Genomic DNA, 56,602 nt, shown 5'->3' on the forward strand with positions numbered 1-56,602 from the left:
TTTAAACGGTCTGGTAGCAATAGCGGAGAGGACACACCTGTTCCCATGCCGAACACAGCAGTTAAGCTCTCCAGCGCCGATGGTAGTTGGGGTTTAACCCCTGCGAGAGTAGGACGCCGCCAGGCAACATGAAAGAGGCTGATTCTTAAGAGGATCAGCCTCTTTATTTCGTTTATGTTCTTATAATTTGACTCCGTAATTTTTGTTCGGGGTTTAGCGAATATTTTTCCATAACACACATGTAACACCATATTATCCTTTATATTTGAGTCAAGGGGAAGGTTGTGAATATCTTTCGGTAGGCGTATACGCGGTTAAGAATGCTTTAGTATTCAACGGCTGCTGGTTATGCTGAGGGCGAGAAGTTATTCATACTGGTAAATAAGTGTGTGTTTTGTCCAACACAAATGACCGGAAAGTTTCTGTTTATTTCATGTCATCCGCATGATAATTATCGGATATAAATAGGAGTGAAGGGAGTGTTAAGGTATGTTGCCATATTTGGATGAACTTGTCGGAGATAATTTTACAATTATGATGGTCCGTATTTTAATAGCTTTAATCCTATCCGGGTTAATCGGATTCGAGCGGGAATTAAAAAATCATTCTGCAGGCTTCCGGACTCATATATTGGTCGGTGTCGGCGCTTGTCTTATGATGCTCTTATCTTTATATGGGTTTGAAATATTTATTGGAGCATATGATAACATCCGATTCGACCCGGCACGCATTCCTTCATACGTTATAAGTGGTATCGGTTTTCTCGGTGCGGGGACTATTATCGTGAATGGAATGACCATTAGGGGGCTGACGACGGCTGCTTCCATTTGGACAGTTGCCGGGCTTGGCCTTGTTGTCGGTGCTGGGATGTATGGTGCGGCCGTATTCACAACACTCATCATTTTATTGAGTCTCGTTTTTTTAAATAACTTTGAAAAGCTATTCCGGAAAGGCCGTCTTCATTTAATTGAGATTACGGCGCTGCCGGGACTGCAAATTAACCAGGTCATTTCGATTCTGGAATCGCATTCCATAGCGATTAGACAGGTGGAAATTGAGCGGATTGATGTTGGTGTGCGAAAAATCATCGTCAAAATTGAGCCGGATAAATATTTGGATCAGCTGGCTTTGTTTGAGGATATATCAAAGATAGAGAACGTTAAGACTATAACAGAACAGGAGTAACAATCCGACGTTTTCGTCCGGTCACAGAGAGTGAAAGGCCTTTCACCACATTTAACGGGCGGCAGGAGCCTCCGATTGACTGATGTTTGACTTTATGAACTACGTGGGAAAACTGCCGCTTCAGTCGACAAGTACACGTTCCTGATTTTCCCGCGTATGTGATCTAATCGTCAGGACGCGGGAGTCCTTTTCCTTTTCAAAATCTGCTGTTCCCGAGGCGTTTCGATTTATCCGAATTTGTCTAAAATAAGAATAGGATACCTCTTGCATCTCTATGTACATATCGTATAATAGAAGTAACGTCAAAGTTAGTCAAAGTCAAAATAATACCAATCCATAACTTATCAAAACGATAAATCACAGGTCATAGGATGGGAGGAGGAGGGTATATGCGTAACATTTCGGATATTATTGAACAGCACTTGAAGCAGATTTTGGAAACTGCCGGCAAAAATGCGATTGATATTAAACGGAGTGAACTTGCTGAAGAATTCCAATGCGTACCATCACAAATTAATTACGTGATTAAAACACGCTTTACTGTGGAAAAAGGATATATAGTTGAAAGTAAACGGGGCGGTGGTGGCTATATTCGGATCAAGCGGGTTAAGCACCAGGATAAAGCTGACTTAATCGATGATATTATTCAAATGATTAACCCGACTGTTTCCCAGCAGGCAGCGGTGGATGTGCTCGAGCGTCTGTTGGAGGAAGGATTGATTACCGAACGCGAAGCCAAAATCATGTTAAGTGCCGTCAGCCGGGATACGCTTGCCTTTCAGCTGCCTGTTCGTGATGAGGTGCGTGCACGGATACTGACATCAATGCTGACAACACTTAAATATTTAAATCGATAACTAAGGGGGGAACCATATGGAATGCCAGGAATGCCACAAACGTCCGGCTACACTTCACTTTACCCAGGTCATAAATGGCGATAAAACGGAAGTATATGTGTGTGAGGCCTGTGCAAAAGAAAAGGGCTATATGAGCTACCCGGAAGAGGGCTATTCCTTACACCACTTATTGTCCGGGTTATTCAACTCAACGTTTGAAAATGCCAAAGCCGCACAAGGCCAACAGACGACAGAATTGCAATGCCCGCAGTGTGCGATGACCCTATCGGAATTTAAACGCATCGGGAAATTTGGCTGTCCAACGTGTTATGAGACGTTTTCGGATCATTTGGACCCCGTTTTCCGTCGCGTTCACAGTGGTAATACGACACATCACGGAAAAATTCCGGCACGCATTGGTGGGAATATGCGGATTAAAAAAGAAGTTGATGCCTACAGAGAGGAATTACAGCGATTAATCAAACGTGAAGCATTTGAAGAAGCAGCCAGGGTCCGTGATAAAATTAAGGAATTGGAAGATCAGACACGGGGTGATGATTCATGACACTACAGCACTTTATGAACGAGGCCATAAGCCCATGGATGCGGGAGGACGGCCCGGACAGTGATATTGTCTTAAGCACCAGGATACGGCTGGCCCGGAACTTTGCCCAGTATTCCTATCCGATTATGGCTGATGAAGCGGATTTGAACCATATCAGTGATTTTATTCAGCAGGCGTATGAGCACCAGTCATTTCAGGATTACCATGATTTTGCCTTTATTCCCATTCGGGATCTGACACCGATTGAAAGACGTGTTTTGGTGGAGAAGCATTTGATCAGTCCGCATTTGGCTGAACGAAATCAGACATCCGCAGTACTCATTTCCAAAAATGAACAGGTGTCCATTATGGTCAATGAAGAAGATCATCTGCGTATCCAGCTTTACTCCCCCGGGTTTCAATTGACCCACGTTCTTAAGAAAGTGTTTGAGCTTGATGACTGGCTGGAAGAAAAAATTGATTATGCATTTGATGAAAAACGGGGTTATTTAACCGGGTGTCCGACGAATGTCGGAACCGGGATGCGCGCATCGGTCATGATGCACCTGCCTGCCCTTTCTTGGACCCAACAGATCAACCGCATGATACCGGCCATCAACCAGCTTGGTCTGGTTGTCCGTGGTATCTACGGGGAAGGCAGTGAAGCAACAGGCAACATCTTCCAAATATCCAACCAAATAACACTCGGGAAGTCCGAGGAAGATATTGTGGAAGATTTGGAAAGTGTTGTTCGCGAACTTATCGAACATGAACGAAAAGCACGAAATCATATCATGGAAAAGTCAGCAACGCGACTGGAGGACCGGGTGTACCGTTCATACGGTGTATTGGCGTACGGCCGGATCATTGAGTCAAATGAGGCAGCCAAATGTCTGTCAGATGTCCGGCTTGGCATCGACTTGGACATTATCGAAAATGTATCACGCCATATACTGAACGAATTAATGGTATTAACACAACCGGGTTTTTTGCAGCAATATGCCAGGAAAAATTTAAGACCGGATGAACGGGATGTGTTAAGAGCGTCACTCATTCGTGAACGGATGCAATTAGAGACTTAGCTAGGAGGAAAAAGATATGATGTTTGGACGTTTTACAGAACGAGCGCAAAAAGTTTTGGCCTTATCTCAGGAAGAAGCTGTACGACTCGGACATAATAACATTGGAACGGAACATATCCTGCTGGGACTAGTCCGTGAAGGTAACGGCATCGCCGCTAAAGCATTGGAATCACTGGGGTTGGAAGTAGCCAAAATTCAAGAAGAAGTTGAAAAGCTGATCGGTACGGGCAAAGAGCCAATGCAGACCATTCACTACACACCACGTGCCAAAAAGGTCGTGGAGTTATCGCAGGATGAGGCACGTAAGCTTGGTCATTCGTATGTCGGCACAGAACATATCCTGCTCGGTTTAATCCGTGAAGGCGAGGGTGTGGCAGCACGGGTATTGAACAATCTGGGCGTCAGTCTTAACAAAGCCCGCCAGCAAGTGCTGCAACTTTTGGGGAGTAATGAGTCACAGGCAGGACGCCAGGGCCGGGGTGCGCAGTCATCGAATGCCAACACACCGACTCTCGACTCACTGGCACGGGATTTAACTGTCAGTGCGAAGGATGGCAATGTGGATCCGGTTATCGGCCGCAGTGGGGAAATTGAACGGGTGATCCAAGTGTTGAGCCGCCGAACGAAAAACAACCCGGTACTGATTGGTGAGCCCGGCGTTGGTAAAACAGCTGTGGCAGAAGGTCTTGCCCAGCAAATTATTAATAATGAGGTCCCTGAGATATTGCGCGATAAACGGGTCATGACACTTGATATGGGTACAGTTGTAGCCGGAACTAAATATCGTGGTGAATTTGAAGACCGGCTTAAAAAAGTGATGGAGGAAATACGCCAAGCAACGAATATTATTCTGTTTATTGATGAACTTCATACATTAATCGGAGCCGGTGGTGCGGAAGGGGCTATTGATGCGTCCAATATTTTAAAACCCGCTCTGTCCCGTGGTGAACTGCAATGCATCGGTGCAACGACACTGGATGAGTACCGCAAGTATATAGAGAAAGACGCAGCGCTTGAACGCCGTTTCCAGCCGATCCAAGTCGATGAGCCGACATTGGATGAAAGTGTCCAGATTTTAAAGGGGCTGCGCGACCGATATGAAGCGCATCACCGTGTAACGATTACCGATGATGCGATCGAAGCGGCTACCCAGTTAGCCAACAGGTACATCACCGATCGTTTCCTGCCTGACAAAGCTATTGACTTGATTGATGAGGCCGGATCAAAAGTCCGTCTTCGTTCGTATACAGTGCCGCCAAATTTAAAAGAATTGGAACAAAAGCTTGAGGACGTGCGGAAAGAAAAAGATTCTGCCGTGCAGGGACAGGAGTTTGAAAAAGCGGCCTCATTGCGTGACTCTGAGCAGCGTCTGCGTGAGGAAGTGGAAGAGACAAAAAATGAATGGAAAGAGAAACAGGGGCAGGAAGACTCCGAGGTAACGGTTGAAGATATTGCCAAAGTTGTTTCCGTATGGACGGGTGTGCCGGTAGCTAGGATGACCAAAGACGAAAGTGAGCGGCTATTGAACCTGGAAGATACACTGCATAACCGCGTCATCGGCCAGGAAGAATCCGTCAATGCTGTGTCTAAGGCCATTCGCCGGGCTCGTGCCGGATTGAAAGATCCGAAACGTCCAATCGGTTCGTTTATCTTCCTGGGCCCTACCGGTGTCGGTAAAACCGAACTTGCTAGAGCATTAGCTGAGGCGATGTTTGCCGACGAAGAAGCGATGATTCGGATCGATATGTCCGAGTACATGGAAAAACACGCCACGTCCCGTCTAGTCGGTTCACCTCCCGGATATGTCGGTTATGATGAAGGCGGACAGCTTACCGAAAAAGTGCGGACAAAGCCATATTCAGTCGTATTACTGGACGAAGTGGAAAAGGCACATCCCGAAGTATTCAATATTTTGCTGCAAGTGCTTGAAGACGGGCGGCTGACGGACGCTAAAGGCCGTGTGGTCGATTTCCGGAATACGGTGCTGATCATGACCTCAAACGTCGGGGCAGATGAGCTGAAACGGAATAAATATGTCGGCTTTACACTGGATGATGAAGAGCAGGATTATCAGAACATGAAAACAAAAGTGACCGACGAATTGAAGAAAGCATTCCGTCCCGAATTTTTGAATCGGGTTGACGAAACGATCGTGTTCCATTCCCTGGAAAAGAAACATATGAAATATATTGTCAACCTGATGATCAAGCAGTTGCAGGATAGGCTGATAGAACAGGAAATTGAATTCACCCTAACGGATAAAGCGGTCGAGAAGATTGCCAATGAAGGGTTTGATCCGGAGTACGGAGCGCGTCCATTGCGCCGGTCTATCCAGAAAAATATTGAGGATCTTCTTTCCGAAGAATTGCTGAAAGAAAGTATCACAAAAGGAGAAAAGGTTAAAATCGGTTTAAACAATAAAGGCGAATTTATCATTTTGCCGTAGAAAATCGCATTTTAGTTATCTGAGCGGGTAGAAAAGCTGAAAGAGTCCATCCTTTCAGCTTTTCTAATCGCATATTGACATTGGGCAGATAGCATAATGGGATTTATGGAAAAATTATGGAGCGGCTTTTATAATAATGATAGAAACCTGTAACTTTCATGTGACGTCAATCGTATATAATAGAGACTATAGTGAAGGGGAAGGATTGTATTGGCTAAACGCAAAACGAAGTACGTTTGTCAGGAATGCGGTTATGAATCCGCGCGATGGATGGGAAAATGCCCCGGCTGTAACAGTTGGAATACGCTTGTAGAAGAGATTGATGCATCGTCGGCAGGCAGCAGGCATGCAATGGGCAGGGATACCAAAACCGCTCATCGTCCGGAAAGCATTACAACGGTGGAAATGCAAAAAGAACCCCGTATCACCACAATCATGAAGGAATTTAACCGGGTGCTCGGGGGAGGGATAGTCCCCGGATCACTTGCCTTGATTGGAGGGGACCCGGGAATTGGCAAGTCAACGCTGCTGCTGCAAATATCCGCGCAATTGGCTGATAAGCAACTGCCTGTTTTGTACATTTCCGGCGAAGAATCCATCCGACAAACCAAATTGCGAGCGGACCGGCTTGGCATCAATACGGAATTATTGTATGTGTTGGCCGAAACGAACCTGATGGACATTATCAATCAGATAGAACAAACAAAGCCTGCCTTTGTCGTCATTGACTCGATTCAGACGATTTACCGTGAGGAAGTAACCAGTGCACCGGGAAGTGTTTCCCAGGTGCGTGAAAGTACAAGTGAATTGATGCGCGTGGCTAAATCAAATGGTATCCCTATCTTTATTGTGGGACATGTGACCAAAGAAGGTGCTATCGCCGGGCCGCGAATGCTGGAACACATGGTGGATGCCGTCCTTTATTTTGAGGGGGAGCAGCATCACACATACCGTATTTTACGTGGCGTCAAGAATCGCTTCGGGAGTACACATGAAATGGGTATTTTTGAAATGAAGGAAGAAGGTTTGCGGGAAGTTATGAACCCTTCGGAAATTTTTCTGGAGGAACGATCACAGGGAGCGGCCGGCTCAACAGTTGTGGCGTCGATGGAAGGGACACGGCCTGTGCTTGTTGAAATACAGGCATTGATTTCGCCGACCAGTTTTGGGAATCCGCGGCGGATGGCAACCGGAATTGACACGAATCGGATCCCCTTATTAATGGCTGTATTGGAAAAGCGTGTGGGACTGATGCTACAAAACCAGGATGCTTACATTAAAGTGGCTGGTGGTGTCAAGCTTGATGAGCCGGCGATTGATTTGGCTGTAGCTGTCAGTATTGCCTCCAGCTTCAGAAACCAGCCGACTAAACCGGAGGACATCATAATTGGCGAAGTTGGGCTCACTGGGGAAATAAGAAGGGTCTCCCGGATTGAACAGCGTGTACAGGAAGCGGCCAAGCTCGGATTCAAGCGTGTCATCTGCCCGGACAAAAATTTGGAGGGCTGGACAGCGCCGGCACCGATTCACGTGATCGGGGTCAATACTGTACAGGAGGCATTGGAAGAAGGGTTAATAGGTTAAATAATTGAAACTGTCAGGCTGAGCAGACCGTCAAAAATATGGTTATACAATATTTTCCAAAACAGGACTTTCAAACTAGTCCATTGACACTAATTCATAAATATGGTATGATAAATTATTTTCCAAATTGACTCATTTTTACAGTTATGATAGGCTTTAAATGATATCGTATATTTCATCCGCCCAATGACGGTTATTATATGAAAAATGGGCAATAATAAACGATAGGAGGTGAACAGTGGTGCTAAAAAAGGTTGTTCATTTATTTTTTATCATAAGTGGAGGTACCATTGGCTATTTGTATATCCCGGATATTGTCAACTTGCTGAACCTGTCTGATGCAACGTGGGCTGCGTCCCCTTATTCAGGTATGGTCTCAGGTGCCATTATTTTATTTGTATTGTCTTATTTCGTGGCAGGTTATATTGTTGGATTTTTACGGTGGGTGGAAGAGGCTTTGATCAAAGTCCCTGTCGGTGATTTGCTGTTTGGTAGTTTTGGTCTGATTGGTGGTTTAGTGATTGCTTATTTAGTCAATATCCCGCTGACTGATATTAATATTTATATTGTGTCACAGGTATTACCGCTCTTTATTACGATTTTCCTTGGTTACTTGGGATTCCAGGTCGGGTTTCGGCGCCGGGATGAACTCATGAATCTGCTGAATTTTAACCGGAAAGAACGGGAGAAAAAACGTGTGTCTGACAGCGAAACCGTTCAAAAGAAACAGCCGAAATCCAAGATTCTGGACACAAGCGTTATCATCGATGGGCGTATCGCGGATATCTGCCAGACAAACTTCCTAGAGGGAACCATCGTCATTCCGCAGTTTGTCCTGGGTGAACTGCAGCATATTGCGGATTCATCCGATGTGTTGAAGCGTAACCGGGGCCGCCGCGGGCTGGATGTCCTCAACCGGATTCAAAAGGAACTGCCGGTGAACGTGGAAATTTACGAAGGAGATTTTGATGAGATTACGGAAGTGGACAGCAAGCTGATCAAACTGGCGAAAGTGATTGATGGCATTGTTGTCACGAATGATTTTAACCTGAATAAAGTCTGTGAACTGCAGGAAGTACCTGTTTTAAATATTAATGACCTGGCCAATGCGGTCAAACCGGTCGTCCTACCAGGTGAGGAATTAATGGTGCATGTGATTAAGGATGGCAAGGAGCATAATCAGGGGATCGCCTATCTGGATGATGGTACGATGATTGTGGTCGAAGAAGGGCACGCTTATATCGGCAAGAAGATCGAGGTGCTGATAACAAGTGTTCTGCAAACCTCAGCCGGAAGAATGATCTTCGCTAAACCTAAATTACTTGAAAAAGCGCAATAAAAACGATATAACTTAAAGAGGAAACCAAAAGTGATAACGGCATCGGTTATCACTTTTTATACGTTTGATTTAAATGGTCATGATTCATATAATCAATATGCTTAAAAGAAAGGAGTGCCACCATGACAGAGCAGGTTCGTGTACGGTACGCACCGAGTCCGACCGGGCATTTGCATATCGGCAACGCACGCACAGCATTATTTAATTATTTATATGCGAAACATTTTGACGGAAAGTTCATTATCCGGGTAGAGGATACAGATGAGAAACGGAATGTCGCCGGTGGGGAAGAAAGCCAAATGAAGTATTTGAAGTGGCTCGGCATTGAATGGGATGAAGGCGCCGATATCGGTGGTGATTATGGACCATACCGGCAGATGGAACGGCTGGATATCTATCAGAAGTACGTTGATGAGCTGCTTGAAAGAGGACTGGCCTACAAATGCTATATGACCGAAGAGGAATTGGAACAGGAACGTGAAGAGCAGCGTGCCAGAGGACAAGTTCCCAAATATGCCGGCGCCCATCGGAACTTGACAAAAGAACAGATCGAACAATTCGAGCAGGAAGGACGCAAACCAAGCATTCGGTTACGTGTTCCTGGTCATAAGACCTATACGTTCCGGGATATTGTGCGAGGTAATATCACGTTTGAATCAAGTGATTTTGGCGACTGGGTGATTGTTAAGAAAAACGGTGCGCCGACTTATAATTTTGCGGTGGCCATTGATGATCATCTGATGGCTATCACGGATGTCTTGCGCGGGGAGGAGCATATTTCCAATACACCAAAACAGATGATGGTTTATGAGGCATTTGGTTGGGATAGGCCAAACTTTGGCCACATGACCCTGATTTTGAACGAGGAGCGTAAAAAACTAAGCAAGCGTGATGAACATATCATGCAGTTTATTGAACAGTACGAGAATACGGGCTATCTGCCGGAGGCGCTGTTCAATTTCATCACGTTGCTTGGTTGGTCACCGGTTGGCGAGGAAGAGATTTTTACCAGGGATCAATTGATCGAGATGTTTGATCCTGAGCGTCTGTCCACCTCAGCAGCCATTTTTGACCGCCACAAATTGAAGTGGATGAATAACGAATATATTAAAGCTGCTGATACGGAAACCGTTATTGAACTGGCCATGCCGCATCTGATTAAGGCAGGCCGGCTGCCGGAAAACATGGATGCCGCTACACGGGAATGGGCGGAAAAAATGATTGTCCTCTATCAGAAGCAATTACAGAATGGTGCGGAAATTGTTGATTTGACGGGGTTATTTTTCAAGGAATCCATCAGTTATGACGAAGCGACAATGGACGTATTGCGCCAGGAACAGGTGCCTGAAGTCCTGCAGGTGTTCACGGATAAATTGATTCATCTTGATGTCTTTGAGAAAGATGCCATTAAGCAGCAAATCAAAGCGACTCAAAAAGAAACCGGCCATCGTGGTAAAAAGCTGTTTATGCCGATTCGTGCGGCGACAACCGGTCAGACGCAAGGACCGGAATTGCCGCTGGCGATTGAACTTTTGGGCAAAGATACTGTCCTGCGCCGCTTGGACCAATTACTGAAACAGTTGGGAGCTTAACCTGTTCACATTTGCACCCAAATGTAATATAGTGATAACATGATTAACTTTAGTTGTGTGTTCGACGAGCAGTTTATGGTTACCGGAGTTTTTGAACAACTTTTTAATATGGCGCGTTGATAGGGAGAAGTAAACGACGGCAATGCTTAATCCAGAGAGAATCATCACCGGCTGCAAGTGATTCTAAGCACCGTTTTTGAAATGCACCCTTGAGCCCGTTATGGAATGAGAGTATATAACGGCGGCGCTCTGCCGTTACCAGAGTCCGAGTTGGGAGATATGAAGGACACGTCTCCAAACAGAGTGGAACCGCGTTTTAAGCGCCTCTGTGTAGTCAATACACTGGGGCGCTTATTTTTATGACATAACACCGTTTTTGCGACGGACCCGATAAATCGAACTGAAAGAGAGGAGGAACCATCGGGATGGGGATTTTTAAGCGGATGAAAGAGGATATGGATGTTGTCTTTGAGCAGGACCCAGCAGCAAGATCTTACGTTGAAGTATTTCTCACCTATTCTGGACTGCACGCGATATGGGCCCACCGGATTGCTCACTTTTTCTTTAACCGCCGGATGTTTTTCATCGCCCGGGCGGTCTCCCAGGTAAGCCGTTTTGTTACCGGAATTGAAGTCCACCCGGGCGCTAAGATCGGCCGTAAGCTTTTTATCGATCACGGTATGGGGGTTGTCATTGGTGAAACGTGTGAAATCGGGGACAATGTCACCTTGTTCCAGGGCGTCACACTGGGCGGAACAGGCAAAGAGAAAGGGAAGCGTCATCCGACTGTTAAGGATAATGCTATGATCACAACCGGTGCCAAAGTGCTTGGAAACATCACCATTGGCAACAGCTCCAAAGTAGGCGCAGGTTCCGTCGTTTTGAAGGATATTCCTGATCACTCGACAGTGGTCGGTGTTCCGGGCCAGATTGTGATCCAGAACGGGAAAAAACTGCGCAAGAATTTGGATCATCATAAACTCCCTGATCCGGTTGCCGACCGCTGTGAAAAGCTGCAGCAGGAAATTGATCAATTAAAAGTAGAAATCGCAGAGTTAAAAGGAGTGAAGCAGCGTGGCGATCACGATTTATAATACCCTGACACAGGAAAAAGAACCCTTTAAGCCACTTGAGGATGGCAACGTCCGCATGTATGTCTGCGGTCCTACGGTGTATAACTATATCCATATCGGCAATGCCCGCCCGGCTATTGTCTTTGATACTGTCCGGCGCTACTTCGAGTATAAAGGCTATCACGTGGATTACGTGTTGAACTTTACCGATGTCGATGACAAAATTATTAAAGCAGCCAACGAAATGGGTGAACAGGTGCCGGATGTGGCCAACCGCTTTATTGATGCTTATTTGGACGATGTGGGCGCACTTGGGGTGAAACAGGCAACATACAACCCGCGAGTGACGGAAACGATGGATGACATTATTGACTTTATCGCCAACCTGATTGATAAAGGTTATGCTTATGAAGTCGGTGGTGACGTCTACTTTAAACCGCGTTCATTTGACGACTATGGCAAGCTGTCACACCAATCCATTGATGAACTCCGGTCCGGCGCCCGCATCCAGGTCGGTGAGAAAAAGGAAGATCCGCTTGACTTTGCCCTTTGGAAGAAGGCAAAAGACAGTGAAATTGCCTGGGATTCCCCATGGGGCCAGGGACGCCCTGGCTGGCATATCGAATGTTCCGCCATGGCCAAAAAATATTTGGGTGAAACGATTGATATTCATGCGGGCGGACAGGACCTGGCGTTTCCGCACCACGAAAATGAAATGGCACAGTCGGAGGCGATGAACGAAAAACCGTTTGCTAATTATTGGATGCATAATGGGTATATTAATATTGATAATGAAAAGATGTCCAAATCACTCGGTAACTTTGTGCTGACCAAAGATATTATTGCCCAACATGACCCGCAAGTTATCCGGTTTTTCATGTTGAGTGTTCATTACCACAATCCGATTAATTTTACCGAAGAACTGCTGCAGAGTGCCAAAAACAGCCTTGATCGGATTAAAAATGCTTACACCAATCTGGAGCACCGCAAGCAAACAAGTATGAATCTGGATCAGTCTGAACAGTGGCTTAAGACGATAAGGGAGCTGAATGATCAGTTTGAAGAAGCGATGGATGATGACTTCAACACGGCAAACGCCATTTCGGCTTTATTTGAGATGACAAAAGAAGCCAATCGGTATCTTGAAGAAAAACAAACGTCAACGGAAGTCATCGAAGCATTTCAGCAGGGGATGGCAAATGTGCTTGATGTTCTCGGCATCCAGCTGGAGCAGGAAGATATGCTGCTTGCTGATGATGTTGAAGCACTGTTGGACGAACGGACCGAGGCCAGACGAAACCACGATTTTAGCCGGGCGGATGACATACGAGATCATCTGAAAGCGAAAGGCATTATCCTTGAGGACACCCCTCAGGGTACCCGGTGGAAACGAGCAGACCATGATACCTGATGTCAAACAGATGAAGAGTCTAGCGCTTGCCTACATGGGGGATGCTGTTTATGAGGTCCATGTACGTGAGCATCTGCTGAAAGCCGGAAAGGTAAAACCCAATCAGCTGCATAAGGAAGCTATTCGATTTGTATCAGCCAAAGCACAGGCGGCGGTCATTCTGCATTGGCTGGAAGTCGACCAGTTGAGCTCTGAAGAGGAAGGGATCGTTTCCCGGGGTCGCAATGCGAAATCCGGGACGATTCCCAAAAACACGAGTGTCCAGACGTATCACTATAGTACAGCATTTGAGGCGCTAATCGGCTATCATCATCTGCAGGGTAACCGCGAGCGATTGGCCAAATTGCTGGAAGGAGCTGTGGCGTTCATTGAAAGGAGGAAAACATAACAATGGACCAGGATATCATTATCGGAAAGAATCCGGTTATTGAAGCATTAACATCCGAACGATCGGTCAATAAAGTCCTCGCATCAGAGCATTTGAATCAATCCTTGTTCGGAAAGCTGCAACATCTGAGCAAAAAGAAGGGGACAACGTTGCAACGAACACCCAAAAAGAAGCTTGATCAGCTGGCATCCGGCAACCACCAAGGGGTGATCGCTTATGTTGCCTCCTATTCCTATGTTTCCATGGACGACTTATATGCTAAAGCCGAAAGCAAGCAGGAAGCACCTTTTTTTATCATTCTGGACCAATTGGAAGACCCACATAATCTAGGGTCCATTTTAAGGACGGCGGATGCTGCCGGGGCGCACGGTGTCATCATTCCAAGAAGGCGTTCGGTCGGTCTTACAGCGACGGTTGCCAAAACAGCTGCCGGGGCCCTTGAACATATCCCGGTCGTCCGGGTGACGAATATTGCCAACACAATTGACGCATTAAAAGCGCAAAACGTTTGGGTTGTCGGGACAGATGCAGATGGCAGCGAGGACTATCGGTTACTTGACGGGGGATTGCCGCTTGCCCTGGTTATCGGTAATGAAGGCAAGGGGATGAGCCGGTTGGTGAAAGATAAATGTGACTGGACGGTCAGCCTCCCGATGAGAGGGCATGTGTCATCTTTGAATGCCTCGGTGGCGTGTAGCCTGTTATTGTACGAGGTTTATCGCAAAAGGTTCCCGGCTGGTGAGTAGTGATGAATGTTTTAGTGGTTGACGGCTATAATATCATCGGCGCATGGGAAGAATTGAAACAATTAAAGCTGCAGGACATTGGACAGGCGCGTGATCGGCTGATTGAACTGCTAGCTGACTATAAGGCTTATACAGGCATGCGGGTGATTGTCGTATTTGATGCCTATTATGTCAAAGGAATTGAAAGCAAGCTGAACAATTTTGAGGTTGAGATCATTTACACTAAAGAGAATGAAACCGCTGATGAGTGTATTGAGCGGATTGTGAAGGAATTGAAAACTGTCATCAACCAGGTTTATGTCGCAACTTCAGACTATGCGGAACAACGGACCATTTTTGGCCGGGGGGCCTTGAGAAAGTCTGCCAGAGAGCTCTATATTGAATTGAATGATATTGACCGGGAAATCGGACAGCAGATAAAGCAGCATAAAAACGTGCAGCCGCAAATTAAAATTCCTTTGAAAAAAGATGTTTTAGAAAAATTTGAAAAGTGGCGGCGGGGAAAGACCTGATCTTCCTGCTTCGTGTTGCCGAAGAAAGGCTGCCGGGGCTTTCACGTTAATTCTATGTTGACTATTAGGAAGCGCTTACTGTATAATACGTTTAAATTGACTACAGTGTAGTCGGGGGGTCTTTTTTGGTGAGTGTCAAACTGATAGAGACAGAAGATCGGTTCGAGAAGCTGGATGATGATGACATAATCCGGCTTATTCATCAGGGTGATAGTGGGGCGCTTGATTTCCTCATACATAAATATATTTATTATGTGCGGGCAAAAGCGCGGACATATTTTATCATTGGCGCTGACAAGGAAGATATCGTTCAAGAGGGTATGATTGGTCTCTATAAGGCGATTCGCGACTTTGACGGGGACAAGCTCTCATCGTTTAAGGCGTTTGCTGAACTGTGTGTCACCCGGCAGATTATTACGGCGATTAAAACGGCTACCCGGCAGAAGCATACACCGCTTAATTCCTATGTATCACTTGATAAACCCATTTATGACGAAGAATCTGATCGGACGTTATCGGATGTGATTGCCGGATCACAGGCGTTTGACCCCCAGGAATTGCTTGTGAGCAGGGAAAAATTCTTCGATATGGAAGGAAAACTGTCGGAATTATTAAGCGGTTTGGAGAAAGAAGTGCTCGGCCTGTATCTGGATGGGTGCACCTATCAGGAGATTTCCGTCAAGTTAAAGCGGCATGTCAAATCAATTGATAATGCACTGCAACGGATTAAACGAAAATTGGAGCAGCTGCTGGAAACAAATGAAGCAGGGATGACAGGCCGTTGACACACAAGAGCAGGCGTGCTACATTAGTGTAAGTAAAAAAACCCTGTGATGGGGTGATACGATGAATCAGAAAATCGTTTTGGCGTGCACGGTGTGTGCTAGCCGAAATTATACGACAAGCAAAAACAGATCCCAACAACCCGAACGATTAGAAACGCGGAAATATTGCAAGACGTGCAACAGGCACACCGCGCATCGTGAAACCAAATAAGGGATGTTCTTCGGTAGAGCCTGGGGGGAGACAAGCTGTGAAAATCGTGAAGTTCTTCAAGAATGTTTCAAGAGAAATGAAAAAGGTCAGCTGGCCAAAGGGCCGTGAGTTGACAAGCTATACCATTACGGTGCTGACAACTGTGGCGTTTGTGGCTGTATTTTTTGCTGTTGTTGATCTTGGTATCACGCAAATCTTAAATTTATTTTTTTAACCGCATTTATTGAATAAACAGGATCTGATTATGCTATAATGAATATGATAGATTTAGATAAAAAACCCGGCTTCTCGGGTTTTTTAATATGCATAATTTTGTGTAAGTCAGAGCGGATTCAAAAAGGAAGATGAAACCGGACTTTTTGAACAACCTTTATTAATGACGTAAGGGAGGGAAGGGCAAACATTTTGTCCTGTTGACATGGAAAAAAACTGGTATGCCATCCATACTTATTCCGGCTACGAAAATAAGGTGAAAACCAACCTGGAAAAGCGTGTCGATTCAATGGGCATGGAGGACAAAATCTTTCGTGTGCTTGTTCCAGAAGATGAAGAAACAGAAATTAAAAATGGCAAAAAGAAAACCGTTAAGAAGAAATTTTTCCCTGGTTATGTGCTGGCTGAAATGGTGATGACGGATGATTCCTGGTATGTCGTGCGCAACACCCCGGGAGTCACCGGGTTCGTTGGATCAAGCGGCCACGGCACAAAGCCCACACCGCTGCTACCCGGCGAAATCGATTCTGTGTTGAAGCGGATGGGCATAGCGGAGCCGGTAACGCAAATTGACTTTGAACTGAAAGAGAATGTCCGTGTGACAGATGGCCCGTTCAGTGAATTTACCGGCACCATCGAACATATTGATACGGACAAGCATAAAGTGAAAGTTCATGTGAATATGTTCGGTCGTGAGACACCAGTTGAACTGGAATTTTCCCAGATTGAAAAGCTGTAGGGAAAGCGGCGGCCACGGATGATTCATCGATGAATTTCAAAAAAACCTTGCATAATTTGCTGATACATGCTAAAATTCTTTTGTTATTTACCGTCTCCCGCAACATGTGGGAAGCGGTAATGCTGAGTGGGAGGGGAATGACCCTATTACCACATCACGGACTTTAAGGAGGTGTGTCTCGTGGCTAAAAAAGTAATTAAGTTAGTTAAATTGCAGATTGAAGCTGGTAAAGCCAATCCGGCACCACCGGTAGGACCGGCGCTGGGTCAGGCCGGTGTAAATATCATGGGATTCTGTAAGGAATTTAACGCACGCACGCAGGACCAGGCTGGTATGATTATCCCTGTTGAGATTACGGTATTTGAAGACCGTTCATTTACATTTATCACAAAAACCCCGCCTGCCGCTGTATTATTGAAAAAAGCAGCCGGGATTGATACGGCATCCGGTGAACCAAACCGTAGTAAAGTTGCTTCAGTCAAACGTGATCAAGTGCAGGAAATTGCGGAAACGAAAATGCCTGATTTGAACGCTGCTGATTTGGATGCCGCCGTACGTATGGTTGAAGGAACCGCACGCAGCATGGGCATTGACATTCAAGACTGATGCCGGTTTGAACATTAATGGATATAGGTTGCGATAAATGGCTCGCCATTATGACGCAACTTTTTTCATGAAAAATGCTTGACGTCCTGTTTCAGGAGGGCGTGACAGCATTTTTCGAGTGGGAGGTCTTACCGCTATAAACCACAACCTGAGGAGGAAGTAAAAATGGCAAAAAGAAGTAAAAGATATCAAGAAGCTTCCAAGCTTGTTGACCGTTCGAATGCATACGCTGCTGACGAAGCCGTTGCTTTGCTGAAAGAAACGGCCAAGGCTAATTTTGATGAAACAGTTGAAGCGGCATTCCGTCTGGGCGTTGACCCGAAAAAAGCTGACCAGCAGATTCGCGGCGCTTTTGTTTTGCCGCATGGAACCGGGAAAACAGAGCGTGTCCTGGTGTTCGCAAAAGGCGATAAAGCAACCGAAGCCGAAAATGCCGGAGCTGATTATGTTGGTGAGCAAGATCTGATCAACCAAATCAACCAGGGCTGGTTTGAATTTGACGTTGTCGTCGCCACACCGGACATGATGGCTGAAGTTGGTAAACTCGGCCGTGTACTGGGACCCAAAGGGCTCATGCCTAACCCTAAGACTGGTACAGTAACATTCGACGTCGAAAAAGCTGTTAATGAAATTAAAGCTGGTAAAGTGGAATACCGTGTTGATAAATCAGCGAACATCCATGTACCGCTTGGAAAAATCTCATTTGATAATGATAAATTAGTTGAGAATTTTGAAGCGATTGCCGACGCTCTTATGAAGGCCAAACCACAGGCATCCAAAGGTGTCTATATGCGCAATGCATCTATAACGTCCACAATGGGGCCTGGCATCAGAGTGGATGTTTCCAGCTACCGTAGCTAATGACTGATTGACTTTCCATGATCAATCACGTATAATGAATACTGTTATAAAATAAATACGTTGTACCGTAGACAGTAGGTGCGGGTAAAACTGCTTAATGTCCTGCCGAGGTGTTTGAGAGCGAATGACTCATCCTAATTAGAGTGTCATTTGTATACACAAAGCCTCCATGTCTGCATGGAGGCTTTCTTAATAGGTACGGTATGAGGAACGTTTAATAGGAGGTGGAACAATGGCCAACAGCAATATTATCGAACAGAAGAAGCAGCTTGTCGACGAAATTGCTGAGAAATTCCGCAACAGTCAGTCAACAGTTCTGGTAGACTACCGTGGTCTTAACGTAGCCGAGGCGGACGAGTTGCGTAAACAGCTGCGTGAGGCAAATATTGAGTTTAAAGTTTATAAAAACTCCATGACACGCCGGGCAGTTGATGCGGTCGAGTTGAACGCGTTGTCCGATACATTGGTAGGACCAACCGCAGTGGCGTTCAGTAATGACGATGTGGTGGCGCCGGCTAAGATTTTGAATAACTTTGCCAAAGAACATGAAGCATTGGAAATTAAAGGCGGCGTTATCGAAGGCGAAGTTGCAACGCTTGAACAAATCAAAGAATTGGCGGACCTGCCGAACTACGAAGGCATGGTATCCATGCTGCTCAGCGTCCTGCAAGCACCTGTACGCAACTTTGCATACGCCACAAAAGCGATTGCCGACCAAAAAGAGGAAGAGAGCGCATAAAGCTAATGCCGAGTAAATCGGCATAACGGATTAAAAAACCTTAAAAATGGAGGAATCATAATGGACAATCAACAAATCATTGATGCGATTAAAGAAATGTCTGTATTAGAATTAAATGATTTAGTTAAAGCAATTGAAGAAGAATTTGGCGTAACCGCTGCAGCGCCGGTTGCTGTTGCAGGCGGAGGCGGCGAAGCAGAAGCTGCTGAAGAACAAACAGAATTTGACGTTGAGCTTCAGGACGCTGGCGATTCCAAGATTAAAGTTGTTAAGGCCGTTCGTGAAATTACCGGACTTGGTCTTAAAGACGCCAAAGAATTGGTAGATAACACGCCTAAAGCTGTTAAAGAAGGCGCCTCTAAAGAAGAAGCTGAAGAAATTAAAGGACAGCTTGAAGAAGTAGGTGCCACTGTAGAACTTAAGTAATCCAGATAAACAAGAGCTCGTCGGTTTTACGGCGGGCTCTCTATCTATTTTCTCTCTTCACATTACTCACAAAGTAGGTGCCCGAATGTCCGAGCATTACTTTTCACAACATCCTCAATCCAAAAGTTCACCGCAGAAATGGCGATCTGAACTGCTTGGCAGCTATTTTACGTTTGAAAGCGATTATGGTGTATTCTCCAAAAATGAAGTGGATTATGGTTCGCGTTTATTGATCGAGCGCTTTGTGGAGCCGGCAGTAGTGGGAGACTTTCTTGATCTCGGTTGTGGCTACGGTCCCATCGGCATCGCTGTTGCCCAATGTTACCCGAACCGCCATGTCACGCTGGCAGACATCAATGAGCGGGCGATTGCCCTTGCCCGAAAAAACACGCACCATAATCATGTTAATAATGCAGATGTCGTTCTAAGTGATCGATTCAATAACCTCAAAGGGCGTTCTTTCGCCGCTATTCTGACCAATCCGCCCATAAGAGCGGGTAAAACGATCGTCCACCAAATGCTTGAGGAGAGCCACAATGCCCTGCTGGACAACGGCTGTTTGTGGGTTGTTATTCAAAAGAAGCAAGGGGCGCCCTCCGCTACGGAAAAATTGAAAAAGATATTCGGAAATGTTAACGTGATGGCTCGCAGTAAAGGTTATTATATTTTGCAGGCGATTAAATGATTGACTTGAATGATTTTGTATGATAGTATATTTAAATGCTAACATGGGACTCCCTTTGTCAAGAGGGAAATTTATAAGTTATACATGTATAATTCACCGGTGATCGGGAAACAATTGTAGAATCGACCAAAATCATAACGTGGTTCTTTTTTGTTTTCTTCCCCATATTGCGGCGGAATTCCCGGTGAAAAGCCAATTTGTCCGAATATAGAGTTTCAACAGTAGTACATGTACTATTGTTATTTTGCATCTATATTGTAACTGGTTTTAAAACGGCTGATATGTTCATGTTGATATCAGTCGGTTTTTCCAAATATATGAGTCATTTTTCACAGCATTTGTGTGTGAATAATCTATGAAAAATGCTTGATTTGAGGGGTGAAGCTGTTGACAGGTCAACTAGTTCAGTATGGACGGCACCGCCAACGCAGGAGCTATGCGCGCATTAGCGAGGTGTTGGAACTACCAAATTTAATCGAAATTCAAACCGCTTCCTACCAATGGTTCTTGGAAGAAGGTTTGCGGGAGATGTTCCAGGATATATCCCCAATTGAGGACTTTGCGGGTAACCTATCACTGGAATTTATTGATTACAGCCTTGGTGAGCCCAAATATCCCGTTGATGAATCAAAGGATCGGGATGTCACATATAATGCCCCGCTTCGTGTGAAGGTTCGCCTAATCAATAATGAGACCGGCGAAGTGAAAGAACAGGAAGTTTTCATGGGAGACTTTCCGCTGATGACGGACACAGGGACGTTTATCATTAATGGTGCCGAACGTGTCATCGTTTCGCAGCTTGTGCGCTCGCCGAGTGTTTATTACAGTGAGAAGTTTGACAAAAACGGCAAGCGGGGAATCACGGCTACCGTTATTCCGAACCGCGGCGCCTGGCTGGAATTTGAAACAGATGCCAAAGATGTTGCGTACGTCCGAATCGATCGGACGCGCAAGTTGCCGATCACGGTGCTTTTGCGTGCGCTCGGTTTTAGTTCGGATCAGGAAATCATCGACCTTATCGGCGATAACGAGTACCTTAAAAACACCCTGGAAAAAGACAACACGGAAACAACCGAAAAGGCGCTGCTGGAAATTTATGAACGGCTGCGTCCAGGTGAACCACCGACAGTTGAAAATGCCAAAAGTCTCATGATCTCCCGGTTCTTTGATCCAAAGCGCTATGACCTGGCTCGCGTTGGCCGGTATAAAATGAATAAAAAATTGGATATTAAAAACCGCCTGTTCAATCAAGTGTTGGCTGAGCCGGTTGTCGATCCGGAGACCGGCGAAGTATTGGCGCAAAAAGGTGAACGCTTAGAGCGCAAACTACTGAATAAGATTATTCCTTATCTGGAAAACCAGGATAATATGCTGGGAGAAAATTATGCTAAACCGAACGAAGGTGTACTGGATGAATCCATCCGGCTGCAAACCGTTAAAATCATGGATCCGACAGACCCTGACGGTGAAAGGGAACTTGAAGTTATCGGTAATGCGAACGTCGATAAAGATGTCAAGCACATAACCCCGGCAGACATTCTATCGGCCGTCAGCTATTTCTTTAATTTGCTGCACCGTGTCGGGGGAACTGATGACATTGATCATCTAGGCAATCGACGGCTGCGTTCCGTCGGGGAACTGATGCAAAACCAGTTCCGTATCGGCCTATCTCGTATGGAGCGTGTTGTGCGCGAACGGATGTCTATTCAGGACACATCAAGTATCACACCGCAGCAACTGATCAATATTCGCCCGGTGATAGCTTCCATCAAGGAATTCTTCGGAAGCTCACAGCTGTCCCAGTTTATGGACCAGACCAATCCATTGGGTGAATTAACGCATAAACGACGGCTGTCCGCTCTTGGACCTGGTGGCTTAACGCGTGAACGTGCCGGGTTTGAAGTGCGTGACGTTCACTATTCGCACTACGGGCGTATGTGTCCGATCGAGACGCCTGAAGGACCGAACATCGGTCTGATTAACTCATTATCTAGTTATGCCAAAGTCAATGAGTTCGGGTTCATTGAAACACCTTACCGCCGTGTCGATCAGGAAACCGGCAAAGTAACAACGGATTCGGATTATCTGACTGCGGATGAAGAAGACAACTATATTGTGGCGCAGGCAAACGCCCGGTTAAATGAAGATGGCACGTTTGCCGATGATGAAGTTATTGCGCGTTTTCGTGGCGATAATACGGTCGTCCCGCGCGAAAAAATAGACTACATGGACGTGTCGCCAAAACAAGTTGTATCCGCCGCAACAGCCTGTATCCCATTTTTGGAGAACGATGACTCCAACCGTGCTTTGATGGGTGCCAACATGCAGCGGCAGGCAGTCCCTTTGATGGAACCTGAAGCCCCGATTGTCGGAACGGGAATGGAGTATGTGTCCGGAAAGGATTCGGGTGCTGCTATCATTTGCCTTAATGATGGTGTTGTGGAGCATGTTGAGTCGAAAGAAGTTCGCGTACGTCGGATTTCTGAAGTGGACGGCAAGGAAGTACAAGGTGACTTGGATATTTACCGTTTGCAGAAATATATTCGCTCTAACCAAGGAACATGCTACAACCAGCGTCCGATTGTCAGTAAGGGCGATCGTGTGACAAAGGGTGAAATCCTGTCTGACGGACCATCGATGGAAGATGGCGAATTGGCGCTGGGCCGCAATGCGCTGGTCGGGTTCATGACCTGGGAAGGCTATAACTATGAAGACGCGGTCATCATGAGTGAACGCATGGTGAAAGATGATGACTTTACGTCAATTCATATTGAGGAATATGAATCAGAGGCCCGTGATACGAAGCTCGGGCCGGAAGAAATCACTCGGGACATACCGAATGTCGGCGAAGAGGCGCTAAAAAACCTGAACGAAAGTGGCATTATCCGTATTGGTGCAGAAGTTTCCGATGGCGATATTCTGGTTGGTAAGGTAACACCTAAAGGGGTTACGGAATTATCGGCCGAAGAACGGCTGCTTCATGCCATTTTTGGCGAGAAGGCACGGGAAGTACGTGACACATCCCTTAAAGTACCGCACGGAGCCGGTGGTATTGTGCTGGAAGTCAAGATTTTCAACCGTGAAGACGGCGATGAGCTGCCGCCGGGCGTCAACCAGCTGGTACGCGTATATATCGTCCAGAAACGAAAGATTTCGGAAGGGGACAAAATGGCGGGAAGACACGGTAACAAAGGTGTCATTTCCAAGATCCTGCCTGAAGAAGATATGCCATTCCTGCCTGATGGAACGCCGATCGATATTATGCTTAACCCACTGGGCGTGCCATCACGGATGAATATTGGACAGGTGTTTGAACTGCACTTGGGTATGGCGGCGCGCCAGCTCGGACTGCATGTGGCCACACCGGTGTTTGACGGTGCGACGGAAGAAGACGTGTGGGAAACATTGCAAGAGGCTGGCATGCCACAGGATGCCAAAACAATTCTTTATGATGGCAGAACAGGTGAACCGTTTGACAATCGTGTGTCTGTCGGTGTCATGTACATGATCAAGCTGGCCCATATGGTTGACGATAAGCTGCACGCTCGTTCGACTGGACCATACTCCCTTGTAACCCAACAGCCACTGGGCGGTAAAGCCCAATTTGGCGGACAGCGTTTTGGTGAAATGGAAGTTTGGGCACTTGAAGCGTATGGCGCCGCCTACACACTTCAGGAAATTCTGACAGTCAAATCAGATGATGTGGTAGGCCGTGTCAAAGCTTATGAATCAATCGTCAAAGGTGATAATGTCACCGAACCTGGCGTGCCTGAATCGTTTAAAGTGTTGATCAAGGAACTTCAAAGCCTCGGGATGGATGTCAAAATGCTCTCCAGTGACGAGTCGGAAATTGAAATGCGGGAACTGGAAGAAGAAGAGACACAATCTGCAAGCAAGCTTAACCTGGAAGCCGAAGAAAGCTAAAAGTGCGGATTGCATGTCGGCAGGCTGATGACAGAGATGGTTCAAATGGTGTTAGCGAAACAATCGACACCATTTGAACCGCAAATTCGGACATTAATAAGGGAGGTAGACCCTTGCTGGACGTAAATAATTTTGAGTATATGAAAATCGGGCTGGCCTCATCAGAAAAAATCCGCTCATGGTCATATGGTGAGGTCAAAAAACCGGAAACGATTAACTACCGCACCTTAAAACCGGAGAAAGACGGACTTTTTTGTGAACGTATTTTCGGCCCCCAAAAGGATTGGGAATGTCACTGCGGAAAATATAAACGCGTGCGTTATAAAGGTGTTGTATGTGACCGGTGCGGGGTTGAAGTGACCAAAGCGAAAGTTCGCCGGGAACGTATGGGTCACATTGAGCTGGCGGCGCCTATATCACACATTTGGTATTTTAAAGGCATCCCGAGCCGCATGGGACTTGTGCTGGATATGTCCCCCCGCGCTCTGGAGGAAGTCATTTATTTTGCTGCATACATTGTGACCGAAGCAGGCGATACACCGCTGGAAAAGAAACAGCTTCTTTCCGAAAAAGAATACCGGGCTTATTATGAAAAATACGGTAACACCTTTAAAGCCCAGATGGGAGCCGAGGCAATCCGCAAGCTCCTGCAGGATATCGACTTGGAAAAAGAAGTCGGGACATTAAAAGAAGAATTAAAAACAGCACAGGGACAGCGTAGAACACGTGCAATTAAACGTCTGGAAGTGCTGGAGTCTTTCCGGAATTCGGGCAATGATACATCATGGATGGTGCTTGACGTCCTGCCGGTCATCCCGCCGGAAATCCGCCCAATGGTCCAGCTCGATGGTGGACGTTTCGCAACGTCAGACCTGAACGATCTTTATCGCCGTGTCATCAATCGGAACAACCGACTGAAACGCCTACTGGATCTTGGCGCGCCAAGCATCATCGTTCAAAACGAAAAGCGTATGCTGCAGGAATCGGTTGACGCATTGATTGATAACGGCCGGCGCGGACGCCCTGTTACAGGTCCCGGAAACCGTCCGCTGAAATCCCTGTCACATATGCTGAAAGGGAAACAGGGCCGTTTCCGCCAAAACCTGCTTGGTAAACGTGTCGACTATTCCGGTCGTTCGGTTATCGTGGTTGGTCCGAGTCTGAAAATGTATCAGTGCGGACTTCCAAAAGAAATGGCACTTGAATTATTTAAGCCGTTTATTATGAAAGAGCTTGTTGAGCAGGGCTATTCCCACAACATCAAATCGGCCAAACGCAAAATTGAACGCGTGCATCCGGAAGTATGGGACGTTCTAGAGGAAGTTATCAAAGAGCATCCGGTACTGTTAAACCGCGCGCCAACACTGCACCGTTTAGGTATCCAGGCGTTTGAACCTGTGTTGGTGGAAGGCCGTGCCATTCGTCTGCATCCGCTCGTCTGTACAGCTTATAACGCTGACTTTGACGGAGACCAAATGGCTGTGCACGTTCCGCTTTCAGCCGAAGCACAGGCAGAAGCGCGCGTCTTGATGCTTGCCGCGCAGAACATTCTTAATCCAAAAGATGGCAAACCGGTTGTGACACCATCACAGGATATGGTTCTCGGTAACTATTATTTGACGCTGGAACGCGAAGGTGCTGTTGGAGAAGGCAGCCGATTCAAAAACACGGATGAAGCGCTGATCGCCTATCAGAATGGCTATGTCCACTTGCATTCACGTATTGCGGTCAAAGCTTCGAGCCTGAATAAACGATCGTTTACGGCAGAACAGCAGGATCAGATGCTTCTGACGACCATCGGCAAGCTGATCTTTAATGAGATTTTGCCAGATTCGTTCCCATATATTAATGAACCAACCAAACACAACCTGGAAGTGGAAACACCGGATAAGTATTTTGCCGATCATGCCACAGATATCAGAGAAGAGCTGAAACAGCGTGATCTAATCCCACCATTTAAAAAGGGTATTTTGGGGGATATCATCGCAGAAGTGTTCAAGCGGTTCAAGATCAGTGAAACATCTAAAATGCTTGACCGCATGAAGGATCTCGGTTTCAGTTATTCAACAAAAGCAGGTATGACAGTCGGTGTCTCTGATATTGTTGTCCTGAAAGAAAAAGAAGAAATTCTGGATGATGCACAAAGTAAAGTGGATAAAGTGCAGAAACAATTCCGGCGCGGCCTGATCACCGATGGCGAGCGCTATGACCGGGTTATTGCGATCTGGTCACAAGCCAAGGACGACATACAGGAACGCCTGATGGAATCCCTGAACCCACGGAACCCGATTTATATGATGAGTGACTCCGGTGCTCGGGGTAACGCTTCCAACTTTACACAGCTTGCCGGAATGCGCGGTCTGATGGCCAACCCAGCCGGTGAGATTATGGAGTTGCCGATCAAGTCCAGCTTCCGTGAAGGTCTGACAGTGCTGGAATACTTTATTTCAACACACGGTGCCCGTAAAGGTCTTGCCGATACAGCGCTGAAAACAGCCGACTCAGGTTATCTGACCCGCCGTCTTGTTGACGTCGCCCAGGATGTCATTATCCGCGAAGATGATTGTGGCACGGACCGCGGCTTGACAGTGTCGGCCCTGAAAGATGATATCGAATTGATCGAACCGCTGCTTGACCGTTTGATTGGTCGGACAGCATTTGAAAATGTGTGCCATCCGGAAACCGGCACAACCATTGTCGGAAAAAATGAGATGATCACGGAAGATCAGGCCAAACAAATCGTTGAAGCAGATATTGAAGAGGTCATTATCCGCTCGGCCTTCACATGTAATACGAAACATGGTGTCTGCAAGAAATGTTACGGCCGCAACTTGGCTACCGGCGATGAAGTGGAAGTTGGTGAAGCGGTCGGCATTATCGCGGCCCAATCGATTGGTGAACCGGGTACCCAGTTAACGATGCGCACCTTCCACACAGGCGGTGTTGCAGGGGACGACATCACTCAGGGTCTCCCTCGTATTCAAGAGCTGTTTGAAGCCCGTAATCCAAAAGGTCAGGCCACCATCAGTGAAGTCTATGGTACTGTTCAGGAAATAAAGGAATTGAAGGATAAACAGGAAATCATCGTACAGGGCGATGTGGAGCAGCGCTCATACCCTGTTCCTTATAATGCACGCATGAAAGTCTCCGTTGGGGATGACGTCATGGCAGGGCAGGAACTGACAGAAGGTTCCGTTGATCCAAAAGAACTCCTTCGTGTGCAAGGTATCGAAGGCGTCCAGCAATATCTGCTCCGTGAAGTGCAAAAAGTTTACCGCATGCAAGGTGTGGAAATCGGCGATAAGCACGTCGAGGTCATGGTGCGGCAAATGATGCGCAAAATCCGCGTTGTTGAGTCAGGCGATACAGATGAATTGCCAGGCTCCCTGCTGGAAATTCACCAGTTCAGAGATGCCAACCAGCCGGTATTGCAGGAAGGAAGACAACCTGCAATCGGTCAGCCGGTATTGCTCGGTATTACGAAAGCATCACTGGAAACAGACTCCTTCCTATCCGCTGCGTCGTTCCAGGAGACAACACGTGTCCTAACAGATGCGGCAATTAAAGGTAAGCGGGATGAATTGCTGGGACTTAAGGAAAATGTTATCATCGGTAAACTTGTGCCGGCCGGAACCGGTATCGGGCGCTATCGCAGGCTTGAAACAGCAACTGATGAACCGGAAGAAATGGCTGATGAACCAGAGGAAATAGAACCGGTACAATAATGATCATTGGCCAGCCGCTTAAGGCGGGATAAGCATTTTCAGGAAGCAAGTATGCACAATCGGAAGCACATAAAAAATACCTGAAATAACGTTGACAATGCATAATTGGGATGGTAATATATTCAGGGTGCTTCCGATTATACTTGTTACTTTGGAGGATATACGGATGTCTTATGAAAAAGTGACCCGGTTTCGATCAGATTTAATAATCGGAACAAAACAAACACTTAAGGCCATCAAACACGGTGCCGCAAATGAAGTGTTCATTGCTGATGATGCAGACCGACAGATTACACAAAAGGTGGAACTTCTTGCACATGAGTCAGGTGTTCCCTGCTATCGTGTGGATTCAAAAATGAAACTTGGTACCGCCTGTGGGATTGATGTCGGGGCTTCAGCTGTAGCAGTAAAACAATAAAGGTTTTGGCGAGGGATTCGCGAAAGCTTTGTTTTTTACAAAAAAATGAACCACCTGGATATGTGGTATTATAATAGCTTGCCAAAAGGTGGTTATCCGTGTATTGATTTATTGATAAATGAGAAAGGAGGAAAATGAAATGCCTACGATTAATCAGCTTGTACGTAAAGGTCGTGTCAGTAAACCGAAAACATCTGACTCGCCTGCATTGAATAAGGGGTACAACAGTTTCAAAAAGCAATTTACCAATCAGAATGCGCCGCAAAAACGCGGGGTTTGCACACGTGTCGGCACATTGACACCGAAGAAGCCTAACTCAGCATTGCGTAAATATGCACGTGTCCGCTTGTCGAACAACATGGAAGTGACAGCTTACATTCCTGGAATCGGGCACAACCTGCAGGAACACAGTGTCGTACTGCTTCGCGGCGGCCGTGTCAAAGACTTGCCTGGTGTTCGTTATCATATCGTGCGCGGTGCTCTTGACACAGCAGGTGTTGAAGGTCGCGGCCAAGGCCGTTCCAAATACGGAACCAAAAAACCAAAAGCTAAGAAAAAATAATGTCATGTCATAAATTCAGGGAAAGGAGGGGGACATATGCCACGTAAAGGACCAGTACCCAAACGTGATGTTTTACCCGATCCGCTATACAATTCAAAACTGGTGACGCGTTTAATCAACCAGATCATGATTGATGGTAAACGGGGGAGAGCCCAAAAAATTCTTTATAACGCATTTGAACTTGTTACGGAAAGAAGCGGCCAGGACGCCATGGAAGTGTTTGAACAAGCCATGAAAAATGTTATGCCGGTTCTGGAAGTCCGTGCACGCCGTGTTGGTGGTTCCAACTATCAGGTACCAATGGAAGTACGCCCGGAACGCCGTCAGGCATTAGGTTTGCGTTATATTGTCAATTATGCACGTCTTCGCGGAGAGAAAACGATGGAAGAGCGTCTGGCTAATGAAATCCTGGATGCTTCCAATAACAACGGTGCTTCTGTTAAGCGACGTGAAGAATTACACAAGATGGCCGAGGCGAATAAAGCATTTGCCCACTATCGCTGGTAATCAAAATCAAATAAAAGCTTTCAAGAGAAAGGAGAAGAATACATGGCCAGAGAGTTCTCCTTGGAAAAGACGCGTAATATTGGTATTATGGCTCACATTGATGCAGGTAAAACCACTACTACCGAGCGTATTCTTTTCTATACAGGACGTATCCACAAAATTGGTGAGACCCATGAGGGTGCATCACAGATGGACTGGATGGAGCAGGAACAGGATCGTGGTATTACCATCACGTCCGCTGCAACCACTGCCCAGTGGAAAAATCACCGTATAAATATTATCGATACGCCAGGACACGTGGATTTCACAGTTGAAGTTGAACGTTCTTTGCGTGTACTTGACGGTGCTGTAACTGTACTTGACGCACAGTCAGGTGTTGAGCCGCAGACAGAAACTGTATGGCGCCAGGCAACAACGTATGGTGTGCCGCGAATTGTCTTCGTCAACAAAATGGATAAAGTCGGCGCTGATTTCTTGTATTCAACCAATACATTAAAAGAACGTCTTGGCGCCAATGCGCATGCCGTTCAGTTGCCGATCGGTGCAGAAGATAATTTCGAAGGTATCATCGACCTGATCACCATGCAGGCGTATTACTATGAAGATGAACTTGGAACCCGTGCTGATGCTCGTGAAATCCCTGACGCGTATAAAGAAAGAGCCGAGGAACTACGCGGTGAATTAATCGAAGCTGTCGCGGAAGTTGATGAAGACCTTATGATGCAATATCTTGAGGGTGAAGAGATTTCCGAAGACGATCTTAAAAAAGCGATCCGTACAGCAACATTGAATGTTGAATTTTACCCGGTATACTGCGGTTCTGCCTTTAAAAACAAAGGGGTTCAGTTGGTACTGGATGGTGTTATTGACTATCTTCCGTCTCCAACCGATGTACCGCCGATCGAAGGTTTGGTTCCGGGCACAGAAGAAGAGACAACACGCCCGTCTGATGATGACGCACCTTTCTCAGCGCTTGCGTTTAAAGTGATGACAGACCCGTATGTTGGTAAACTGACATTCTTCCGTGTATATTCCGGTACGCTGGATGCTGGCTCATATGTCAAGAACTCAGCTAAAGATAAGCGGGAACGGATGGGACGCATTCTGCAAATGCACGCCAATTCCCGTCAGGAAATCAAGACAGTCCATGCTGGTGAAATTGCCGCAGGTGTCGGCTTGAAAGATACATCGACCGGTGAAACACTGTGTGATGAAAAGAATGTTGTTATCCTTGAATCCATGGACTTCCCGGAACCGGTTATCTCGGTTGCCATCGAACCGAAGACCAAAGCCGACCAGGATAAAATGGGGATTGCACTGGCTAAATTGGCAGAAGAGGATCCGACATTTAAAACGGAAACGGATAACGAAACGGGTCAGACGATCATTTCCGGTATGGGCGAACTGCATCTGGACGTTATCGTCAACCGTCTGAAAGCTGAATTCAAAGTCGAAGCACAGGTCGGTGCCCCTCAAGTGGCATACCGTGAAACATTCCGTGGTTCCGCCGAAGTTGAAGGGAAGTTCATCCGTCAATCCGGTGGACGTGGACAATACGGTCACGTGTGGGTGAGATTTGAGCCGAATGATGAAGGTGCCGGCTATGAATTCCAAAACAAAATCGTCGGTGGTGTCGTACCACGCGAATACATCCCTTCTGTTGATGCGGGTATTCAGGAGTCATTGGAAAACGGCGTACTTGCAGGCTATCCATTAATTGATGTCAAGGCAACATTATTCGATGGAACCTATCATGATGTTGACTCAAATGAAATGGCCTTTAAAATTGCCGGATCCATGGCCTTGAAAGAAGCCAAAAATAAATGTCAACCTGTTCTGCTGGAGCCAATGATGAAAGTTGATATTGTTGTTCCTGAAGAATATATGGGTGACATCATGGGTGATGTGACATCACGCCGCGGACGTGTAGAGGGAATGGAACCGCGCGGACCGGCACAGCTGGTTAAGGCGTTTGTACCGCTTGCTGAAATGTTTGGCTACGCAACATCACTGCGTTCGAACACACAAGGACGCGGAACGTTCACAATGCATTTTAATCACTATGAAGAAGTGCCAAAGAGCATCTCCGAAGAAATAATTAAGAAAAATGCGGGAGAATAATTGATTTTTTCCGCAATCTGACGTATAACTTTTATTGAAGGCTATGGATAAGCATTTAAGGTTTATTCTTGGCTATAAATAAATTCAAAAAATACTTTTATATTCATTAAAGGAGGAACTATACATGTCTAAAGAAAAATTTGATCGCTCCAAAAGTCACGTGAATATTGGAACAATCGGACACGTTGACCATGGTAAAACGACGTTGACGGCAGCTATCACAACAACAATGCACAAAAAATCCGGTAAAGGTACGGCCATGGATTTTGATCAAATCGACCATGCCCCGGAAGAAAAAGAACGTGGTATTACAATCGCGACTTCTCACGTTGAGTATGAAACAGAGACACGTCACTATGCCCACGTTGACTGCCCTGGACACGCTGACTATGTTAAAAACATGATCACCGGTGCAGCGCAAATGGATGGTGCGATTCTGGTTGTATCTGCTGCTGATGGCCCAATGCCACAGACACGTGAGCACATTCTGCTTTCACGCAACGTTGGCGTTCCTGCAATCGTTGTCTTCCTTAACAAAGTTGACATGGTTGACGACGAAGAACTTTTGGAACTCGTTGAAATGGAAGTCCGTGACCTGCTGACTGAATATGATTTCCCTGGCGATGACATTCCGGTCATCAAAGGTTCAGCTCTGAAAGCTCTTGAAGGCGAATCAGAATATGAAGAAAAAATCTATGAACTGATGGATGCGATTGATGAATACATCCCGACACCTGAACGTGATCATGACAAAGCATTCATGATGCCTGTTGAGGACGTATTCTCCATCACTGGCCGCGGTACTGTTGCAACCGGTCGTGTTGAACGCGGGACGGTTAAAGTTGGTGACGAGGTTGACATTGTAGGTCTTGCTGAAGACTTGAGGAAAACAACTGTAACAGGCGTTGAAATGTTCCGTAAACTGCTTGACTATGCGGAAGCTGGTGACAACATCGGTGCACTGCTTCGCGGTGTTTCCCGTGATGACATCAACCGTGGCCAGGTACTGGCAAAGCCAGGTTCGATCACACCACACACAAAGTTTAAAGCAGAAGTCTATGTACTATCCAAAGATGAAGGTGGCCGCCATACACCATTCTTTGCTAACTACCGTCCGCAGTTCTACTTCCGTACGACTGACGTGACCGGTGTTATCACACTTCCAGAAGGTGTGGAAATGGTCATGCCTGGTGACAACATCGAAATGCAAGTTAGTTTGATTTCGCCAATCGCTATTGAAGACGGTACCCGCTTCTCTATCCGTGAAGGTGGACGCACCGTTGGATCTGGTGTTGTAACCGAAATTCAGGAATAAAGAACGTTCAAAAAGGCTTACCGGATCCGGATCTTAAACAGGCAGCATACATACGCTGCCTGTTTTCCTTTTTCCACCCAGTAGAACCATTAAATTTACGGTAGAAAATCTCCAGCATTCCCTTGCAATCATGGGAAAGAGTTTGTATAATACATAGATGTGCAATCTCATAATCATGCAATCAAAGGTTGCATCGGCCACATAATTTTTGTATACTATTAATGTTGGCCAAAAAAGCGATGAAGTGGAAGGTTGTTGATACACCCGGCCCCTTTGCCATGGCGGTGTCATCAAGAAATTTTCGTGGAGCAGCTTCATTCCAAAATGAGCGAAAAAGGAGGGGAAATAATGGCAAAAGAAAAGATTAGAATTCGGTTAAAAGCGTATGATCACCGCATTTTAGACCAGTCTGCCGAAAAAATTGTAGACACAGCGAAACGTTCCGGCGCAAATGTTTCCGGACCAATTCCATTGCCGACAGAAAAATCTGTTTACACGGTATTGCGTGCGGTGCACAAGTATAAAGATGCCCGTGAACAATTTGAAATGCGTACGCATAAACGCTTAATCGACATCGTCAACCCAACACCGCAAACAGTCGATTCGCTGATGCGTCTTGACCTACCATCTGGTGTTGATATTGAAATTAAGTTATAACGATTGATAATTATAGGAGGTGTAACGGATGACGAAAGGAATCTTAGGCCGCAAAATCGGCATGACACAACTCTTTTCAGAAGAGGGTGAATTAACACCGGTAACTGTCATTCAAGCTGAGCCTAACGTCGTTCTACAAAAAAGAACGCACGAAAACGATGGCTATGAAGCACTACAACTCGGTTTTGCAGATAAAAAGGAATCACGTTCAAACAAAGCGGAAACAGGTCATGCTGAAAAGGCAAACACTACCCCTAAGCGCTACGTTCGTGAAATCCGTAACGCAGATCTTGATGAATATGATGTTGGCCAGGAAATAGGCGTTGATGCTTTTCAGGCCGGCGAAAAAATTGATGTAACAGGTACAACGAAAGGAAAAGGTTTCCAAGGCGCCATTAAACGCCATGGGCAGGGACGTGGACCGGAAACACACGGCTCCCATTTTCACAGAAAGCCGGGTGCATTGGGCGATATTAACTCGATGCGTGTTTTCAAAGGTCAGACAATGCCAGGCCAAATGGGCGGTAAACAAGTAACCATCCAGAACCTTGAAGTTGTCAAAGTCGATACAGAACGCAATCTGTTATTGATTAAAGGAAACATTCCTGGTGCAAAAAAATCATTCGTCAAAATAACGAGTGCAACCAAGGCTAATTAATCACGCAGACGAAAGGAGGATATGTCATGCCTAAAGTAGCACTATTAAAACAAGACGGTTCTCAGGCCGGAGATGTTGAATTAAATGATTCCGTATTCGGTATTGAACCTAATACACATGTACTGCATGAAGCGGTTGTCATGCACCGTGCGTCACTGCGTCAAGGTACACACGATGTGAAAAACCGCGGAGAAGTAAGAGGCGGAGGACGCAAACCATGGCGCCAAAAAGGAACAGGACGTGCTCGTCAAGGTTCCATCCGTGCACCGCAATGGGTAGGCGGCGGAACTGTTTTTGGCCCGACGCCACGCAGCTATAGTTACAAGCTGCCAAAAAAAGTTCGCCGGCTGGCGCTTAAATCTGCATTCTCTTCCAAAGTACAGGATGAGGATCTCGTTGTTTTGGAAGACATCGCAATTGATGCGCCAAAGACAAAAGAAATCGTCAAAATGCTCGACGCATTGAATGTCGATACGAAAGTACTGATTGTAACAGCTGATAAAGATGAAAATGTCGTCCGGTCAGCTAACAATCTGCCAAATGCTCACGTGCTGACAGTAGCTGAAGTTAATGTATTAGACTTGCTGTCGCATGACAAGCTGATCATCACCAAAGGTGCAGCTGAAAAAGCAGGGGAGGTGCTGGCGCAATGAGAGATCCGCGTGATGTCATCAGACGCCCCGTCATTACAGAACATTCTGCCGATCTGATGGCGGAAAAGAAATATACGTTTGAAGTAAGTCCGAAAGCCAACAAGACTGAAATAAAAGACGCTGTTGAACTTGTCTTTGATGTTAAAGTTGAGCGTGTCAATACAACGAACATTAAAGGTAAATTCAAGCGGATGGGCCGTTACGGCGGTTATCGTCCGGACCGTAAAAAAGCAATTGTGCAGCTTTCAGAAGACAGTCAAGAACTAGATTTCTTTGAAGGCTAACAAACAAGTATGAGAAGGAGGGAAAACGATGGCGATCAAAAAATTCAAGCCAACATCAAATGGTCATCGTAATATGTCTGCATCCGACTTTGCAGAAATTACAACTGATTCTCCGGAAAAATCCCTGCTAAGTCCGTTGTATAGGCGCGGTGGACGTAACAGTCAGGGGAAAATGACAGTTCGTCATCAAGGCGGCGGCCATAAACGTCAATACCGTATTATTGACTTTAAGCGCGATAAAGATGGCATACCAGGACGCGTTGCTACGATCGAATACGATCCGAACCGTACGGCTAACATTGCCCTGATCCACTATGCAGATGGGGAAAAACGCTATATCCTGGCTCCAAAGGGACTGAAAACAGGCCAGAAGATTGTGTCAGGCGAAAATGCTGACATCAAACTGGGTAATGCTAAAAAATTAAAAGATATCCCTGTTGGTACGGTTATTCATAATGTTGAACTGAAGCCGGGACACGGCGGTCAATTGGTACGTTCGGCAGGTGCAGATGCCCAGGTCCTTGGACGTGAGGGTAAGTACACATTAGTCCGCCTGACATCAGAAGAAGTCCGTCTGATACTGTCTGAGTGCCGTGCTACCATCGGCCAAGTCGGCAATATCGAAAACGAACTGGTCCGGGTAGGTAAGGCAGGCCGGTCACGCTGGTTAGGCAAGCGCCCAACTGTCCGCGGTACTGTTATGAACCCGAGCGATCACCCGCATGGTGGTGGTGAAGGACGTTCGCCGATCGGTCTTGATTCACCTGTATCACCTTGGGGCAAACCAACGATTGGTTACAAGACACGTCAGCGCAATAAGCCTTCAAACAAGTATATTGTACGTGAACGTAAGCGCAAAAAATAATCGTATAGTCTGACGGGCAATAAACCCGTCGTTAATTGCGAAAGGAGGTTTATCCATGGGTCGCAGCTTGAAAAAAGGACCTTTTGCAGATGATCATCTGATGAAAAAAGTTGAAAGCTTGAATGAATCCGATAAGAAGCAAGTTATAAAAACCTGGTCACGCCGTTCAACGATTTTCCCTAATTTTGTCGGGCATACTATTGCTGTATATGACGGACGTAAACATGTACCCGTTTATGTAACAGAAGATATGGTCGGTCATAAACTAGGTGAATTCGCCCCAAGCCGTACGTTTAAAGGGCACTCAGGTGATGACAGGAAAACAAAACGCTAATGAGAGGAGGCACTCTACATGCAAGCAAAAGCCGTTGCAAAATCTGTTCGTATTGCTCCTCGTAAAGTTCGGTTAGTTGCAGATTTGATTCGAGGAAAAGAAGTTGGAGAAGCAATTGCTATTTTGCGTCATACACAACGTGGCGCGTCACCGGTTGTCGAAAAGGTTGTAAATTCTGCTGTTGCAAATGCTGAACACAATTATGAAATGGAACCGGACAATCTGGTCATTTCCGGAGCCTTCGTCGATGAAGGTGCAACATTGAAACGTTTCCGTCCAAGAGCACAGGGACGTGCAAGTCAAATCAACAAACGTACCAGCCATGTGACGATCGTGGTATCAGAAAAGAAGGAGGGGTAGTCAGTGGGTCAAAAAGTAAATCCGAATGGTCTCCGCGTCGGTGTTATTCGTGATTGGGAATCAAAATGGTATGCCGGCAATAACTATGCAGATTTATTGCATGAAGATATTAAAATTAGAGAATACCTGGAAAACCGTCTGAAAACAGCAGCTGTATCACAAATTGATATTGAACGTGCAGCCAACCGTGTGAACATCACAATCCATACCGGTAAACCGGGAATGGTTATCGGTAAAGGCGGCTCCGAAGTTGAAGCACTGCGAAAATCATTGAACAGCCTGACAGGCAAACGGGTTCACATCAACATTGTGGAAATCAAGAAAGTCGATCTGGATGCCACACTCGTTGCTGAGAACATTGCCCGTCAACTCGAAAACCGTATTTCATTCCGCCGTGCTCAGAAACAAACAATCCAGCGTACGATGCGCGCAGGTGCCAAAGGGATCAGAACGCAAGTTTCCGGTCGTTTGGGCGGTGCTGACATTGCCCGTGCGGAACATTACAGTGAAGGAACCGTTCCATTACACACGCTTCGTGCTGACATTGACTTCGGTACAGCAGAAGCAGACACAACGTATGGTAAACTCGGTGTCAAAGTGTGGATCTATCGTGGAGAAGTCCTTCCAACAAAAAACGATAACTAAGGAAGGGGGACATGCATTATGTTAATGCCTAAACGTGTTAAATATCGTAAGCAACACCGCGGCCGTATGAAAGGCCAAGCAAAAGGTGGAACAACCGTAGCTTTTGGTGAGTACGGACTGCAGGCTATTGAGCCAACCTGGATCACAAGCCGTCAAATTGAGGCAGCACGTATTGCCATGACACGTTACATGAAACGTGGCGGTAAAGTTTGGATTAAAATCTTTCCTGACAAACCATATACTGCAAAGCCCCTTGAAGTCCGTATGGGTTCCGGTAAAGGTGCTCCTGAAGGATGGGTAGCAGTCGTCAAACCAGGGAAGATCATGTTTGAAATAGCAGGTGTATCGGAGGAAGTGGCACGCGAAGCGCTACGGCTTGCCTCTCATAAACTGCCAATCAAAACCAAGTTCGTAAAACGTGAAGAAATTGGTGGTGAAACAAATGAAAGCTAATGAAATTAGAGAGTTGACCACTGCCGAAATCGAACAAAAAGTCCAGTCGTTAAAAGAAGAACTATTTAATTTACGCTTTCAGCTGGCAACCGGCCAATTGGAAAACACTGCACGGATCGGTGACGTGAAAAAATCAATTGCCCGTATGAAAACAGTCGTACGCGAACGTGAACTGAGCGTTAATAATTAACCTGAGAGGAGGTTAAACCAAAAATGGGTGAACGTAACAATCGTAAAGTATACACAGGACGTGTCGTATCAGATAAAATGGATAAGACCATCACGGTTTTAGTCGAAACGTATAAGTTTCACCAACTGTATGGCAAGCGTGTGAAGTACTCCAAGAAGTTTAAAACACATGACGAAAGTAACCAAGCTAAAGTCGGGGACGTCGTTAAAATCATGGAAACCCGTCCACTGTCTGCAACGAAGCGTTTCCGTCTGGTAGAAATCGTCAAAGAAGCGGTTATTATATAAGTAAAGTTCGCTCGGAAGTTATCCGAAGGGAGGTCTAGATGCGTTATGATTCAACAGGAAACTAGCTTAAAAGTTGCAGATAACTCTGGTGCGCGTGAAGTCAAAGCGATTAAAGTTTTGGGCGGATCAGGAAGAAAGACTGCTAATATTGGTGACGTTGTTGTTTGCACGGTAAAACACGCAACACCAGGCGGCGTTGTCAAAAAAGGTGAGATTGTGAAAGCTGTTATTGTTCGTTCGAAATCCGGCGTTCGCCGTAATGACGGATCATATATTCGTTTCGATGAAAATGCTGCCGTCGTTGTCCGTGACGATAAAGGCCCGCGGGGTACGCGAATTTTTGGACCGGTAGCACGTGAACTGCGCGATGCCAAATTCATGAAAATCGTATCCCTGGCACCGGAAGTATTGTAAGTGAGCGTTTAAGAAGGCGGATGAAAAGACCGGGCGTTTGATTCGTCATTTTCACCGGACTTTTTAGACATTCACTACCAGCCATAACGAAAAGCCTTGTAGGGAGGTGCGTCAGACATGCATGTAAAAAAAGGTGACAAAGTCAAAGTGATATCCGGTAAAGACCGTGGCAAAGAAGGAACGATTCTGGAAGCATATCCGAAAAAGGAACGTGTTCTGGTAGAAGGCATCAACATGATTAAAAAACATGCCAAGCCTTCACAGGATAATCCGCAGGGCGGCATTCTCAACCAGGAAGCAGCCATTCATGTTTCCAATGTCATGCTAATCGACCCAAAATCCGGTGAACCAACCCGAATCGGTTACGAGACTCGCGATGGAAAAAAAGTCCGCATCGCTAAAAAATCCGGAGAAGCAATCGATAAATAATCTGCTGGCGAAAGGAGGGCGCTCGTGATGAACACATTGAAACAACAATATCAGAATGACGTATTGCCATCTCTGATGAATAAATTTGATTATGACTCTGTCATGCAAGCACCGAACATCGAGAAGATTGTTATTAACATGGGTATCGGTGATGCTGTGCAAAATTCAAAAGCATTGGACAATGCCGTTGAGGAACTTGCACTTATTTCCGGACAAAAGCCGGTCGTAACACGTGCCAAAAAGTCAATTGCCGGATTCCGCCTACGTGAAGGAATGCCGATTGGAACGAAAGTAACACTGAGAGGCGATCGGATGTATGAATTTCTGCAAAAGCTGATAGCCGTATCGCTTCCGCGTGTGCGTGACTTCCGCGGTATTTCCAAGAAAGCTTTTGATGGCCGTGGTAACTATACGTTAGGCATTAAAGAACAGCTGATTTTCCCGGAAATCAATTATGATAAGGTCAATAAAGTACGTGGTATGGATATCGTTATCGTGACCACTTCAAATACCGACGAAGAAGCGCGTGAACTGCTGACTCAACTGGGTATGCCTTTCCAGAAATAAGTAAGGAGGGAAAATTGTGGCTAAAAAATCAATGATTGCGAAACAAAAGAAACCGCAAAAGTTTAAAGTACGTGAATATACACGGTGTGAGCGCTGTGGCCGTCCGCATTCTGTCATCCGTAAATTTAAACTGTGCCGTATTTGTTTCCGTGAACTAGCCTATAAAGGTCAAATTCCTGGCGTTAGAAAAGCAAGCTGGTAAAACCCGATTCGGGAAGGAGGTAATGTAGTAATGGTTATGACAGATCCAATTGCAGATATGCTGACTCGCATTCGTAATGCCAACATGGTGCGGCATGAAAAATTAGAGCTTCCGGCTTCCAAACTAAAAAAAGAAATTGCGGATATCCTGAAACGTGAAGGATTTGTACGTGATTATGAATTCATCGAAGACAACAAACAGGGGATTCTGCGTCTATTCATGAAATACGGCGCCAATGATGAACGCGTGATTACAGGCATCAAACGCATCAGTAAACCTGGATTGCGTGTCTATGCAAAAGCCGATGAAGTACCTCGTGTACTGAATGGCTTGGGAATCGCTATCGTGTCAACATCACATGGTATACTTTCCGACAAAGAAGCACGCACACAAGCTGTTGGCGGCGAAGTACTGGCATATGTTTGGTAATTTATACTTTTAGACAGGAGGTGTATGGAATGTCTCGTATCGGCCTGAAACCGCTGGAAATCCCAGAAGGTGTCGAAGTGAAACGTGATGGGAACACCGTGACCGTAAAAGGTCCAAAAGGTGAATTGACAAGAAATATTCACCCGGATATGAAAGTTGTTATAGACGATCAGGTATTAACAGTTGAACGTCCAAGTGATAAAAAGGAGCATCGCTCATTGCACGGCACCACCCGCAGCCTGATCGCGAACATGATTGAGGGTGTGCATAAAGGATTTGAAAAGGCACTTGAAATTAATGGCGTCGGCTACCGTGCACAAAAACAGGGTGAAAAAGTTGTTGTGAACGCAGGTTATTCACACCCGGTTGAAGTTGATCCAATCGAAGGAATTGACATTGACGTTCCACAAAACACACGTATTGTTGTTAAAGGAATCGACAAAGAGCTGGTCGGTGCTGTTGCTGCTAATATTCGCGCCATCAGACCACCTGAACCTTATAAAGGAAAAGGCGTTCGCTATGAAGGCGAACAATTACGCCTCAAAGAAGGTAAAACAGCTAAGTAAGGTTAGTTAGGGAGCAGAAAGGAGTGACCCGGATGATCACAAAACCTGACAAAAACGATGTACGCAAAAAACGACACGCGCGCGTCCGCAAGCATGTTTCTGGAACTGAAGAACGCCCGCGTCTGAATGTGTACCGTTCAAATAAACACATTTATGCACAATTAATTGACGATGTTGCTGGCGTTACTGTGGCAAGTGCTTCCACTGTCGATAACGAATTAAACTTGGAGTCGACGGGCAATAGCGAGGCAGCTAAACAAGTCGGAGAACTGGTTGCAAAACGTGCCCGGGATAAAGGTTATCAAGCTGTTGTATTCGACCGCGGCGGCTACCTTTATCATGGACGTGTCAAAGCCCTAGCGGATGCCGCCCGTGAAGGCGGTCTGGAATTTTAATCGTGGAGTAAAGGAGGGACATAGATGCAAACGAGCATTGATCCAAACAAATTAGATCTTGAAGAACGTGTTGTTGCGATTAATCGCGTTGCAAAGGTAGTAAAAGGTGGACGGAACTTCCGTTTTGCCGCACTGGTTGTGGTTGGCGATAAAAATGGCCATGTAGGCTTCGGAACCGGAAAAGCGAAAGAGGTACCGGAAGCTATTAAGAAAGCAGTTGACGATGCGAAGAAAAATCTGATAAAAGTGCCGATGGTCGGGACAACGATCCCACACCAAATTCACGGCCAATATGGTTCCGGAAATGTATTGATGAAACCAGCTACAGAAGGTACAGGTGTTATCTCCGGCGGACCTGTTCGTGCCATCCTGGAACTTGCAGGTGTCGGTGATATCCTGACAAAATCACTCGGTTCCAACACACCAATCAACATGATTCGGGCCACATTAAGCGGCTTATCAAATCTGAAAACGGCAGAAGACGTTGCTAAACTACGCGGCAAATCTGTAGAAGAACTGTTAGGTTAAGGAGGGAATAATTATGTCTAAACAATTAGAGATCACCCTCACACGCAGTATCATCGGCCAATCGGAAAAACAGCGGCAAACGGTGCAATCGCTGGGTCTGACGAAAATTCGTCAATCGGTCGTACGTGAAGACACAGCAGCTGTACGCGGCATGCTTGATAAAGTATCCCATCTTGTAACGGTTAAAGAAGTGTAACGATCATATAGCGGAAGAGGAGGTGCGCACAAATGAAACTTCATGAATTAAAGGCGGCAGAAGGAAGCCGCAAAAAACGTAATCGTGTTGGCCGTGGCATGGCTTCCGGCAATGGAAAAACATCCGGCAGAGGCCACAAAGGACAAAAAGCACGTTCAGGCGGCAACACACGTCCAGGTTTTGAAGGCGGCCAGATGCCTTTGTTCCAGCGCCTGCCTAAACGTGGGTTCACCAACGTTCACCGTAAAGAACTTGCGATTGTTAACCTGGATGCGTTAAATCGTTTTGAGGAAGGTACGGAAATTACACCTGAGCTATTACTTGAAGAAGGTATTGTCAGCAAACCGAAAGCCGGCATTAAGGTGCTTGGAAAAGGGAATGTTGAAAAGAAATTCACTGTAAAAGCTCATAAGTTCTCTGCTTCAGCGAAAGAAGCAATCGAGGCAGCGGGCGGTAAAACAGAGGTGGTTTAATGTTCCGCACAATCTCCAATTTTATGCGAATCGGGGATATCAGGCGGAAGATCATATTTACATTATTGATGTTAATTGTTTTCCGTCTGGGTACATTTATCCCGGTACCTTATACAGATAAAGAAGCTATCGACTTTATGAACCAGCAAAATGTTTTCGGATTTCTCAATACATTTGGCGGCGGAGCATTGCAGAATTTCTCCATTTTTGCCATGGGGATCATGCCCTATATTACAGCGTCTATCATTATGCAGCTTTTGCAGATGGATGTTGTACCGAAATTCACGGAATGGAAAAAGCAAGGTGAAATGGGTCGTAAAAAAATTGCTCAGGTTACCCGTTACGGAACGGTTGTCCTTGCGTTTGTCCAGGCAATAGCCATGTCCATCGGCTTTAATGCGATGGCGGGCGGTATGCTGATAAGTGAGCCAAGTGTATGGAAATTCCTTGTCATTGCTATCATATTGACAAGTGGAACAGCTTTTTTGATGTGGCTTGGTGAACAAATCACCGCAAATGGTGTGGGTAACGGGATATCCATTCTCATTTTTGCTGGTATCGTTGCGGCTGTTCCGAATGGTGTGAATCAGTTGTACACCCAGTATTTCGTTGATGCCGGTGATGAATTGTTCATTAACATTGTGATTGTGGCATTAATCGCATTGGTCGTGGTGGCTGTTACAGTAGGTGTTATCTTCATCCAGCAGGCACTGCGCAAAATACCAATCCAGTATGCCAAAAAGCTTGTCAATCGATCACCAGTGGGTGGCCATTCAACGCATTTACCGTTAAAAGTGAATGCTGCGGGTGTTATCCCGGTCATCTTTGCGATAGCATTCATTATTGCTCCCCGTACGGTTGCCGGACTTTTTGAAGGTAATGAGATTGCGGCAACAGTTGAAACGATCTTTGATTATACCCAGCCGATCGGGATGGTCATTTACGTTGCGTTGATCATTGCTTTCACGTACTTCTATACATTTGTGCAGGTTAACCCTGAACAAATGGCGGAAAACCTGCAAAAACAAGGCGGCTATATACCGGGCATCCGTCCTGGTAAAAACACGGAGACGTATTTGACACGTGTGATGTATCGCTTAACATTTGTAGGAGCGCTTTTCCTGGCAGCAGTTTCTGTATTGCCTATTATATTAGGCGGTCTTGCAAATCTACCTCAAGCAGTACAAATCGGCGGCACAAGCTTACTGATTGTTGTAGGGGTTGCCCTGCAGACGATGAAGCAATTGGAAAGCCAGTTGGTGAAACGGCATTACAAAGGTTTCATCAAGTAAAGCATGCTGCAATGAGAGCGAGGGGAAAATGATTGAATTTAATTTTGATGGGTCTGCCCGGTGCCGGTAAAGGTACGCAGGCAGAGAAAATAAATGAAACGTATCACATCCCTCATATTTCAACAGGAGATATGTTCCGTTTGGCGATTAAGGAAGGGACTGAACTCGGCAGGAAAGCTAAAGCGTACATGGATCAAGGTGACCTTGTCCCGGATGATGTAACAGTAGGAATCGTAAAGGAACGTCTGAGTAAAGATGACTGCCGGAATGGTTTCCTGCTGGACGGTTTTCCGCGGACGGTTGCACAGGCCGAAGCGTTAGAGTCCATATTGACTGACATGGGGAAATCCCTTGATTATGTGGTCCGTGTTGATGTACCGGAAGACCATCTGGTTGAGCGTCTGACGGGTCGCAGAATTTGTCCGACATGCGGCACAACTTACCATGTCATCTATAATCCGCCTGAGCAAGAGGGCATATGTGATCGTGACGGCTCCAAATTGATACAGCGCGAAGATGATCAGGCCGATACGGTAAAAAACCGTCTTGACGTCAATATGAAGCAGACAAAACCTTTGCTGAATTTTTACAGTGAAAAGGGCTATCTTGTCACAATAGACGGTGATCAGGATATTGATCAGGTATTTCAGGCTATTCAATCAGCCATCAAACAATAACTGTTCCGGCTATCATGTCGAATGGATGCAATCCGACACATTTAACGGTATAATGGGTTCCGTGGTGATTTATAACGATCCTAAAACGGTTCGGTAACAGCAGGATAGGGGTTGTTCAGCAGATTCTGCCGCACTGTTGCCGAGCAACGTTTGTTATGATATTAATAGCCTAAGTGAAGGTGATCGTTGTTGAAGGAAGCTGATTCGATTCCGCGAATAGGTCAAGTTGTTCGTATATTGCAAGGACGTGAAGCAGGTCAGTATGCAGTTGTGTTGAAATTGCTTGATGACCGGTATGTCTTGCTGGCGGATGGGGAAAAACGTAAATATGATCGGCCAAAGAAAAAGAACTTGTATCATATTGAAGTGATGGATTTTATATCCCCGGAAGTCCAAAACAGCCTTCTGGAAACTGGTCGTGTCACAAATGGCAAATTACGGTTTGCTATTACAAAATTTATGAATGAAATTGTGACTGATTTGAAGAAGGGAGATCAACACGATGGCTAAAAATGATGTAATTGAAGTAGAAGGTACCGTGACCGAGACCTTGCCGAATGCGATGTTTAATGTGGAGCTGGAAAACGGTCATACGGTATTGGCCCATGTTTCCGGCAAAATCCGCATGCATTTCATCCGCATTTTACCTGGCGATAAAGTGACGGTTGAACTTTCGCCATATGACTTATCCAAAGGGCGAATTACGTACCGTTATAAATAGACTCACGACGAGCTCCGATCTAAAAGGAGGTAAGATGATGAAAGTCAGAGCATCTGTAAAACCAATTTGTGAAAAATGCAAAGTCATTAAGCGAAAAGGTAAATTAATGGTTATTTGCGATAATCCGAAACACAAGCAAAAACAAGGCTAAAAACGCTAAACGCGTTTTAGAAGCCGGATGTAAGAGATCGGATTGGTACAAAATCGGCGAGGCAGCCGATTTGAAAGATATTAAATAGGAGGTGCACAACACTTATGGCACGTATTGCAGGTATTGATATCCCACGTGATAAACGCGTCGTTATTTCACTGACATATATTCATGGTGTCGCGAAAAGTACTGCCCAGGAAATTCTTAAAGAAGCAAGTGTTTCCGAGGACACACGTGTACGCGACCTGACAGAGGATGAACTAAGCCGTATCCGGCGGGCAATCGGCAATTATTCGGTTGAGGGTGATCTTCGCCGTGAAACATCCCTTAACATTAAGCGCCTGATTGAAATCGGTTCTTACAGAGGTATCAGACATCGCCGCGGTTTGCCATTGCGTGGTCAAAAAACGAAAAACAACTCACGTACACGCAAAGGCCCACGCCGTACGATGGCTAACAAGAAAAAGTAATGTAAAGGAGGGTAATCATTTATGGCACGTAAACAAAACACCACACGCAAGCGCCGCGTGAAAAAGAATGTTGACACGGGTGTTGCCCATATCCGTTCCACATTCAATAACACAATCGTAACTGTTACAGATGTCAAAGGAAATTCGATCGGATGGAGCTCTGCAGGTGCCCTTGGCTTTAAAGGATCTCGTAAGTCAACACCATTTGCTGCTCAAATGGCTGCTGAAACAGCTGCCAAAAGTGCAGTCGATAGCGGTATGAAGTCGCTTGAAGTAACGGTAAAAGGTCCTGGAGCCGGACGTGAAGCAGCAATTCGTTCATTACAGGCAGCCGGATTGGAAGTTACCGCGATTCGTGACGTAACCCCGGTCCCACATAATGGCTGCCGCCCGCCAAAACGTCGTCGTGTATAATCATTAAATTGTATAGAATTTGTCACCCTGTCTATAATGGGTTATGATAGCTTAAAAAACGCATGTTCCAAAAGGGCATCAACCATCCCTTTTGAATAATGGCTAACCGTGTAAACGCGGGCATATAATCCAATTGACGAACCTGAAACAGCAAGACAGAGACAAAGGTGTACGAAACGTTCTTTAGCGCAAAAAAAGCGCCAACTGCCTGTTCAGGGAATTTCGGTTAGACATTGATGGCCGTCTAGCCGGGATTTCGACGTTTTAAAGGAGGGTTTTGCAGAATGATCGAAATTGAAAAACCGGGAATCGAAACGGTAGAGATCACCGATGATGCCAAATTTGGGAAGTTCGTCGTCGAGCCGCTTGAACGTGGATATGGTACTACTCTAGGAAACTCCTTGCGTCGTATCCTGCTATCCTCACTTCCGGGTTCTGCTGTGACAGCTGTTCAAATTGATGGTGTTCATCATGAATTTTCAACAATCGAAGGGGTTGTTGAAGATGTGACATCGATTATTTTGAATTTGAAGAAGCTTGCATTGAAGGTTTATTCGGATGATGTGAAAACATTGGAGATTGATGTGCAGGGTGAAGGAAAAGTTACGGCTGCCGATTTGACCTATGACAGCGATGTTGAGGTATTGAATCCGGATCTAATTATTGCCACCATTAACGGCAATGCCAGTCTGCATATGAAGATTACAGCAGAGCGGGGCCGCGGTTATCGCCCGGCCGAAGCCAATAAACGTGATGAACAGCCGATTGGTGTCATCCCGGTTGATTCTATTTTCACACCAGTGTCGCGTGTCACGTATCAGGTGGAGAACACCCGTGTCGGACAAATCACCAACTATGACAAGCTGACAATGGATGTTTGGACAGATGGAAGCATCCGCCCTGAAGAAGCCGTTTCCTTAGGGGCGAAAGTGTTCAATGAGCATCTTGATATCTTTGTCGGTCTGACGGATGAAGCGAAAAAAGCGGAAATCATGGTCGAAAAAGAGGAAGACCAGAAAGAGAAAGTCATGGAGATGACCATTGAAGAACTTGATCTATCGGTAAGATCCTATAATTGCTTGAAACGTGCCGGCATCAATACGGTTCAGGAGCTTTCCAACAAATCGGAAGAAGATATGATGAAAGTGCGTAACCTGGGCCGCAAATCGCTGGAAGAAGTGAAAGAAAAATTGGAAGACCTTGGTTTGGGTTTGCGTGACGACGACTGATCGACATGATGAAACGGCATCTTGAGATTTTCATTTAAGGGAGGGATAGTCCATGGCCAGAAAGTTAGGACGTCAAACAGATCATCGTACGGCTATGCTTCGTAACCTGACAACGGATTTAATTATCCATGAACGGATTGAAACGACAGAAGCAAAAGCCAAAGATCTGAAATCAACGGCAGAAAAAATGATCACACTTGGCAAACGCGGTGATCTTCATGCGCGTCGCCAAGCAGCAGCTTTCCTGTATGATCAGGAGGCAAATGAGGATGAAAAAGTTCTCCAAAAATTGTTTGATGACATCGCTGCACGCTATGAGGAAAGACAGGGCGGTTATACACGTGTCCTTAAGTTGGGGCCTCGTCAGGGTGATGGTGCAAAAATGGCGATCATTGAACTGGTTTAATACAGCCGATATGATAAGGGCAGGACAGAATCTCTTCCACGAGGTGAATCCAGGCCCTTTTTTTGCATCGGCTGTTTTTAAAAAGCTTATGGCTTTGATACAAAATCCATAAAATGCGACGTAACTGCTGGAAAGTCTTCCTCCAAGTCTATCGGGGCTGAGTGCTAGTTCGTCGCTGCGGAAAAATACTCGCTTTCCGCGGGGAACGCTTCAGCCTCCTCGCTCGCAAAAACCGCTCGCTGCGGGGTCTTCAGACTGTTCCTTTCCCGCAGGAGTCTCGCATTTTTCCGCAGCTTAATATTGTGTTCTGCCATAGTGAAAGAAAACCCGTTAACACTTTTTCCAGGTTTTCAACATTCAATATGTAGAACGTCAATACCAGCGGAGGAAATACACGGAGATCCTACGGGAACAAAGGCATCGGTGAGACCCCGCAGTGCGACGAGCAATCTTTTCTGCGAGGAGCGTATGCCTCACCGAAATAGCTTGCAACGTGACGAGCACGAGGAGGCTCATCAGCCGCCCGCGGAAAGCGTAGTGTATTTCCGGAGCGGTATCACAGCACTCAAATATCCTTTTTCACTGTGTCGCAATTTATATCGACTGCGAAGGTTAAAGCTTAACAAAATGTGCGAAAAGAGCTTTTGCATTAAAATGGATCATAAATTAACCGAACAGCGTTTACGTTTGATTAAAACAAGCCAGAAGTTTCTTTAAGAAGAAGCTTTCTCTGGAAAAAGTAAATTGAGGCAGACGATTTCAGCGGAGTTGCAATAGAGAGGAGAGCCGAGGTGCGGGATAAACTGGTTGAATTTAAAAATGTATCATTCAGATACGGCGCCGAGCACCCCTGGGTGTTAAAAAATTGTTCGTTTGAAATCTATAAAAATGAAGCCATGGCGATTATCGGGCACAATGGATCAGGCAAGTCGACCATCGCAAAATTGATGAATGGCCTACTGTTTCCGCAAGAGGGGGAAATTATCATCAATGGTCGCACCGTAACCAGGGAATCGATTTGGGAGATTCGCCGGGATGTTGGCATGGTGTTCCAAAATCCGGACAACCAGTTTGTCGGGACAACCGTACAGGATGATGTCGCCTTTGGGATGGAGAACCGTGGGATACCAAGAAGTGATATGGTTAAGCGGATTGATGAAGCCTTATCAGCTGTGGGCATGCAGGAATACCAGCTGACTGAGCCACACAAGCTTTCCGGCGGCCAGAAACAACGGGTGGCAATTGCCGGTGTGCTGGCCATTTTCCCAAATGTGCTGATCCTCGATGAAGCGACCGCAATGCTTGATCCGAAAGGCCGGACAGAGATCATGAAAACCGTAACCGATGTACAGGCACAACGTAACCTGTCGCTGATCACGATTACGCATGATCTGCACGAGGTCGTCCAGGCTGAACGGGTCATTGTCATGAATGAGGGTGAAATCTGGGATGAAGCTGCACCACGGGACATCTTTGCCAAAAAAGCGGAACTGCGTCAAATTGGTTTGGATGTACCATTCATCGCGATTCTGTCCGATGAGCTGAGAAAAGCGGGGCTGCCGGTTGCCAATGAAGCCTTGAATCACGAAGAGCTGCTGGAGGAACTATGGATATCACGTTCAACAATGTAAGTTATATTTATCAGGAAAAGACACCTTTTGCCCACAAGGCAGTTGATGATCTCTCATTTCACATCCCATCCGGCGCATTTACGGCGGTCATCGGTCATACCGGCTCCGGCAAATCTACACTGATTCAGCACTTGAATGGCTTGATACGTCCGAGTGAAGGCGAGGTCATCATTGGCGACTATCGATTAACGCATGACAAAAAACCAAGCAATATGAAGACATTGCGCAGCCGTGTTGGCGTAGTGTTTCAATATCCGGAACATCAGTTATTTGAGGAGACGGTCAGGAAGGACATTGCCTTTGGTCCGGAAAATTTCGGGGTACCCCAGAAAGAGATTGAAAATCGGATTGAGGCGATCACCTCGGAGGTGGGATTGCCCGATGAACTGCTGGATCGCTCCCCGTTTGATTTGAGCGGGGGCCAGATGCGCCGTGTGGCGATTGCTGGTGTATTGGCCACAAAACCGGATGTGCTGATCCTGGATGAACCGACAGCAGGCCTTGATCCGCGGGGGCAGCGTGACATGATGGATATGTTTTATGATCTGCATCAGCGACAGAACCTGACGACCATTCTGGTGACGCACAGTATGGAAGATGCCGTCAAATATGCTGATAACGTCATGATTTTGAATAACGGCACCAAATACATGGAAGGAAAACCGGAAGACGTGCTGACAAAGAAAGAAGCACTGCATAACGTCCAGCTGGATGTACCGGAAATGGTACAATTCATCAACGCATTTGCGGACAAGTTCGATCACGGGATCCCTTTTCGGCGGCAGTCGGCAGCCGAACTCGCCGGGGAGATCCGGGAGATTCTGGAGGGGGCCGGGCTACATGAATAATGCATTGATAATCGGTCAGTATGTACCGGGTGAATCCCTTGTTCACCGACTGGACCCAAGGACGAAGATCACGGTCATTTTTTTCTTTGTTTTCATTGTATTTTTAGCCAACTCGTTATTAAGTTATAGTGTTCTGACACTCTTTGCCCTTGGCAGCATGCTGACGACACGGATCCCCATCCGCTATATTTTAAAAGGCCTAACACCCGTCTGGTTTCTGATTGGATTTACGTTCATTCTGCATTTGATCGTAACGAATGAAGGGGTTGTCCTGATTGATTTGTTGGGGTTTAACATTTATTCAGGCGCACTCATTCAAGGGTTTGCCATATCGATGCGGTTTTTCCTGCTGATTCTGGTGACATCCTTACTGACACTGACGACTACACCAATTGAAATTACCGATGCGATTGAAGACATGCTCAACCCGCTGAAGAAGGTGAAATTCCCCGTTCATGAATTAGCACTAATGATGTCGATTTCACTAAGGTTTATCCCGACGCTCATGCAGGAAACGGATAAGATATCAAAGGCCCAGGCATCCCGTGGCGTTGATTTCCGAACCGGCCCAATCAAAGAGCGAATTAAAGCCGTCGTGCCATTGTTGGTACCGCTGTTTGTCAGTGCGTTCAAACGGGCGGAGGAACTGGCTATGGCCATGGAGGCCCGCGGCTATCAGGGCGGTGAAGGACGGACAAAATTGCGCGAGCTGAAATTGAATAAGCGTGACGTTATGATATTTCTTTTATTCATTCTGGTCGTCGCCGCACTGTTTATGGCACGGCATTATTAAGAAAGAGCTGGAGGACGTATGGCAAAAATCAAATGTGTGTTCAGCTATGATGGCACTAATTTTTCAGGTTTGCAGATTCAGCCGCAGGTACGGACGGTGCAAGGAGAGTTGGAAAAAGCACTCGCCAAAATTCATAAGGGTGCCCATATACCGATCCACCCATCGGGAAGGACTGATAAAGGAGTCCACGCCAAGGCACAAACAGCACATTTTGAGACAGATTACCGCTTGACGCCTGCTGACTGGAAACGGGCAATTAATTCATTGCTTCCTCCCGATATCCATGTGGACAAAACAGAACAGGTGCCGGATTCATTCCATGCCCGGTTTGATGTGTTGGAAAAAGAATACCGCTATTATATTTTAAATGACGCGGAACCGGATGTGTTTAAACAAAACTATTTATATCATTATCCCTATCAAGTCGATATTAAAAAAATGCAGGAAGCGGGAAAGTTTTTCGAAGGCACACACGACTTCACCACTTTTTCCTCAGCTAAAGCTGATATTAAAGGCAGCCGGATACGGACGTTATATGAGGTGTCCTGTCAGCTGAATGGTAGTGAGATTGAATTTGTGTTAAGAGGAAATGGTTTTTTATATAATATGGTCCGGATCATTGTTGGCACACTGCTTGATGTCGGGAGAGGGAAGCAAAATCCGTCTGACATCGCAGCGTTATTTGCCATGAAAGACCGGCAGGCCGGTGGCGATACATTGCCACCGCAAGGATTGTATTTATGGCAGGTAAGGTATACGGACGGCTCGTCGTAGCTTGTCAACACAGTAGCTATATTGCTGCAATTTCCCGGGAAATAATCGACAAGCTGTGACAATTCAGGTTAAAACGAAGTGTCTGTCAGCTGCGGTGATACTAAGCAACAGTCTTTTAGAAAACCGCCTGTAAAGCTTGACATCCATACGGTTCTGGTATATGATGATTTATGGCATTTTTATTTGAACCACGATTAGCCCCGGAAACTAATTGTGATGAAATATAAAATAAGACGACAATGATAACGAATTGATTGTAAACGGAGGGAAATCACCATGCGCACAACGTTCATGGCAAATGAAGCGAATATTGAACGCAAATGGTTGGTTGTGGATGCTGAAGGCAAACGTCTTGGCCGTTTGGCAAGTGAAGTTGCTGCCATCCTACGCGGCAAACATAAACCAACGTATACACCACATGCCGATACTGGTGACCATGTCATCATTATCAATGCTGACAAAGTGGAATTGACCGGCAACAAACTGACGGATAAAATGTATTACCGCCATTCAAACCACCCAGGTGGACTGAAAGCACGCTCTGCAAACGAAATGCGTACACGCTACCCGGAAAAAATGCTGGAGACAACCATCAAAGGCATGCTTCCTAAAGGCCCTTTAGGTCGGAAAATGGGTAAAAAACTACACGTCTACAGAGACGCTGAGCATAATCATCAAGCACAAAAACCGGAAGTTTACGAGCTTCGCGGTTAATCAAAAGGAGGTAAATCAATTTGGCACAAGTACAATATTACGGCACCGGACGCCGTAAAAAATCAACGGCACGGGTTCGTCTTGTCCCGGGAACCGGCCGTGTTGTCATCAACAAACGCAATGCAGAAGACTATTTCCCATATGAAACACAGCGCATCATCCTTAATCAGCCGCTTAATGCGACTGAAACAGAAGGGACGTATGATGTGCTGGTCAACGTAGACGGAGGAGGCTTTACAGGCCAGGCTGGTGCCATCCGCCACGGCATCGCTCGTGCACTGCTGGAAGCTGATCCGGAATACCGTGCAACACTGAAGCGTGAAGGTTATCTGACACGTGATGCACGTATGACTGAGCGTAAAAAATACGGTCTCAAAAGTGCCCGTCGTTCACCACAATTTTCAAAACGGTAATAAACCTTATATATCAAGGGTTTGCCCTCTTTGCTCTTATAAAGCAGAGAGGGTTTTTTCAATGCGGGCATTCGAAAAATGGATTTAAACTCTTTGTTTGTGAAGGCTGCCATGATGTTCGAAAAGTACCTTATTGGTGCAAAGGGCGCTTTTGTACAACCTGCTCACTGGGCGAGAGTGAGGAATGGAGTCGTCTGCTTATGGAGGACGTGCTGCAAGTCAATCACCGCCATGTCATCTTTACGATTGATGAGGGTTTGCGCGATATATTTCTGTTACATCGACATCTCTTAAAGCCATTGATGGATGAGGCTGCCAGATTGATTTCGGACTTCTTTGGCAAGAAGGCAAAGGTGAAACCGGGTATTATAGCCGGTTTACATACATTTGGTTCGAGAGTGAATTTTAATCCGCATGTCCATATGTTGGTGACAATGGGAGGAATAACGAAAAAGGGAGAATGGAAAGGGTATGATTTTATACCGTTGCTGCCGACAGCCTGCGCGTACTTCTGGACCATCATGCAAATTACGTTGATGAATTCCGGTCATTGCGTGCGCGCCGGTGTTGATTCGTAAAATAAGCCGTGCTTTGCACAAATGAATTCACCCCGTGTATTTTTTGTGAAAATGTGGTATACTATAAATAGAAATTCATATAAAAAACCACAGCTCCCACTGTGGCCGTAGATACCCATTCTCTTGATAGGGGATTGGCGTTATCTGATCTTTAGAAAGAAAAAATAGCCCTTACCCATCTGCTGAACAGGGGGGCTATTTTTTTGTGTCAAAAATAGCGACAACAACTGCAATCAGCGCTATGACCATCGTACAAGACGAAACCATCAGCGTCAGAACTTCAAAAGTTGTCATGGCATCACCCTCTCTCGGGGATAACGCCAACCGCCCTATCCTTCATCAAGGATGATAAATTGAATGAGTATCTATCTCCTATTATAACATAAATATCCATGATTACCTTCGTTTTTATAAAGAAAACCCTGTGATATCAAGGGTTTTCTTTACCTCAAACCAATTTCCAGAAGTTAATCTTAACGAAAAAAACAAGAATTTTTGTTCATAAGTTTAAAAAAGACCAATTCATTTCTCTTTTTCATATAGAAACAAAATAAAAAGACGTATAAAATGTTGGACGACGTTTTCAACACCTAAATCGGCTAACACACTGATTTCTTCAAATCTCTGACCTCTAGAAACACGAAGCGGGAGCCGAGTTTTTATTAGCTGTTGTTCAATCGACCCGTTTCATTTTATCCGAAACCCTTGTATCATTAACAAAACAGCACAGGAGGGATCCATATTGGCAGACATCAGACGGTTAGACGTCGAAACAGACGCGGATGACATTTTTGCCTTATCACAATTTGCTTTTCAATACGAGCTGTCAGGTGATGCGTTGAGCAAGAAACAAGTAGAAGCGAAACGGCACATCATTTGGGGGTTAATGGATGATGACCGCCTTGCAGCCAAATTGCACCTGATACCATTGGCCTGCTATATTAATGGGAAAACATTCGATATGGGCGGTATCAGTTCTGTGGCGACATGGCCGGAATACCGCAGGCAGGGCGCTGTGAAACAATTGCTGTACTACGCCCTCAAGCATATGCGTACAAATGGCCAGACCCTTTCGTTTCTCCACCCGTTTTCGTTTGCTTTTTACCGGAAGTACGGCTGGGAGCACACGTTTTCGCAAAAGACATACACCATGCCAATTGATCGTTTAAAGCGTGAATGGGGCGCTAAGGGCTATGTTCGCCGTATGAACGATGATATTCCGGCTTTGGACAGCATTTATACGGCTTATGCCAAACAGTTCAATGGGACGCTTGTCCGTGATGATAAATGGTGGACACAGCGTGTTTTGCAAGGGAAATGGCATCAGGCAGCAGCTTACAGCACATATGGACAGGCAGAAGGATATCTGCTTTATAACGTGAAGAATGGGCGATTGACGGTTCATGAACTGGTATACAACACACCGAATGCGCATAAGCTGCTGCTTCATTTTATCGCCAATCATGATTCGATGGTGGATACGGTGGAAATGGCCGTGCCGGAAAACGATCATTTGCCGTTATTGGTCGACGAACCGCGTTTCGAGCAAACGATCAAACCTTATTTCATGGCGCGGATTGTGGATGTCCAAGCCTTTTTAAAACAATATCCCTTTCTTCCGGGGTCAGCTGAATCGGTAACCCTGCATATCGCTGATCCATTTTTGCCGGAAAACAACGGGACTTATCAGTTGTCACACATCGGGCCTGATACGAACGTGACACACTTACGGACTGACATTCATGGCCAGGCGGGCAGCATTCATTGCGGCGTGCAGCAGCTTACGTCAATGGTCACAGGCTTCAGCCGGCCGCTCGAGCTTTATAATGCCGGCCTTATTCACGGGGACAAATATTCCGTCGAACAACTGGAAAACGTCATTCCGCAGCAGCAGACATATTTCCCTGACTTCTTTTAATTATCTGGGAAATAGGACCCATAATGGCAAAAACTGATAGAATGAGTGTGATATTTTCGTAAATTGCGTTAAAATAGATAGTAAGTTAACAGGACGATTATTGACTAAAGGACTGTCGCCCATGCTCTATTATACGAACCCAATCAAATTTTTCTTTCCGGTTGAGGATCATTTGTACCGGCTCAAAAAAGCGGAATCGCTAAAAAATGTGTGGAACATAACGATGCTGCTTATGATGGGCACCATCGTCGTCTATGGCTGGATGGCGACGCTTGGTATCGGGTCCAATATACTTTCAGCTGAAGCGGCGTCCTTAACCCCGTTTCAGTACGAGGCGGCCAAGGTTTGGTTTGTGCTTGGCCGGATGATTTTCGCTGTTGGCTTTGCTTTATTGGTTTTATTTGGCTCATCGTTAATATTTTATGCTGTGACAGATATACCTTATCGAAAACTGATCATTATCCAGCAAAGTGTCCTTTTTGTTATGTTGATTGAGCGTCTATTATGGATACCGCTTGCTGTCTTTTTCGGGCTGGACTGGTTTGTATCACCATGGTCGTTCGGCATTATCACATCTTATATGACGGAAGCTACATGGGTGATTTTCTTTTTCGGTGCTATCTCCCTGTTCCAGTTATGGATCATCTGGTTTCAAGCGAGGTGCCTGGGCTACCTATCATCGATTAGGAAATACTGGATCTGGCTGAGTGTGATTGGTATACATATTCTTTATTGGGCTGGCACGGCAGCTTTGGCCTTTCTGGATCGTCACTTGGTAAGCGGGTGGTTTGGATGAGACGGAGAAGACTTATTTGGATGGCTGTGATTTTGTTTGTTGCGATCAATAGTTTACTGGTCTATTTGGATGATGGCGATAAAGTGGCACGATTATCTTATATAAAAGACTGGTCGGAAACATTTGAAGACGATTTGTTTGAGACGGTTGAAACGGCTGGTGTGCTGTCGACAGTTGAGGAAAAACATGTTTACTTCGACAGTGACAAAGGAAGTTTTCGGGAATTTTTGGCTGAAGCGGGATCTGTTGTGAATCCCGGTGATCAGCTGTTTTCCTATGAGGTGGATCACTATGCCACCACAAAGGCTGAACTGGAGAGCGAGCAGCAACGACTGACCAGTGACATCCAGGCGATTGAAGCGGCAGTAGCGTCGATTGCCGCTCACCCGATTCCGGAAACCGATATGGACACAACACTTGAAGGAGACAATAGCGTCCTTGAGATAACGGCCCGATCAGTTGATGCCAACTATATGAAAGAACAGTATATGACGGAAAAGGAAAAAGAACGTGCGCAGAAAGAAGCTGAGCTACAAACCATCCAAGCACAGCTGTCGGATCTGGAATCCACGGGGGAGACGATCACAGTTGAAAGCCCCTATCAGGGGGTCGTGACG

Annotated in this window: 69 protein-coding genes, 1 rRNA gene, 1 pseudogene and 1 other annotated feature (1 of these 72 cut by a window edge); of the genes and pseudogenes, 70 read left to right on the forward strand and 1 reads right to left on the reverse strand. The window is 46.0% G+C overall.

Annotated elements, in window-relative coordinates; translation table 11 throughout:
• The first annotated feature begins 9 nt into the window (after positions 1-9).
• The 67 genes and pseudogenes from rrf to ACFQ4A_RS18155 form a co-directional block, all read left to right on the forward strand.
• Positions 10-125: ribosomal RNA gene (gene rrf / locus ACFQ4A_RS17825) — 5S ribosomal RNA — on the forward strand.
• Positions 126-489: 364 nt separating this feature from the next.
• A complete protein-coding gene (locus ACFQ4A_RS17830; RefSeq protein ID WP_382402744.1) occupies positions 490-1,185 on the forward strand; it encodes an MgtC/SapB family protein in 696 nt (231 codons plus the stop codon).
• Positions 1,186-1,574: 389 nt separating this feature from the next.
• Positions 1,575-2,042 carry a CtsR family transcriptional regulator gene (locus tag ACFQ4A_RS17835; protein ID WP_382402745.1) on the forward strand — a complete coding sequence of 156 codons (468 nt, stop codon included), beginning with the start codon at positions 1,575-1,577 and terminating at the stop codon, positions 2,040-2,042.
• Between the two features lie 16 nt (positions 2,043-2,058).
• Complete coding sequence (locus tag ACFQ4A_RS17840) at positions 2,059-2,586, forward strand: UvrB/UvrC motif-containing protein (protein WP_382402746.1); 528 nt, start codon at positions 2,059-2,061, stop codon at positions 2,584-2,586.
• Positions 2,583-3,647, forward strand: a complete 1,065-nt coding sequence (locus ACFQ4A_RS17845) for a protein arginine kinase (protein WP_382402747.1) — start codon at positions 2,583-2,585, stop codon at positions 3,645-3,647. Before ACFQ4A_RS17840 ends, ACFQ4A_RS17845 begins: the two co-directional genes overlap by 4 nt.
• Positions 3,648-3,663: 16 nt before the next feature.
• Positions 3,664-6,093: an ATP-dependent protease ATP-binding subunit ClpC gene (clpC, locus tag ACFQ4A_RS17850; RefSeq protein ID WP_382402748.1), complete on the forward strand. Its 2,430-nt coding sequence runs from the start codon at positions 3,664-3,666 to the stop codon at positions 6,091-6,093.
• Positions 6,094-6,303: 210 nt separating this feature from the next.
• Complete coding sequence (gene radA / locus ACFQ4A_RS17855; RefSeq protein WP_382402749.1) at positions 6,304-7,677, forward strand: DNA repair protein RadA; 1,374 nt, start codon at positions 6,304-6,306, stop codon at positions 7,675-7,677.
• 241 nt (positions 7,678-7,918) lie between these two features.
• Positions 7,919-9,016 (forward strand): PIN/TRAM domain-containing protein, encoded by a 1,098-nt coding sequence (locus tag ACFQ4A_RS17860; protein ID WP_382402818.1) that lies wholly within the window; start codon positions 7,919-7,921, stop codon positions 9,014-9,016.
• Positions 9,017-9,138: 122 nt separating this feature from the next.
• Complete coding sequence (gene gltX, locus ACFQ4A_RS17865; protein ID WP_382402750.1) at positions 9,139-10,608, forward strand: glutamate--tRNA ligase; 1,470 nt, start codon at positions 9,139-9,141, stop codon at positions 10,606-10,608.
• A 425-nt stretch (positions 10,609-11,033) separates the two neighbouring features.
• Positions 11,034-11,702, forward strand: a complete 669-nt coding sequence (cysE, locus tag ACFQ4A_RS17870) for a serine O-acetyltransferase (protein ID WP_382402751.1) — start codon at positions 11,034-11,036, stop codon at positions 11,700-11,702.
• Positions 11,683-13,092 (forward strand): cysteine--tRNA ligase, encoded by a 1,410-nt coding sequence (gene cysS / locus ACFQ4A_RS17875; protein WP_382402752.1) that lies wholly within the window; start codon positions 11,683-11,685, stop codon positions 13,090-13,092. The genes cysE and cysS overlap by 20 nt, the downstream gene beginning before the upstream one ends.
• Positions 13,085-13,480, forward strand: a complete 396-nt coding sequence (locus ACFQ4A_RS17880) for a Mini-ribonuclease 3 (protein WP_382402819.1) — start codon at positions 13,085-13,087, stop codon at positions 13,478-13,480. Before cysS ends, ACFQ4A_RS17880 begins: the two co-directional genes overlap by 8 nt.
• A 2-nt stretch (positions 13,481-13,482) precedes the next feature.
• Positions 13,483-14,226, forward strand: a complete 744-nt coding sequence (rlmB, locus tag ACFQ4A_RS17885) for a 23S rRNA (guanosine(2251)-2'-O)-methyltransferase RlmB (RefSeq protein WP_382402753.1) — start codon at positions 13,483-13,485, stop codon at positions 14,224-14,226.
• Between the two features lie 2 nt (positions 14,227-14,228).
• A complete protein-coding gene (locus ACFQ4A_RS17890; protein ID WP_382402754.1) occupies positions 14,229-14,738 on the forward strand; it encodes an NYN domain-containing protein in 510 nt (169 codons plus the stop codon).
• Positions 14,739-14,866: 128 nt separating this feature from the next.
• Positions 14,867-15,523, forward strand: coding sequence for an RNA polymerase sporulation sigma factor SigH (sigH, locus tag ACFQ4A_RS17895; RefSeq protein ID WP_382402755.1), 657 nt, complete (start codon positions 14,867-14,869; stop codon positions 15,521-15,523).
• A gap of 61 nt (positions 15,524-15,584) precedes the next feature.
• Entirely contained in the window at positions 15,585-15,734 is a 150-nt protein-coding gene (gene rpmG, locus ACFQ4A_RS17900; protein ID WP_382402756.1) for a 50S ribosomal protein L33, read from the forward strand.
• 37 nt (positions 15,735-15,771) lie between these two features.
• Complete coding sequence (gene secE / locus ACFQ4A_RS17905; RefSeq protein WP_382402757.1) at positions 15,772-15,948, forward strand: preprotein translocase subunit SecE; 177 nt, start codon at positions 15,772-15,774, stop codon at positions 15,946-15,948.
• A 204-nt stretch (positions 15,949-16,152) separates the two neighbouring features.
• Positions 16,153-16,686, forward strand: coding sequence for a transcription termination/antitermination protein NusG (gene nusG / locus ACFQ4A_RS17910; RefSeq protein ID WP_382402758.1), 534 nt, complete (start codon positions 16,153-16,155; stop codon positions 16,684-16,686).
• A 180-nt stretch (positions 16,687-16,866) separates the two neighbouring features.
• Positions 16,867-17,292, forward strand: coding sequence for a 50S ribosomal protein L11 (rplK, locus tag ACFQ4A_RS17915; protein ID WP_382402759.1), 426 nt, complete (start codon positions 16,867-16,869; stop codon positions 17,290-17,292).
• A gap of 165 nt (positions 17,293-17,457) precedes the next feature.
• Positions 17,458-18,153: a 50S ribosomal protein L1 gene (gene rplA, locus ACFQ4A_RS17920; RefSeq protein WP_382402760.1), complete on the forward strand. Its 696-nt coding sequence runs from the start codon at positions 17,458-17,460 to the stop codon at positions 18,151-18,153.
• Between the two features lie 47 nt (positions 18,154-18,200).
• Positions 18,201-18,353 (forward strand) — a sequence feature (ribosomal protein L10 leader region).
• Positions 18,354-18,385: 32 nt separating this feature from the next.
• On the forward strand, positions 18,386-18,892 hold the full coding sequence (gene rplJ / locus ACFQ4A_RS17925) for a 50S ribosomal protein L10 (RefSeq protein ID WP_382402761.1): 507 nt from the start codon (positions 18,386-18,388) through the stop codon (positions 18,890-18,892).
• Between the two features lie 60 nt (positions 18,893-18,952).
• On the forward strand, positions 18,953-19,318 hold the full coding sequence (rplL, locus tag ACFQ4A_RS17930; RefSeq protein ID WP_382402762.1) for a 50S ribosomal protein L7/L12: 366 nt from the start codon (positions 18,953-18,955) through the stop codon (positions 19,316-19,318).
• 85 nt (positions 19,319-19,403) lie between these two features.
• Positions 19,404-20,003, forward strand: coding sequence for a class I SAM-dependent methyltransferase (locus ACFQ4A_RS17935; RefSeq protein WP_382402763.1), 600 nt, complete (start codon positions 19,404-19,406; stop codon positions 20,001-20,003).
• 387 nt (positions 20,004-20,390) lie between these two features.
• Positions 20,391-23,927, forward strand: a complete 3,537-nt coding sequence (rpoB, locus tag ACFQ4A_RS17940; protein WP_382402764.1) for a DNA-directed RNA polymerase subunit beta — start codon at positions 20,391-20,393, stop codon at positions 23,925-23,927.
• 113 nt (positions 23,928-24,040) lie between these two features.
• Positions 24,041-27,652 (forward strand): DNA-directed RNA polymerase subunit beta', encoded by a 3,612-nt coding sequence (rpoC, locus tag ACFQ4A_RS17945; RefSeq protein WP_382402765.1) that lies wholly within the window; start codon positions 24,041-24,043, stop codon positions 27,650-27,652.
• Positions 27,653-27,818: 166 nt separating this feature from the next.
• Positions 27,819-28,070 (forward strand): ribosomal L7Ae/L30e/S12e/Gadd45 family protein, encoded by a 252-nt coding sequence (locus tag ACFQ4A_RS17950; protein WP_382402766.1) that lies wholly within the window; start codon positions 27,819-27,821, stop codon positions 28,068-28,070.
• Positions 28,071-28,209: 139 nt separating this feature from the next.
• Positions 28,210-28,632 carry a 30S ribosomal protein S12 gene (rpsL, locus tag ACFQ4A_RS17955; RefSeq protein ID WP_382402767.1) on the forward strand — a complete coding sequence of 141 codons (423 nt, stop codon included), beginning with the start codon at positions 28,210-28,212 and terminating at the stop codon, positions 28,630-28,632.
• 36 nt (positions 28,633-28,668) lie between these two features.
• Complete coding sequence (rpsG, locus tag ACFQ4A_RS17960; RefSeq protein ID WP_382402768.1) at positions 28,669-29,139, forward strand: 30S ribosomal protein S7; 471 nt, start codon at positions 28,669-28,671, stop codon at positions 29,137-29,139.
• A 42-nt stretch (positions 29,140-29,181) separates the two neighbouring features.
• Positions 29,182-31,260, forward strand: a complete 2,079-nt coding sequence (gene fusA, locus ACFQ4A_RS17965; protein WP_382402769.1) for an elongation factor G — start codon at positions 29,182-29,184, stop codon at positions 31,258-31,260.
• 124 nt (positions 31,261-31,384) lie between these two features.
• Positions 31,385-32,575 (forward strand): elongation factor Tu, encoded by a 1,191-nt coding sequence (tuf, locus tag ACFQ4A_RS17970; protein ID WP_382402770.1) that lies wholly within the window; start codon positions 31,385-31,387, stop codon positions 32,573-32,575.
• A gap of 348 nt (positions 32,576-32,923) precedes the next feature.
• On the forward strand, positions 32,924-33,232 hold the full coding sequence (gene rpsJ, locus ACFQ4A_RS17975; protein WP_382402771.1) for a 30S ribosomal protein S10: 309 nt from the start codon (positions 32,924-32,926) through the stop codon (positions 33,230-33,232).
• A 28-nt stretch (positions 33,233-33,260) separates the two neighbouring features.
• Positions 33,261-33,890 (forward strand): 50S ribosomal protein L3, encoded by a 630-nt coding sequence (gene rplC / locus ACFQ4A_RS17980; protein WP_382402772.1) that lies wholly within the window; start codon positions 33,261-33,263, stop codon positions 33,888-33,890.
• A gap of 26 nt (positions 33,891-33,916) precedes the next feature.
• Positions 33,917-34,543: a 50S ribosomal protein L4 gene (rplD, locus tag ACFQ4A_RS17985; protein ID WP_382402773.1), complete on the forward strand. Its 627-nt coding sequence runs from the start codon at positions 33,917-33,919 to the stop codon at positions 34,541-34,543.
• Complete coding sequence (gene rplW / locus ACFQ4A_RS17990) at positions 34,540-34,827, forward strand: 50S ribosomal protein L23 (protein ID WP_382402774.1); 288 nt, start codon at positions 34,540-34,542, stop codon at positions 34,825-34,827. Before rplD ends, rplW begins: the two co-directional genes overlap by 4 nt.
• A 28-nt stretch (positions 34,828-34,855) precedes the next feature.
• The gene (rplB, locus tag ACFQ4A_RS17995) at positions 34,856-35,692 is read left to right on the forward strand and encodes a 50S ribosomal protein L2 (protein WP_382402775.1); all 837 of its coding nucleotides are present in this window, start codon (positions 34,856-34,858) and stop codon (positions 35,690-35,692) included.
• Between the two features lie 55 nt (positions 35,693-35,747).
• Entirely contained in the window at positions 35,748-36,026 is a 279-nt protein-coding gene (gene rpsS / locus ACFQ4A_RS18000; protein ID WP_068446111.1) for a 30S ribosomal protein S19, read from the forward strand.
• Positions 36,027-36,044: 18 nt separating this feature from the next.
• Positions 36,045-36,386: a 50S ribosomal protein L22 gene (gene rplV, locus ACFQ4A_RS18005; protein WP_382402776.1), complete on the forward strand. Its 342-nt coding sequence runs from the start codon at positions 36,045-36,047 to the stop codon at positions 36,384-36,386.
• 3 nt (positions 36,387-36,389) lie between these two features.
• Complete coding sequence (rpsC, locus tag ACFQ4A_RS18010; protein WP_382402777.1) at positions 36,390-37,031, forward strand: 30S ribosomal protein S3; 642 nt, start codon at positions 36,390-36,392, stop codon at positions 37,029-37,031.
• Between the two features lie 18 nt (positions 37,032-37,049).
• Positions 37,050-37,484, forward strand: a complete 435-nt coding sequence (gene rplP / locus ACFQ4A_RS18015) for a 50S ribosomal protein L16 (protein WP_382402778.1) — start codon at positions 37,050-37,052, stop codon at positions 37,482-37,484.
• Positions 37,474-37,674, forward strand: a complete 201-nt coding sequence (gene rpmC / locus ACFQ4A_RS18020; RefSeq protein WP_382402779.1) for a 50S ribosomal protein L29 — start codon at positions 37,474-37,476, stop codon at positions 37,672-37,674. Before rplP ends, rpmC begins: the two co-directional genes overlap by 11 nt.
• Before the next feature lie 23 nt (positions 37,675-37,697).
• Positions 37,698-37,961 carry a 30S ribosomal protein S17 gene (gene rpsQ / locus ACFQ4A_RS18025; RefSeq protein ID WP_382402780.1) on the forward strand — a complete coding sequence of 88 codons (264 nt, stop codon included), beginning with the start codon at positions 37,698-37,700 and terminating at the stop codon, positions 37,959-37,961.
• 45 nt (positions 37,962-38,006) lie between these two features.
• Positions 38,007-38,375, forward strand: coding sequence for a 50S ribosomal protein L14 (rplN, locus tag ACFQ4A_RS18030; protein ID WP_382402781.1), 369 nt, complete (start codon positions 38,007-38,009; stop codon positions 38,373-38,375).
• Positions 38,376-38,492: 117 nt separating this feature from the next.
• Complete coding sequence (rplX, locus tag ACFQ4A_RS18035; protein ID WP_382402782.1) at positions 38,493-38,804, forward strand: 50S ribosomal protein L24; 312 nt, start codon at positions 38,493-38,495, stop codon at positions 38,802-38,804.
• Positions 38,805-38,831: 27 nt separating this feature from the next.
• Positions 38,832-39,371 carry a 50S ribosomal protein L5 gene (rplE, locus tag ACFQ4A_RS18040; RefSeq protein ID WP_382402783.1) on the forward strand — a complete coding sequence of 180 codons (540 nt, stop codon included), beginning with the start codon at positions 38,832-38,834 and terminating at the stop codon, positions 39,369-39,371.
• Between the two features lie 16 nt (positions 39,372-39,387).
• Positions 39,388-39,573: a type Z 30S ribosomal protein S14 gene (locus tag ACFQ4A_RS18045; RefSeq protein ID WP_382402784.1), complete on the forward strand. Its 186-nt coding sequence runs from the start codon at positions 39,388-39,390 to the stop codon at positions 39,571-39,573.
• Between the two features lie 30 nt (positions 39,574-39,603).
• Entirely contained in the window at positions 39,604-40,002 is a 399-nt protein-coding gene (gene rpsH, locus ACFQ4A_RS18050) for a 30S ribosomal protein S8 (RefSeq protein ID WP_382402785.1), read from the forward strand.
• Between the two features lie 29 nt (positions 40,003-40,031).
• Positions 40,032-40,568: a 50S ribosomal protein L6 gene (gene rplF, locus ACFQ4A_RS18055; RefSeq protein ID WP_382402786.1), complete on the forward strand. Its 537-nt coding sequence runs from the start codon at positions 40,032-40,034 to the stop codon at positions 40,566-40,568.
• Positions 40,569-40,600: 32 nt separating this feature from the next.
• On the forward strand, positions 40,601-40,963 hold the full coding sequence (rplR, locus tag ACFQ4A_RS18060) for a 50S ribosomal protein L18 (RefSeq protein WP_382402787.1): 363 nt from the start codon (positions 40,601-40,603) through the stop codon (positions 40,961-40,963).
• Positions 40,964-40,987: 24 nt separating this feature from the next.
• Positions 40,988-41,491, forward strand: coding sequence for a 30S ribosomal protein S5 (rpsE, locus tag ACFQ4A_RS18065; RefSeq protein ID WP_382402788.1), 504 nt, complete (start codon positions 40,988-40,990; stop codon positions 41,489-41,491).
• Between the two features lie 13 nt (positions 41,492-41,504).
• Positions 41,505-41,687, forward strand: coding sequence for a 50S ribosomal protein L30 (gene rpmD, locus ACFQ4A_RS18070; RefSeq protein WP_382402789.1), 183 nt, complete (start codon positions 41,505-41,507; stop codon positions 41,685-41,687).
• A gap of 32 nt (positions 41,688-41,719) precedes the next feature.
• Positions 41,720-42,160 (forward strand): 50S ribosomal protein L15, encoded by a 441-nt coding sequence (gene rplO / locus ACFQ4A_RS18075; RefSeq protein WP_382402790.1) that lies wholly within the window; start codon positions 41,720-41,722, stop codon positions 42,158-42,160.
• Positions 42,160-43,452 (forward strand): preprotein translocase subunit SecY, encoded by a 1,293-nt coding sequence (secY, locus tag ACFQ4A_RS18080; protein ID WP_382402791.1) that lies wholly within the window; start codon positions 42,160-42,162, stop codon positions 43,450-43,452. Before rplO ends, secY begins: the two co-directional genes overlap by 1 nt.
• A 32-nt stretch (positions 43,453-43,484) precedes the next feature.
• Complete coding sequence (locus ACFQ4A_RS18085) at positions 43,485-44,129, forward strand: adenylate kinase (RefSeq protein WP_382402792.1); 645 nt, start codon at positions 43,485-43,487, stop codon at positions 44,127-44,129.
• Between the two features lie 189 nt (positions 44,130-44,318).
• The gene (locus ACFQ4A_RS18090; protein WP_382402793.1) at positions 44,319-44,639 is read left to right on the forward strand and encodes a KOW motif-containing protein; all 321 of its coding nucleotides are present in this window, start codon (positions 44,319-44,321) and stop codon (positions 44,637-44,639) included.
• Positions 44,632-44,850 carry a translation initiation factor IF-1 gene (gene infA, locus ACFQ4A_RS18095; protein ID WP_382402794.1) on the forward strand — a complete coding sequence of 73 codons (219 nt, stop codon included), beginning with the start codon at positions 44,632-44,634 and terminating at the stop codon, positions 44,848-44,850. The genes ACFQ4A_RS18090 and infA overlap by 8 nt, the downstream gene beginning before the upstream one ends.
• A gap of 37 nt (positions 44,851-44,887) precedes the next feature.
• The gene (rpmJ, locus tag ACFQ4A_RS18100) at positions 44,888-45,001 is read left to right on the forward strand and encodes a 50S ribosomal protein L36 (protein WP_176449720.1); all 114 of its coding nucleotides are present in this window, start codon (positions 44,888-44,890) and stop codon (positions 44,999-45,001) included.
• A 104-nt stretch (positions 45,002-45,105) separates the two neighbouring features.
• A complete protein-coding gene (gene rpsM, locus ACFQ4A_RS18105; RefSeq protein WP_382402795.1) occupies positions 45,106-45,471 on the forward strand; it encodes a 30S ribosomal protein S13 in 366 nt (121 codons plus the stop codon).
• Positions 45,472-45,492: 21 nt separating this feature from the next.
• Entirely contained in the window at positions 45,493-45,885 is a 393-nt protein-coding gene (rpsK, locus tag ACFQ4A_RS18110) for a 30S ribosomal protein S11 (RefSeq protein ID WP_382402796.1), read from the forward strand.
• A gap of 284 nt (positions 45,886-46,169) precedes the next feature.
• A complete protein-coding gene (locus tag ACFQ4A_RS18115; RefSeq protein WP_382402797.1) occupies positions 46,170-47,114 on the forward strand; it encodes a DNA-directed RNA polymerase subunit alpha in 945 nt (314 codons plus the stop codon).
• 52 nt (positions 47,115-47,166) lie between these two features.
• Positions 47,167-47,520: a 50S ribosomal protein L17 gene (rplQ, locus tag ACFQ4A_RS18120; RefSeq protein ID WP_382402798.1), complete on the forward strand. Its 354-nt coding sequence runs from the start codon at positions 47,167-47,169 to the stop codon at positions 47,518-47,520.
• A 791-nt stretch (positions 47,521-48,311) separates the two neighbouring features.
• Positions 48,312-49,151 (forward strand): energy-coupling factor ABC transporter ATP-binding protein, encoded by an 840-nt coding sequence (locus ACFQ4A_RS18125; RefSeq protein ID WP_382402799.1) that lies wholly within the window; start codon positions 48,312-48,314, stop codon positions 49,149-49,151.
• Positions 49,127-49,999, forward strand: a complete 873-nt coding sequence (locus ACFQ4A_RS18130; protein WP_382402800.1) for an energy-coupling factor ABC transporter ATP-binding protein — start codon at positions 49,127-49,129, stop codon at positions 49,997-49,999. The genes ACFQ4A_RS18125 and ACFQ4A_RS18130 overlap by 25 nt, the downstream gene beginning before the upstream one ends.
• Positions 49,992-50,792, forward strand: a complete 801-nt coding sequence (locus ACFQ4A_RS18135) for an energy-coupling factor transporter transmembrane component T family protein (RefSeq protein ID WP_382402801.1) — start codon at positions 49,992-49,994, stop codon at positions 50,790-50,792. The genes ACFQ4A_RS18130 and ACFQ4A_RS18135 overlap by 8 nt, the downstream gene beginning before the upstream one ends.
• 18 nt (positions 50,793-50,810) lie before the next feature.
• Positions 50,811-51,566, forward strand: coding sequence for a tRNA pseudouridine(38-40) synthase TruA (gene truA, locus ACFQ4A_RS18140; RefSeq protein WP_382402802.1), 756 nt, complete (start codon positions 50,811-50,813; stop codon positions 51,564-51,566).
• A gap of 276 nt (positions 51,567-51,842) precedes the next feature.
• A complete protein-coding gene (gene rplM / locus ACFQ4A_RS18145; protein WP_382402803.1) occupies positions 51,843-52,280 on the forward strand; it encodes a 50S ribosomal protein L13 in 438 nt (145 codons plus the stop codon).
• Positions 52,281-52,300: 20 nt separating this feature from the next.
• On the forward strand, positions 52,301-52,693 hold the full coding sequence (rpsI, locus tag ACFQ4A_RS18150) for a 30S ribosomal protein S9 (RefSeq protein ID WP_382402804.1): 393 nt from the start codon (positions 52,301-52,303) through the stop codon (positions 52,691-52,693).
• A 53-nt stretch (positions 52,694-52,746) separates the two neighbouring features.
• Positions 52,747-53,178: pseudogene (locus ACFQ4A_RS18155) on the forward strand (IS91 family transposase); the annotation flags it as partial.
• A 288-nt stretch (positions 53,179-53,466) separates the two neighbouring features.
• Here the strand turns inward: ACFQ4A_RS18155 and ACFQ4A_RS18160 are convergent.
• The gene (locus ACFQ4A_RS18160) at positions 53,467-53,565 is read right to left on the reverse strand and encodes a putative holin-like toxin (RefSeq protein ID WP_382402805.1); all 99 of its coding nucleotides are present in this window, start codon (positions 53,563-53,565) and stop codon (positions 53,467-53,469) included.
• Between the two features lie 448 nt (positions 53,566-54,013).
• Between ACFQ4A_RS18160 and ACFQ4A_RS18165 the strand changes: the two genes are divergently transcribed.
• The 3 genes from ACFQ4A_RS18165 to ACFQ4A_RS18175 all read left to right on the forward strand — a co-directional run.
• Complete coding sequence (locus ACFQ4A_RS18165; RefSeq protein ID WP_382402806.1) at positions 54,014-55,189, forward strand: GNAT family N-acetyltransferase; 1,176 nt, start codon at positions 54,014-54,016, stop codon at positions 55,187-55,189.
• 121 nt (positions 55,190-55,310) lie between these two features.
• On the forward strand, positions 55,311-55,985 hold the full coding sequence (locus ACFQ4A_RS18170; RefSeq protein WP_382402807.1) for a hypothetical protein: 675 nt from the start codon (positions 55,311-55,313) through the stop codon (positions 55,983-55,985).
• A protein-coding gene (locus tag ACFQ4A_RS18175; protein WP_382402808.1) for a hypothetical protein crosses the window boundary here: on the forward strand, positions 55,982-56,602 show its 5' portion. Its footprint extends 825 nt past the window's final position; only the first 621 of its 1,446 coding nucleotides appear in the window; it begins with the start codon at positions 55,982-55,984; the stop codon falls past the right edge of the window. The genes ACFQ4A_RS18170 and ACFQ4A_RS18175 overlap by 4 nt, the downstream gene beginning before the upstream one ends.

This window comes from Lentibacillus salinarum, assembly GCF_042679865.1.
GTDB lineage: Bacteria > Bacillota > Bacilli > Bacillales > Amphibacillaceae > Lentibacillus > Lentibacillus salinarum.

Excerpts from the sequence above, each read along its gene's own strand:
- rpmG (WP_382402756.1), top strand. The coding sequence starts at position 15,585 with ATGAATCAGAAAATCGTTTTGGCGTGCACGGTGTGTGCTAGCCGAAAT.
- rplF (WP_382402786.1), top strand. The coding sequence starts at position 40,032 with ATGTCTCGTATCGGCCTGAAACCGCTGGAAATCCCAGAAGGTGTCGAA.
- ACFQ4A_RS18170 (WP_382402807.1), top strand. The coding sequence starts at position 55,311 with ATGCTCTATTATACGAACCCAATCAAATTTTTCTTTCCGGTTGAGGAT.
- rplO (WP_382402790.1), top strand. The coding sequence starts at position 41,720 with ATGAAACTTCATGAATTAAAGGCGGCAGAAGGAAGCCGCAAAAAACGT.
- tuf (WP_382402770.1), top strand. The coding sequence starts at position 31,385 with ATGTCTAAAGAAAAATTTGATCGCTCCAAAAGTCACGTGAATATTGGA.
- ACFQ4A_RS17935 (WP_382402763.1), top strand. The coding sequence starts at position 19,404 with ATGTCCGAGCATTACTTTTCACAACATCCTCAATCCAAAAGTTCACCG.
- ACFQ4A_RS18160 (WP_382402805.1), bottom strand. The coding sequence starts at position 53,565 with ATGACAACTTTTGAAGTTCTGACGCTGATGGTTTCGTCTTGTACGATG.
- ACFQ4A_RS18135 (WP_382402801.1), top strand. The coding sequence starts at position 49,992 with ATGAATAATGCATTGATAATCGGTCAGTATGTACCGGGTGAATCCCTT.
- rplC (WP_382402772.1), top strand. The coding sequence starts at position 33,261 with ATGACGAAAGGAATCTTAGGCCGCAAAATCGGCATGACACAACTCTTT.
- rplD (WP_382402773.1), top strand. The coding sequence starts at position 33,917 with ATGCCTAAAGTAGCACTATTAAAACAAGACGGTTCTCAGGCCGGAGAT.
- rpsK (WP_382402796.1), top strand. The coding sequence starts at position 45,493 with ATGGCACGTAAACAAAACACCACACGCAAGCGCCGCGTGAAAAAGAAT.
- ACFQ4A_RS17840 (WP_382402746.1), top strand. The coding sequence starts at position 2,059 with ATGGAATGCCAGGAATGCCACAAACGTCCGGCTACACTTCACTTTACC.
- ACFQ4A_RS18115 (WP_382402797.1), top strand. The coding sequence starts at position 46,170 with ATGATCGAAATTGAAAAACCGGGAATCGAAACGGTAGAGATCACCGAT.
- rplX (WP_382402782.1), top strand. The coding sequence starts at position 38,493 with ATGCATGTAAAAAAAGGTGACAAAGTCAAAGTGATATCCGGTAAAGAC.
- rplV (WP_382402776.1), top strand. The coding sequence starts at position 36,045 with ATGCAAGCAAAAGCCGTTGCAAAATCTGTTCGTATTGCTCCTCGTAAA.
- cysE (WP_382402751.1), top strand. The coding sequence starts at position 11,034 with ATGGGGATTTTTAAGCGGATGAAAGAGGATATGGATGTTGTCTTTGAG.
- ACFQ4A_RS18130 (WP_382402800.1), top strand. The coding sequence starts at position 49,127 with ATGGATATCACGTTCAACAATGTAAGTTATATTTATCAGGAAAAGACA.
- fusA (WP_382402769.1), top strand. The coding sequence starts at position 29,182 with ATGGCCAGAGAGTTCTCCTTGGAAAAGACGCGTAATATTGGTATTATG.
- rplB (WP_382402775.1), top strand. The coding sequence starts at position 34,856 with ATGGCGATCAAAAAATTCAAGCCAACATCAAATGGTCATCGTAATATG.
- ACFQ4A_RS17890 (WP_382402754.1), top strand. The coding sequence starts at position 14,229 with ATGAATGTTTTAGTGGTTGACGGCTATAATATCATCGGCGCATGGGAA.
- gltX (WP_382402750.1), top strand. The coding sequence starts at position 9,139 with ATGACAGAGCAGGTTCGTGTACGGTACGCACCGAGTCCGACCGGGCAT.
- rpsQ (WP_382402780.1), top strand. The coding sequence starts at position 37,698 with ATGGGTGAACGTAACAATCGTAAAGTATACACAGGACGTGTCGTATCA.
- rpsS (WP_068446111.1), top strand. The coding sequence starts at position 35,748 with ATGGGTCGCAGCTTGAAAAAAGGACCTTTTGCAGATGATCATCTGATG.
- rplW (WP_382402774.1), top strand. The coding sequence starts at position 34,540 with ATGAGAGATCCGCGTGATGTCATCAGACGCCCCGTCATTACAGAACAT.
- rplL (WP_382402762.1), top strand. The coding sequence starts at position 18,953 with ATGGACAATCAACAAATCATTGATGCGATTAAAGAAATGTCTGTATTA.
- nusG (WP_382402758.1), top strand. The coding sequence starts at position 16,153 with ATGGAAAAAAACTGGTATGCCATCCATACTTATTCCGGCTACGAAAAT.
- rplJ (WP_382402761.1), top strand. The coding sequence starts at position 18,386 with ATGGCCAACAGCAATATTATCGAACAGAAGAAGCAGCTTGTCGACGAA.
- rplP (WP_382402778.1), top strand. The coding sequence starts at position 37,050 with ATGTTAATGCCTAAACGTGTTAAATATCGTAAGCAACACCGCGGCCGT.
- ACFQ4A_RS17950 (WP_382402766.1), top strand. The coding sequence starts at position 27,819 with ATGTCTTATGAAAAAGTGACCCGGTTTCGATCAGATTTAATAATCGGA.
- infA (WP_382402794.1), top strand. The coding sequence starts at position 44,632 with ATGGCTAAAAATGATGTAATTGAAGTAGAAGGTACCGTGACCGAGACC.
- rpmD (WP_382402789.1), top strand. The coding sequence starts at position 41,505 with ATGTCTAAACAATTAGAGATCACCCTCACACGCAGTATCATCGGCCAA.
- ACFQ4A_RS17835 (WP_382402745.1), top strand. The coding sequence starts at position 1,575 with ATGCGTAACATTTCGGATATTATTGAACAGCACTTGAAGCAGATTTTG.
- rpsE (WP_382402788.1), top strand. The coding sequence starts at position 40,988 with ATGCAAACGAGCATTGATCCAAACAAATTAGATCTTGAAGAACGTGTT.
- rplN (WP_382402781.1), top strand. The coding sequence starts at position 38,007 with ATGATTCAACAGGAAACTAGCTTAAAAGTTGCAGATAACTCTGGTGCG.
- rpsH (WP_382402785.1), top strand. The coding sequence starts at position 39,604 with ATGGTTATGACAGATCCAATTGCAGATATGCTGACTCGCATTCGTAAT.
- rlmB (WP_382402753.1), top strand. The coding sequence starts at position 13,483 with ATGGACCAGGATATCATTATCGGAAAGAATCCGGTTATTGAAGCATTA.
- rpmJ (WP_176449720.1), top strand. The coding sequence starts at position 44,888 with ATGAAAGTCAGAGCATCTGTAAAACCAATTTGTGAAAAATGCAAAGTC.
- ACFQ4A_RS17830 (WP_382402744.1), top strand. The coding sequence starts at position 490 with ATGTTGCCATATTTGGATGAACTTGTCGGAGATAATTTTACAATTATG.
- truA (WP_382402802.1), top strand. The coding sequence starts at position 50,811 with ATGGCAAAAATCAAATGTGTGTTCAGCTATGATGGCACTAATTTTTCA.
- rpsM (WP_382402795.1), top strand. The coding sequence starts at position 45,106 with ATGGCACGTATTGCAGGTATTGATATCCCACGTGATAAACGCGTCGTT.
- rplE (WP_382402783.1), top strand. The coding sequence starts at position 38,832 with ATGAACACATTGAAACAACAATATCAGAATGACGTATTGCCATCTCTG.
- rplR (WP_382402787.1), top strand. The coding sequence starts at position 40,601 with ATGATCACAAAACCTGACAAAAACGATGTACGCAAAAAACGACACGCG.
- rplA (WP_382402760.1), top strand. The coding sequence starts at position 17,458 with ATGGCAAAAAGAAGTAAAAGATATCAAGAAGCTTCCAAGCTTGTTGAC.
- rplM (WP_382402803.1), top strand. The coding sequence starts at position 51,843 with ATGCGCACAACGTTCATGGCAAATGAAGCGAATATTGAACGCAAATGG.
- rplQ (WP_382402798.1), top strand. The coding sequence starts at position 47,167 with ATGGCCAGAAAGTTAGGACGTCAAACAGATCATCGTACGGCTATGCTT.
- rpmC (WP_382402779.1), top strand. The coding sequence starts at position 37,474 with ATGAAAGCTAATGAAATTAGAGAGTTGACCACTGCCGAAATCGAACAA.
- rpsL (WP_382402767.1), top strand. The coding sequence starts at position 28,210 with ATGCCTACGATTAATCAGCTTGTACGTAAAGGTCGTGTCAGTAAACCG.
- clpC (WP_382402748.1), top strand. The coding sequence starts at position 3,664 with ATGATGTTTGGACGTTTTACAGAACGAGCGCAAAAAGTTTTGGCCTTA.
- rpsJ (WP_382402771.1), top strand. The coding sequence starts at position 32,924 with ATGGCAAAAGAAAAGATTAGAATTCGGTTAAAAGCGTATGATCACCGC.
- rpsG (WP_382402768.1), top strand. The coding sequence starts at position 28,669 with ATGCCACGTAAAGGACCAGTACCCAAACGTGATGTTTTACCCGATCCG.
- ACFQ4A_RS17845 (WP_382402747.1), top strand. The coding sequence starts at position 2,583 with ATGACACTACAGCACTTTATGAACGAGGCCATAAGCCCATGGATGCGG.
- secY (WP_382402791.1), top strand. The coding sequence starts at position 42,160 with ATGTTCCGCACAATCTCCAATTTTATGCGAATCGGGGATATCAGGCGG.